Source organism: Streptomyces sp. NBC_00989 (assembly GCF_045162655.1).
GTDB lineage: Bacteria > Actinomycetota > Actinomycetes > Streptomycetales > Streptomycetaceae > Streptomyces.
Window position 1 is genome coordinate 459,204 of sequence record NZ_CP108728.1, and the last position, 57,671, is coordinate 516,874.

Annotated in this window: 46 protein-coding genes and 4 pseudogenes (2 of these 50 cut by a window edge); 22 read left to right on the plus strand and 28 right to left on the minus strand. The window is 70.0% G+C overall.

Features of this window, described 5'->3' with window-relative positions; genetic code table 11:
- Positions 1-362 (plus strand): annotated as a pseudogene (locus tag OG714_RS02115) (transposase); its annotated part reaches 23 nt to the left of the window's first position; the annotation flags it as partial.
- An 86-nt stretch (positions 363-448) separates the two neighbouring features.
- On the opposite strand, the gene OG714_RS02120 reads toward OG714_RS02115, so the two are convergent.
- Positions 449-733 carry a hypothetical protein gene (locus OG714_RS02120; protein WP_406132244.1) on the minus strand — a complete coding sequence of 95 codons (285 nt, stop codon included), beginning with the start codon at positions 731-733 and terminating at the stop codon, positions 449-451.
- Between the two features lie 292 nt (positions 734-1,025).
- Between OG714_RS02120 and OG714_RS02125 the strand changes: the two genes are divergently transcribed.
- Together OG714_RS02125 and OG714_RS02130 are read left to right on the plus strand one after the other, a co-directional pair.
- On the plus strand, positions 1,026-2,129 hold the full coding sequence (locus OG714_RS02125) for a Gfo/Idh/MocA family protein (RefSeq protein ID WP_406118093.1): 1,104 nt from the start codon (positions 1,026-1,028) through the stop codon (positions 2,127-2,129).
- 361 nt (positions 2,130-2,490) lie between these two features.
- Positions 2,491-2,916 (plus strand): DUF6003 family protein, encoded by a 426-nt coding sequence (locus tag OG714_RS02130; RefSeq protein WP_406118095.1) that lies wholly within the window; start codon positions 2,491-2,493, stop codon positions 2,914-2,916.
- A gap of 326 nt (positions 2,917-3,242) precedes the next feature.
- Here OG714_RS02130 and OG714_RS02135 read toward each other — a convergent pair whose 3' ends face one another.
- From OG714_RS02135 to OG714_RS02145, 3 genes are all read right to left on the minus strand, one after another.
- A complete protein-coding gene (locus OG714_RS02135; RefSeq protein ID WP_406118096.1) occupies positions 3,243-4,037 on the minus strand; it encodes a transglutaminase domain-containing protein in 795 nt (264 codons plus the stop codon).
- Positions 4,038-4,184: 147 nt separating this feature from the next.
- Positions 4,185-4,811, minus strand: a complete 627-nt coding sequence (locus OG714_RS02140) for a phosphatase PAP2 family protein (RefSeq protein ID WP_406118097.1) — start codon at positions 4,809-4,811, stop codon at positions 4,185-4,187.
- Positions 4,804-6,213 (minus strand): diacylglycerol/lipid kinase family protein, encoded by a 1,410-nt coding sequence (locus OG714_RS02145; RefSeq protein WP_406118099.1) that lies wholly within the window; start codon positions 6,211-6,213, stop codon positions 4,804-4,806. Before OG714_RS02145 ends, OG714_RS02140 begins: the two co-directional genes overlap by 8 nt.
- Positions 6,214-7,366: 1,153 nt before the next feature.
- Here OG714_RS02145 and OG714_RS02150 point away from each other — a divergent pair.
- Entirely contained in the window at positions 7,367-8,899 is a 1,533-nt protein-coding gene (locus OG714_RS02150) for a hypothetical protein (RefSeq protein WP_406118100.1), read from the plus strand.
- Positions 8,900-9,041: 142 nt separating this feature from the next.
- Here the strand turns inward: OG714_RS02150 and OG714_RS02155 are convergent, their stop codons facing one another.
- Both OG714_RS02155 and OG714_RS02160 read right to left on the minus strand, forming a co-directional pair.
- The gene (locus OG714_RS02155) at positions 9,042-10,178 is read right to left on the minus strand and encodes a serine hydrolase domain-containing protein (RefSeq protein WP_406118102.1); all 1,137 of its coding nucleotides are present in this window, start codon (positions 10,176-10,178) and stop codon (positions 9,042-9,044) included.
- Positions 10,179-10,270: 92 nt separating this feature from the next.
- A complete protein-coding gene (locus OG714_RS02160) occupies positions 10,271-11,719 on the minus strand; it encodes an amidohydrolase family protein (protein ID WP_406118103.1) in 1,449 nt (482 codons plus the stop codon).
- 272 nt (positions 11,720-11,991) lie between these two features.
- Here OG714_RS02160 and OG714_RS02165 point away from each other — a divergent pair, with 272 nt between their 5' ends.
- The 4 genes from OG714_RS02165 to OG714_RS02180 all read left to right on the plus strand — a co-directional run bounded on the left by OG714_RS02165 (position 11,992) and on the right by OG714_RS02180 (position 15,820).
- A complete protein-coding gene (locus OG714_RS02165) occupies positions 11,992-12,810 on the plus strand; it encodes an IclR family transcriptional regulator C-terminal domain-containing protein (protein WP_406118105.1) in 819 nt (272 codons plus the stop codon).
- A gap of 72 nt (positions 12,811-12,882) precedes the next feature.
- Positions 12,883-14,073, plus strand: coding sequence for a CaiB/BaiF CoA transferase family protein (locus OG714_RS02170; RefSeq protein WP_406118106.1), 1,191 nt, complete (start codon positions 12,883-12,885; stop codon positions 14,071-14,073).
- Positions 14,066-14,908: a citryl-CoA lyase gene (locus OG714_RS02175; RefSeq protein ID WP_406118108.1), complete on the plus strand. Its 843-nt coding sequence runs from the start codon at positions 14,066-14,068 to the stop codon at positions 14,906-14,908. Before OG714_RS02170 ends, OG714_RS02175 begins: the two co-directional genes overlap by 8 nt.
- Before the next feature lie 54 nt (positions 14,909-14,962).
- On the plus strand, positions 14,963-15,820 hold the full coding sequence (locus tag OG714_RS02180) for a dioxygenase (RefSeq protein ID WP_406118109.1): 858 nt from the start codon (positions 14,963-14,965) through the stop codon (positions 15,818-15,820).
- A gap of 217 nt (positions 15,821-16,037) precedes the next feature.
- Here the strand turns inward: OG714_RS02180 and OG714_RS02185 are convergent, their stop codons facing one another.
- The 15 genes and pseudogenes from OG714_RS02185 to OG714_RS02255 form a co-directional block, all read right to left on the minus strand.
- Positions 16,038-16,628 carry a hypothetical protein gene (locus OG714_RS02185; RefSeq protein ID WP_406118111.1) on the minus strand — a complete coding sequence of 197 codons (591 nt, stop codon included), beginning with the start codon at positions 16,626-16,628 and terminating at the stop codon, positions 16,038-16,040.
- Positions 16,625-17,935: a hypothetical protein gene (locus tag OG714_RS02190; RefSeq protein ID WP_406118112.1), complete on the minus strand. Its 1,311-nt coding sequence runs from the start codon at positions 17,933-17,935 to the stop codon at positions 16,625-16,627. The genes OG714_RS02185 and OG714_RS02190 overlap by 4 nt, the downstream gene beginning before the upstream one ends.
- Entirely contained in the window at positions 17,932-18,726 is a 795-nt protein-coding gene (locus OG714_RS02195; protein WP_406118113.1) for an ABC transporter ATP-binding protein, read from the minus strand. Before OG714_RS02195 ends, OG714_RS02190 begins: the two co-directional genes overlap by 4 nt.
- A 31-nt stretch (positions 18,727-18,757) precedes the next feature.
- On the minus strand, positions 18,758-19,558 hold the full coding sequence (locus OG714_RS02200) for a hypothetical protein (protein ID WP_406118115.1): 801 nt from the start codon (positions 19,556-19,558) through the stop codon (positions 18,758-18,760).
- A complete protein-coding gene (locus tag OG714_RS02205; protein WP_406118116.1) occupies positions 19,555-20,094 on the minus strand; it encodes an RNA polymerase sigma factor in 540 nt (179 codons plus the stop codon). Before OG714_RS02205 ends, OG714_RS02200 begins: the two co-directional genes overlap by 4 nt.
- 326 nt (positions 20,095-20,420) lie before the next feature.
- Positions 20,421-20,743 (minus strand): annotated as a pseudogene (locus tag OG714_RS02210) (transposase); the annotation flags it as partial.
- Positions 20,744-20,794: 51 nt separating this feature from the next.
- Complete coding sequence (locus OG714_RS02215; protein ID WP_406118117.1) at positions 20,795-21,802, minus strand: N-acetylglucosamine kinase; 1,008 nt, start codon at positions 21,800-21,802, stop codon at positions 20,795-20,797.
- Positions 21,795-23,078 (minus strand): 6-phospho-beta-glucosidase, encoded by a 1,284-nt coding sequence (locus OG714_RS02220; protein ID WP_406118118.1) that lies wholly within the window; start codon positions 23,076-23,078, stop codon positions 21,795-21,797. The genes OG714_RS02215 and OG714_RS02220 overlap by 8 nt, the downstream gene beginning before the upstream one ends.
- A gap of 40 nt (positions 23,079-23,118) precedes the next feature.
- The gene (locus OG714_RS02225; protein ID WP_406118120.1) at positions 23,119-23,982 is read right to left on the minus strand and encodes a carbohydrate ABC transporter permease; all 864 of its coding nucleotides are present in this window, start codon (positions 23,980-23,982) and stop codon (positions 23,119-23,121) included.
- On the minus strand, positions 23,979-24,977 hold the full coding sequence (locus OG714_RS02230; protein ID WP_406118122.1) for a carbohydrate ABC transporter permease: 999 nt from the start codon (positions 24,975-24,977) through the stop codon (positions 23,979-23,981). Before OG714_RS02230 ends, OG714_RS02225 begins: the two co-directional genes overlap by 4 nt.
- A gap of 2 nt (positions 24,978-24,979) precedes the next feature.
- Positions 24,980-26,329: an ABC transporter substrate-binding protein gene (locus OG714_RS02235; protein WP_406118123.1), complete on the minus strand. Its 1,350-nt coding sequence runs from the start codon at positions 26,327-26,329 to the stop codon at positions 24,980-24,982.
- A gap of 132 nt (positions 26,330-26,461) precedes the next feature.
- Positions 26,462-27,673, minus strand: a complete 1,212-nt coding sequence (locus OG714_RS02240) for an ROK family transcriptional regulator (RefSeq protein ID WP_406118125.1) — start codon at positions 27,671-27,673, stop codon at positions 26,462-26,464.
- Between the two features lie 446 nt (positions 27,674-28,119).
- Positions 28,120-28,511: pseudogene (locus OG714_RS02245) on the minus strand (transposase); the annotation flags it as partial.
- A gap of 205 nt (positions 28,512-28,716) precedes the next feature.
- Complete coding sequence (locus OG714_RS02250) at positions 28,717-29,055, minus strand: thioredoxin family protein (protein ID WP_406118126.1); 339 nt, start codon at positions 29,053-29,055, stop codon at positions 28,717-28,719.
- A 337-nt stretch (positions 29,056-29,392) separates the two neighbouring features.
- Positions 29,393-30,532 carry a PucR family transcriptional regulator gene (locus OG714_RS02255; protein ID WP_406118127.1) on the minus strand — a complete coding sequence of 380 codons (1,140 nt, stop codon included), beginning with the start codon at positions 30,530-30,532 and terminating at the stop codon, positions 29,393-29,395.
- 86 nt (positions 30,533-30,618) lie between these two features.
- Here OG714_RS02255 and OG714_RS02260 point away from each other — a divergent pair, with 86 nt between their 5' ends.
- From OG714_RS02260 to OG714_RS02280, 5 genes and pseudogenes are all read left to right on the plus strand, one after another.
- The gene (locus tag OG714_RS02260; protein WP_406118128.1) at positions 30,619-31,674 is read left to right on the plus strand and encodes a ferredoxin reductase; all 1,056 of its coding nucleotides are present in this window, start codon (positions 30,619-30,621) and stop codon (positions 31,672-31,674) included.
- A 7-nt stretch (positions 31,675-31,681) separates the two neighbouring features.
- A complete protein-coding gene (locus OG714_RS02265) occupies positions 31,682-32,800 on the plus strand; it encodes a fatty acid desaturase family protein (protein WP_406118130.1) in 1,119 nt (372 codons plus the stop codon).
- Between the two features lie 1,781 nt (positions 32,801-34,581).
- Positions 34,582-37,599 (plus strand): glycosyl hydrolase, encoded by a 3,018-nt coding sequence (locus tag OG714_RS02270; RefSeq protein ID WP_406118132.1) that lies wholly within the window; start codon positions 34,582-34,584, stop codon positions 37,597-37,599.
- Between the two features lie 955 nt (positions 37,600-38,554).
- Positions 38,555-39,052, plus strand: coding sequence for a hypothetical protein (locus tag OG714_RS02275; protein WP_406118134.1), 498 nt, complete (start codon positions 38,555-38,557; stop codon positions 39,050-39,052).
- Positions 39,049-39,662, plus strand: a pseudogene (locus tag OG714_RS02280) (TetR/AcrR family transcriptional regulator). The gene OG714_RS02275 and the pseudogene OG714_RS02280 overlap by 4 nt, the downstream one beginning before the upstream one ends.
- A 352-nt stretch (positions 39,663-40,014) precedes the next feature.
- Here the strand turns inward: OG714_RS02280 and OG714_RS02285 are convergent.
- Entirely contained in the window at positions 40,015-40,653 is a 639-nt protein-coding gene (locus tag OG714_RS02285) for a TetR/AcrR family transcriptional regulator (protein WP_406118135.1), read from the minus strand.
- A gap of 221 nt (positions 40,654-40,874) precedes the next feature.
- On the opposite strand from OG714_RS02285, the gene OG714_RS02290 reads away from it, so the two are divergent.
- From OG714_RS02290 to OG714_RS02300, 3 genes are all read left to right on the plus strand, one after another.
- Entirely contained in the window at positions 40,875-41,729 is an 855-nt protein-coding gene (locus OG714_RS02290) for an MBL fold metallo-hydrolase (RefSeq protein WP_406118136.1), read from the plus strand.
- Between the two features lie 128 nt (positions 41,730-41,857).
- Positions 41,858-43,459, plus strand: coding sequence for an MFS transporter (locus OG714_RS02295; RefSeq protein ID WP_406118138.1), 1,602 nt, complete (start codon positions 41,858-41,860; stop codon positions 43,457-43,459).
- A complete protein-coding gene (locus OG714_RS02300; RefSeq protein WP_406118139.1) occupies positions 43,456-44,400 on the plus strand; it encodes a fumarylacetoacetate hydrolase family protein in 945 nt (314 codons plus the stop codon). Before OG714_RS02295 ends, OG714_RS02300 begins: the two co-directional genes overlap by 4 nt.
- Before the next feature lie 549 nt (positions 44,401-44,949).
- Here the strand turns inward: OG714_RS02300 and OG714_RS02305 are convergent.
- On the minus strand, positions 44,950-45,876 hold the full coding sequence (locus tag OG714_RS02305) for a LysR family transcriptional regulator (RefSeq protein ID WP_406118140.1): 927 nt from the start codon (positions 45,874-45,876) through the stop codon (positions 44,950-44,952).
- 119 nt (positions 45,877-45,995) lie between these two features.
- Here OG714_RS02305 and OG714_RS02310 point away from each other — a divergent pair, with 119 nt between their 5' ends.
- Positions 45,996-46,739 (plus strand): SDR family oxidoreductase, encoded by a 744-nt coding sequence (locus OG714_RS02310; RefSeq protein ID WP_406118142.1) that lies wholly within the window; start codon positions 45,996-45,998, stop codon positions 46,737-46,739.
- Between the two features lie 33 nt (positions 46,740-46,772).
- On the plus strand, positions 46,773-47,384 hold the full coding sequence (locus OG714_RS02315; RefSeq protein ID WP_406118143.1) for a hypothetical protein: 612 nt from the start codon (positions 46,773-46,775) through the stop codon (positions 47,382-47,384).
- 338 nt (positions 47,385-47,722) lie between these two features.
- On the opposite strand, the gene OG714_RS02320 is transcribed toward OG714_RS02315, so the two are convergent.
- Entirely contained in the window at positions 47,723-48,730 is a 1,008-nt protein-coding gene (locus tag OG714_RS02320) for a 3-oxoacyl-ACP synthase III family protein (RefSeq protein ID WP_406118144.1), read from the minus strand.
- Positions 48,727-50,919 carry a ThiF family adenylyltransferase gene (locus OG714_RS02325; protein ID WP_406118146.1) on the minus strand — a complete coding sequence of 731 codons (2,193 nt, stop codon included), beginning with the start codon at positions 50,917-50,919 and terminating at the stop codon, positions 48,727-48,729. The genes OG714_RS02320 and OG714_RS02325 overlap by 4 nt, the downstream gene beginning before the upstream one ends.
- Before the next feature lie 748 nt (positions 50,920-51,667).
- Between OG714_RS02325 and OG714_RS02330 the strand changes: the two genes are divergently transcribed.
- Positions 51,668-52,282, plus strand: coding sequence for a DUF2867 domain-containing protein (locus OG714_RS02330; protein ID WP_406118147.1), 615 nt, complete (start codon positions 51,668-51,670; stop codon positions 52,280-52,282).
- Positions 52,283-52,361: 79 nt separating this feature from the next.
- Here OG714_RS02330 and OG714_RS02335 read toward each other — a convergent pair whose 3' ends face one another.
- Together OG714_RS02335 and OG714_RS02340 are read right to left on the minus strand one after the other, a co-directional pair.
- Positions 52,362-52,574 carry a hypothetical protein gene (locus tag OG714_RS02335; RefSeq protein WP_406118149.1) on the minus strand — a complete coding sequence of 71 codons (213 nt, stop codon included), beginning with the start codon at positions 52,572-52,574 and terminating at the stop codon, positions 52,362-52,364.
- A 431-nt stretch (positions 52,575-53,005) separates the two neighbouring features.
- Entirely contained in the window at positions 53,006-53,158 is a 153-nt protein-coding gene (locus tag OG714_RS02340; RefSeq protein WP_406118150.1) for a hypothetical protein, read from the minus strand.
- Between the two features lie 184 nt (positions 53,159-53,342).
- Between OG714_RS02340 and OG714_RS02345 the strand changes: the two genes are divergently transcribed.
- On the plus strand, positions 53,343-53,489 hold the full coding sequence (locus tag OG714_RS02345; RefSeq protein ID WP_406118151.1) for a hypothetical protein: 147 nt from the start codon (positions 53,343-53,345) through the stop codon (positions 53,487-53,489).
- Between the two features lie 260 nt (positions 53,490-53,749).
- Here the strand turns inward: OG714_RS02345 and OG714_RS02350 are convergent, their stop codons facing one another.
- A complete protein-coding gene (locus tag OG714_RS02350; protein WP_406118152.1) occupies positions 53,750-53,971 on the minus strand; it encodes a hypothetical protein in 222 nt (73 codons plus the stop codon).
- Between OG714_RS02350 and OG714_RS02355 the strand changes: the two genes are divergently transcribed.
- Together OG714_RS02355 and OG714_RS02360 are read left to right on the plus strand one after the other, a co-directional pair.
- Positions 53,931-55,229 carry an RICIN domain-containing protein gene (locus OG714_RS02355; RefSeq protein ID WP_406131694.1) on the plus strand — a complete coding sequence of 433 codons (1,299 nt, stop codon included), beginning with the start codon at positions 53,931-53,933 and terminating at the stop codon, positions 55,227-55,229. The two genes, OG714_RS02350 and OG714_RS02355, sit on opposite strands and share 41 nt — an antisense overlap.
- Positions 55,230-55,769: 540 nt before the next feature.
- On the plus strand, positions 55,770-57,671 hold the 5' portion of the coding sequence (locus OG714_RS02360) for a SpaA isopeptide-forming pilin-related protein (protein ID WP_406118154.1). Its footprint extends 1,053 nt past the window's final position; only the first 1,902 of its 2,955 coding nucleotides appear in the window; it begins with the start codon at positions 55,770-55,772; the stop codon falls past the right edge of the window.

Below are 57,671 nucleotides of genomic sequence, written 5' to 3' on the forward strand. Positions count from 1 at the left end.
GCCGTGTCCGGGGTGGGAGTTGGACGTTCGGTCCGGTGTGGGTCCGTCGCCATGGACCGTGTCGGATGAGTTGTGGGATCGTCCGGAGCCGTTGCTGCCGCAGCGTGAGCGCAGGTTCCGGTATCCGGGGCGCAAGGCAGTGCCGGACCGCGGGGTTCTGTGCGGGATCCCGTACGTGCCGCACACCGGGATCCAGTGGGAGCATCTGCCGCCGGAGTTGGGCTTCGGCGCGGGTATGGCGCGCTGGCGCCGGTTGCGGGACTGGAACCAGGCCCGCGTGTGGCAGTGGTTGCACGAGGTCCTGCTGGCCGAGTTGAACGCGGCCTCGCGCCTGGGCTGGTCTCGGTGCGTGGTCGGCTCTTCCTACGTTCGGGCGGAGTCCTTTGATCAGGCGGGTTCACCAGCCTCATGTCGCAACGGCGGCACGGACGCGAGCGAGCCTTCCCGCCTATCGCGGCCCCGACGGTTCGGCCGGTCGATCCGCCGCAGCCTTGGCATTCTTGGCGGCGGCGGCCGCGACGGTCGCCAGGTCCTCGCCCGAGAAGCCGGCGCGGCTCAGCACCGCCAGGGACTTGTTCGTCGCCAGCGTGCACAACGCCAGCTCCGCCGCCTCCCGCTCACCGGCCCCCGCCGCCCGCAACGCCTGTTCCAGCATCGCCCGCAGACCGTCGATCATGGCGCGGACCATCGCCCGGCCCTCCGCGTCGAGCGCCGGGAGCTGCGTTGCCGACACCGTGAGCAGGCAGCCGTCCGGGACCGCCGGGTCGGCGATGCGATTCAGGACGACCTATAGATAGGCGGCCACAACGGCACTCGGGCTCGGGTGCGGGCCGGACAACGCCTGCTCGTACTGCGAGTGGTAGGTCTGCGCGTACCGTTGGAGGCTTCCGGTCACGGGGCAAGCCCGTGCGGTTCACGCACCCCGAGGTCGACCCCGACGACTGACCTCCCACCCCCACGCCCTCCGCAGGCACCCCTTGGAATTGACCATCTAGACTTGCCGCCCTGATGCGGGAGGAGGGGCAGTGAGCGCAGCACCCATACGGTTCGGCATCGTGGGAAGCGGCTGGCGGGCCGAGTTCTTCGTACGGCTGGCACGGGCACTGCCCGAACGACTCGCGGTCGCCGGCGTGGTGACCCGCTCCGCCGACCGCGCCGCCCGCGTGGCGGCGGAATGGGGCGTGCCGGCCTTCCGTACGGTCGACGAACTGTGCGGCACCACACCGGAGTTCGTGATCCCCTCGGTGCCGTGGGAGGTCACGCCGCAGGTCGTACAGGAACTCGTCGAGCGCGCGACACCGGTGCTCGCCGAGACCCCGCCCGCACCCGACGTGCAGGGGCTCAGCCGGCTGTGGGACGCCGTGGGCGCCGCGAAGCGACCGGGGGGCGGCGCCCTCGTCCAGGTCGCGGAGCAGTACACCCTCATGCCGGGCCACGCCGCCCGGCTCGCCCTCGTACGGCGAGGCGTGATCGGCGAGGTCAGCTCCGTACAGGTGTCCTCGACGCACATGTACCACGCGATGTCGCTGATCCGGCACACGCTGGGCGTCGGTTTCGGACCCGCGACCGTCACCGCGCGGGCCTTCACCGCCCCTCTGGCCGACCCGCTGACGCCGGCCGGATGGACGGACGACCTGACTCCGAAGGACGCCGTCACCACCCTCGCCCTGCTGGACTTCGGCGCGGCCCGTACGGCGCTCTACGACTTTACGGACAACCAGTGGTGGAACCCGCTGCGGGCCCGCCGAATCGTGGTGCGCGGGTCGCTCGGCGAGATCGTCGACGACACGGTGGTGCGCATGGCCGACCCGCGCACTCCGGTGGAGTCCGCACTGACCCGCCGCCGTACCGGCACCGACCTCAACCTGGAGGGGTCCGAGGTCCACCACATCTCCTTCGACGGCGACGTGGTGTGGCGCAACGAGTATGTGGGCGCGAGCCTGTCCGAGGACGACCTCGCCGTCGTGGATCTGCTGTGCCGGACGGGCGCGTGGGTACGGGACGCCGGCCCGGAACCGTACCCGCTGGCCGACGGATGTCAGGATCACCTGCTGGCGCTGGCCTGCGAGGAATCGGCCCGCACCGGGACGCCCGTGACGACCACGGTGCAGCCGTGGGCGGGCAGTTGACCCCGGAGCGCACGCCGGACTCTGCCGCCCCTCCGACCGGCTCGTTCCACCAGCATCGCGGCCGACTCTCGTCGGCCGTGGACGTCAGCCGCAGGGACCCTGCGCTCTCGGCACTCCACGGTCTCCAGGCCCACGACGCTGTCTGCCACTTAACGTGCCTCACACGATGGATCGAGATCACCGCCGACCTCGGGTGCCCCCTGATGAACTCGGAGCTCAACGGCACGCCGACATAAGGCAGTTCACAACCAGTCGGCCACCCTCCGAGCGAGTCGGCAGGGATCTTGGGGTCGAAGTGCCTTCCGGGGGTACGGGCTTGACGTGCGCGTTCCGGTTTCCCCTAGAGGATGGTGTCATTCCCATGGCCGACGATGCCTTGCTGTTCGTCCTTCCCGAGCGCCATCCGCGACTCGGTGCGGCTCTGGCGGCCGTGGGCGAATTGGAGTGCGCCGAGACTCCGGCGGTGCTGGGATGGCTGCACGCTCACGGGGTCCCCTCCTCCTCCGAGTGTGTGCGGATCGTCCCCTCCGGCGCCGAGGTGCTCATCCCCGAGGACGCGGAGCGTCTGCCGGTCCCGCTGAGCGAGGAGGAGACAGTGCGGGTCCAACAGGCGTGCGCACCCCGGTCCGTGACGGACATGGAGACCGAACTGCTCGACTTCAGGGACACCACCCAGGACTGGCAGTCCCTGGTCCACCGCGCGCTCACGACCGGGGTTCCCGCGCCCCGCATCGCACAGCTCACCGGTCTGGACCCACAGCTCATCGTCCAGGCTGTCGACGGCTGAGTTCCCGCCGAATCGCAGGGACTCGCGGGGCGGAGATCGCCAGATTCTGCCGTGTGGTCTCCCCTGCATGGGCTGGATGGTGAACCCGGGCGACGCCGACGGCAGAAGGGCGGCTGTGGACGGCATCGCGGGAACCCGTGGGTCTCGTCCGGGCACACCACTCGTGCGGCACGACTTCGGTGACGTGCTGATGATGGGCGTGCGGTAATGCGTGCGGGCGGCGGCTACGCCTGACTCGTCGTGAGGGCCGAGCAGGATCACGCCGCCCACCTCGACCAGTACGGCCTCCTGGCGGCGGCACCGCCGTGTTGATTCGCTGCGAGCACTCAGGCCCCTGCCGAACGCCGGCTCATGAAGGGTTCGGCCAGTAGCCTCGCCGTTCCGCAGAGGGTCTGGCCGTGCCGGGCGAAGAGTGCGTCCCGTGAGTCGAAATGGCCGAGGTCTGTCCGGACGTAGGCCGAAAGGTCGCACGAGGGGCCGGTGGCCGGGCAGACCGTCGCGCCGTCCCAGTCGATCGCCGTCCGGGACAGTGCCTCGAAGAGTGTCTCCGGGCCGGTGTTGGTGAAGCCGCCGTCGCTGGCTTCGTTCAACTCGTCGAGACCGCCGAAGAGTTCCGAGACCGTCAGCCACGGCGCGGTGGGGCGGCCGTTCCGCGGTAGGTCCCCGATGTGGAACTCCGGCCATGCGAGCACGACTTGGTGCGGGACCAACCCATGGGTCCGGGGGAAGCGTGGGTACCAGAAGCTGCCGTCCACCAGCAGGCCGCGCACTCGCGTGGCCACCCCGGTTGCCCGCGCGACCGCCTCCAGCACCGCCAGCCGCTGGCTGCACGAGCCCCGCCGGCGGCGCAGCACCTGCGAGACGGGGCGCTCGTCCTGCACCGAGTACACCGGCCGCACTGCCGTGGCGATCCATCGGTGGGCCTGGCGCAGGGCCGCTGTTCGGCAGGCGTCCGAGGCGTCCTGTGTGTCCGTCGGCATGTCGAGATGGCGCAGCAAGGACGAGACGTCCGGGTGCTGCCAGTCGAGTATCCGCGTCGGAGCTGTGCTGCCCGTGGCTCCTCCGCTGTCGGCGTCACGTGTGCGGACACGGCCTCGCGGCATGAGAAGCGAGCTCGTCATGGCGTTGGTCCTCTCCCCCAGCATCCTCTCCGGATGGCGAGACCCATCATGGCAAGTTTTTTGAACACGTTCAACTATGAGGCTGGGTGATACCGGTCGCGAGAGGCGTCTGCCGTTCGAGCACCCGAGCACCCGGACCACGGGCGGTCACCGGGCCGAAGAGCCGCAGGTCACCCGCCCGGCGCTGCCGCCGCCCGCGCCGTCCCAGTGTGCCGCCGCCGCGAGGACAGCGGCGGCCGCACCCGTTCCGAGTACGGCTCCGGCGACCACGTCGCCCGGGTAGTGCACCCCGGTGTGGACGCGCGAGTAGCCCACGGCACAGGCCAGCAGGCCGAGCGGGACCGTGACGGCCGGGAACGCGGGCCCGACCGCCGCGGCGAAGGCGACGGCGGAGGCCGTGTGGCCCGAGGGGAACGAGGCGGATGCCGGCATCGGGACGTGCCGACCGGGGAAGGGCGAGTCCTCGGCACGGTGCGGGCGTGGCCGCCGTACAAGACGCTTGCCGAGCAGGTTGGCCGTGGTGGACGCGACGCCGATCGCCGCGACACCGAGCACCGCGGCACGCCGGGAGCGGCCGGGGCGCAGAGCCAGGGCGGTGGCGATCAGGAGCGAGATCTTGGAGTGATCGGCCGCCGCGGACAGTCGGCGCAGCGCCGAGTCCAGTGCCGGTGTGCTGGTGACCGTCACGGCCTCGTAGAGCACCTGGTCGAGGCTGGTGAGATCACGCAACAGGCCCTGCGGTACTCGCTGCTGCCGAGGCCGACGGTCAATCATCGCTCTGCTCCTGGTTCTTGTCGCGTGAGAGGGCTGTTCGGTCGTGGCTCTCGTGTTCGTGGGGCGACCGGTCGAAGGCGAGGCGAACGACGCGGTACCAGTCGACGGCCGGTGCGACGTACGGTGCCCCCGGACGTTCCCGTGGCACGCGCACCCGCAGCGCGCCGGGCCGTATCGTGCACACCACGGGCGCGGGCAGGACGAGTGCCTCGCCGTCCACGGCCACCGGGATGGTCTTCTCGTCGGACTCCACGACGACGCTGCGGGACGTCAGGACCGTCATGCCGCTGGCCCACTCCCCCAACAGCGCCAGTTCGGCGGCCTGTACGGCGCCCCCGACCCGGACCGCGATCACGCCGAGTTCGCCCGTGTCGAGCCGTTCCCTGCGGCCACCGGTCAGGGGGTCGGCCCGTGCGTAGGGGTTGTTGCTGACCAGCACCGCCTGTGGGGCCTCCAACCGCTCTTCGTCGGTCCGGGCACTGAGTTCGGCGCCCGCCTCGCCCGCCAGCAGGTCCGGCAACTGGTCGAGCGCGGTGACCGCTTTGGCGTCGCGGTAGTCGGGGTTCTGCACGATGTGCGCGTACGTACCGAACGAGGCGGTGTTGACGAACGGCCGGCCGGAGACGTCTCCGAGGTCGACGCGGAGTTCCACACCGTCCGAGAGCGCCTCCAAGCTGCTCACCGGATCGTCCCGGTCCAGGCCGAGGTCCATGGCGAAGTGGTTGCGGGTGCCGGCCGTCACGACCATGAACGGCAGACCGTGTTCGGCGGCCACTCCTGCCACCAGAGCCTGGGTGCCGTCGCCGCCGGCCACACCGAGCAGGTCCGCGCCCTCGGCTACGGCCTGCCGGGCCAGTGCCACCGGATCCGGATCCGTGTCGAGGTCGAGGAGGATCACTCGCGCGCCCAGTGCCTCGGCCCGCTCCACGAGTCCGTACTGCACGACCTTCCCGCCGCCCGACTTCGGATTCATGATCAGCACGGCCCGGCGGGGCGGGCGCACCGTGCGGGTGTGCATGCCGTGCGGCTTGCGCAGCCGGCGCAGGGCACTCCTCGCGCAGCCGAGCGCGGCCGTCCACGCCGCGAGGGCGACCACCGCGACGACCCACAGGCCCGACACGGCGTAGAGCACCAGGACGCCGACGGGTGCGGTGATCGCCAACAAGGCGCCGAGGAGACGGGCGAATCCGCGGTGCGCCAACGCCCACCACAGGCCCGCACCGGCCAGTCCGAGGCCCGCCAGGCCCAACAGCAGGATGAACCAATGGCCGGTGCCGGCCACCACTGCGGCCACCGCTCCCGCGATGCACAGCAGGGCGAGGCGGGCCAGGGCTCGCGCCGAGCCGAGACCCGTGTCGGGCCCCTGGGGTTCCGTCTCGCGCGTCGTTCCGGTCTCGTTCAATGTCGCTTCCCGGTCATGGCTGAGGCGGACGCTCGCCGGCGCGGCGGGTGCTCCGTCCGCCCGTCACTCCGGCGATTCCTGTCGGTGTCCATGCAACCTACGCGGTGTGTCCCGCCTCGTCCTCGACCGGGCGCGGTCCGCGGCTCGTGCGCAAACCGCGAAGCGGATCGCGGGGGCGTGTTGGTCCGCGACGGTCGGGCTGCCGATGTCCCCGACACAGCTCCCGCGCGGCGCATCCGGGGTGCGGCCCTCGCCCTCTCAACGACGAGCCCTTCGAACTGCGGCCTCGTGTCCCTCAGTACCGCGAGTCCGGCGTCTCCCGACCTCGTTGTCCCTGTCCGCCACCCCGTCTCCTCGACCGAGCCTCGACGACCTGCTTCGCAAAGTGGATCAAGACTACAGGCCAGGTCGCACCGACCGTGTCAGGCACCGGGTCCGCTCGTTCGCCCTGCCGGATCGAGCGGGTCCGAGGTCTTCGTGCCCGGCTACGCCATGAAGCCAGAGTTCAGTAACCCCCGTCCTCTACGCCTCCTGCCCGTGCCGAACCGTGATCCGTCGGTTTCTGCTCTCGACCGCCGGTCCGCGTGTGGTCAGGCGAGGGGGAGAAAGTTCTTGCCTCGGCCCGTGCCGGTCTCCAGCAGACGGTGTGCCTTCGACGCTTCGACCAGGGGCAGGGCCTGTCTCACACCGGGCTGGATCCGACGGGAGCGGCCGCAGGGCTTCCGCGAGGTACTCATCGATCCGCTCGGGAGCCCGGCGAGACCGGACCCCAACGGTTCGCCCAGGTCAACGCCCGAACTTGCCTCCACATGCCCGCAGCCTCCCAACTTGGTGGCCTGAAGCTGTGCGCAAGGACCGCGTTGCCCACGATCCCGGCCTCGCTCACAGCATTGACCGGTCGATCGCTCTGCCTCGGAAACGCGGCCTCTTGCCGGTGGGGATCCCGGGCTGGTCCATGCGGATTCCCGGTGAACTCCTGGCCGTCGGCTGTCGCTGGTTCGGGTGCTCTGGAAAGGTTCCCCGAGCGCAACCCGTCCGTCGGCTGACAGGCGTTCGGGCGCAACCTTCCGGTGTTCTGGCGTGTCCACGTTGTGTGCTGACGATACGTAGAACATGGCGGACAGCGGCTGCCGCCGCTTTCGCGACCGCCGTTATGGCGGTCGCGACCCCGGCCGCGCACGCCGCCGGAACGACGCTCGTCCTGGACACCCAGGAGAACTACTACCTCCCCACCGAGGGCGAGGGCCCGAACCTGGGCCTCGGCATCACCGCCTCGGGCGGGGACGCCCATGACGTGTCGGTCGCCATCGACGCGTCGTCCCTCGCCGGGAAGGCGACGATGGTGGTCACGGGGGACTGCGTGAGCACCGGCACCCTGAAGGTGAGGTGCGACGTGGGCCCGCTGTCGGGCAAGGAGTCGATCGACCCGTTCCTCCTGAAGCCCACCGCGGCCGCCAAGGCGGGCGACACCGGTGCCATCACCTACACCGCCACCGCCTCCGACGCGGCCACCGTGACGGGGAAGACGGACGTCCTGGTCGGCGGGCCCAAGCTCGTCGCCCGGCCCTACCCGGCGCTGAAGGGCATCGCGCCCGGCGCCGTCTTCGAGCGCACCCCGGCCTTCGCCGACACCGGTGCAGCCCCCGCCAGCAAGGGCGTCATGCTGTGGGTGCAGGACTCAGACGGCGTCTCTCTCGCCCGTGACCACTCCAACTGCCACTACTCGGACCAGTCCGACGTCGGCGCCTGGTGCCGGTTCGACACCCCGGTCGCGCCCGGCGCGGCCTACGAGACGGACGTGCCGCTGCGCTACACCGCCGCCAAGGACACGATGTACGGCTACGACTCCTACGTCGTGTGGCCGGTCGGCGGCACCGCACCCGACTCCTTCGACCCGTCCGACTTCCCCGGCACCGGCACCGGCGCGCCGCTCGGCCTGAAGTCCGTCGCCTCCGGCGCCGGATTCACCGGCTCCGGGTACGGCACCTTCGCCACCACCCAGCACGCCGACTACCAGGCGCTCGGTGACACGGCCGAGGGCAAGGTCGGCAAGACCGTGAGCATCACCGTGGGCGTACGGAACAACGGGCCGGGCCGGATGAACTTCCGGTGGATGGACGCCGACAACTCCGGCACGTTCGTGGTGACCCCGCCCGCCGGCACCAGCATCACCGGCGCCCCCGCCCCCGGCGAGCAGGGCGACCCCGGGCCGCGGTGGAACTGCACACCGGGCAAGGCCGGCGCGAAGAGCTACACCTGCGACATCACCAGCACGGACTTCAAGCCGGGCGACTTGGTGACCCAGGAGTTCACGGTGCGGATCGACAAGGTCGTCACCGGCGCGCGGGGCAGTGTGCGGGCGGTGGAGAACCCCGAGTACCCCAACCGTGACGACGACGCGTCGAACGACACCGCGGCGATCACGGTGAAGGCCACCGGCTCGGCGACGTCCAGCCCGTCACCCAGCGCCTCCGCATCCGCCTCCGCGTCGGCCACGGCCACCGCGAGCCCGTCCGGCTCCGGGGCGGGAACCAGCAGCGGGACGACGACCGGCGGCGGGCTCGCCGCCACGGGCGCGGACGGAGTCCTGCTACGGGCGGGCACCGCCGTCCTGCTGGTGGCGGGCGGCGCGCTGGTGTTCCTGACGGCGCGGAGGCGGCGGACGCAGGGCGTTGGCGGCCGATGAGGCAATACGTCACCTCACGGCCCGCGTTTCGCCGGCAACCCGCGTAGCCGCCGAAGCCGGCAGATCGGCGCTGCCGCGCTCGCCTCCCGTCCAGGGCTGTAAGCCGCGTACACCAACGGGCCGAGGACCATCGAGCGGACACTCAGACGGTCGCGGCGTAGGTCCAGAAGTCGCGCATCCACGCGGGGAAGGCGGGACCGGGCAGGCCGCAGGGGGTGAAGATGACGGTGACCGTGTCGGTCGACGGGGCGATGTGCGCGGCGGTGCCGGTGCCGCCCACCCATCCGTAGCGGCCGGGGGTGTTCCACGGCTCCGCGGAGGTGACGTCGACCGAGCCGCCGTAGCCCCATCCCTGGCCCTGGAGGAAGAGGTCTCCCTCGTCGCGCTGGTCCGTGGTGAGGTGATCCGTCGTCATGAGGCGTACGGACTCCGGGGAGAGGACCGTACCGCCGCCGGTCAGCAGCATGCGGCCGAAGGCGTGCCAGTCCGCGACGGTGGACACCAGGCCTCCCGCGCCCGAGGCGAAGGCGGGCGGGGTGGACCAGGCGCCGTCGGCCGCGTCGGCGAAGGTGTGGGTGCCGTCAGGGGCTGTCAGGTAGTAGGGGGTGAGGCGGTCGCGTTCCGACGCCGGTACGGCGAAGGCCGTGTCCTTCATTCCGAGCGGCTCGAAGATCCGCTCGGCCAGGAACTCCGGCAGCCCGCGCCCCGCGGCCCGTGCCACCAGCACGCCTTGCAGGTCGGAGCTGGCGTTGTAGAGGAACGCCTCTCCGGGCTGCCGCAGCAAGGGGATGTCGGCGAGCGCGGCGACCCACTCGTCCGGGCTCAGCGTCGACCGCGGGCCTCCGTTGTACACGGCCACGTCCGCGAACAGGGGTTGAAGGGCGGGTGCGGTGAAGTCGGGCCCGAAGCCCCATCCCGAGCGGGACGACAGGACGTCCTCGACGGTGATGGGGCGGACGGACGGCACCACGTCGTCCAGCCCGCTCGCGGGAGTGCGGACGACCTTCGGGGACGCCAGTTCGGGCAGCCAGCGCGCGATCGGCGCGTCCAGGGTGAGCACGCCGTCGTCGACGAGCGCAAGCACCGCGGCGGCGGTCACGGGCTTGGTGACCGAGGCGAGCCGGAACAAGGTGTCGGCCCGCATCGGCGCCGAGCCGGCGGGCTCCGTCGATCCCACGGCCGCGACCTCCACCTCCCCGGAGCGGTCCACCAGGGCGACCGCTCCGGGGAAGGCTCCCTCGGCGACGTACTTCTCCAACAGTGCGGTCAACTGGCTCATCAGGCTCTGCCCCTCATGTCATGGCCGACGGCGGATACGTCTCTAGGACCGTCCGCCGGCCCGGAACTCATCGGTGCAGGGCCCACGCAGCCTCAGTGGCCGTGGGTGGAGGTGCTGCGGTAGTCGGTGTACGTGTACGGGTTGTCTAGGACCTTGGCCTCGGGGACGTCCGGGTTCATGCCCTTGGCCCAGGCGTCCTCGCCCATCGTCGACCGCAGATGGTCCACGGTCCGCTCGACGGTGCGCCGCACGGCGGCCAGGTCGGTGTCGAGCAGACGGTGCTCGTGCTTGACCACCCGGCCGTCGACGATGACGGTGTGCACGTCGCCCCGCTGGGCCTGGAAGGCCACGTGGCCGTACGGGTTGAGCAGCGGGAAGGAGACCGGTGAGTGGTCGTTCTTCAGCAGGACGAGGTCGGCCTTCTTGCCCTCCTCGATGCTGCCCAGGTCGTGTTCGCGGCCAAGTGCCCTGGCGCCGCCGCGCGTTGCCCACTCCACCACCTGGTCGGCGCGCAGCGCGCAGTGGGTGACGGTCTCGCCCTGGGCGTGGGCCTCCAGGTGCTCGCGGGCGCGGTCGGCGCCGAGGGTGGTGCGCATGGCGGAGAACAGGTCTCCGCTCCACCACGCGCTCGTGTCCATCGACAGGGAGACGGGGATGTCGTGGGAGCGGACCGCCCAGGTCGTCGGATAGCCCTGGCCGGCGCTCTGCTCGCTCTCCGTGGACACCGAGACCGAGCCGCCCGTGGCCGCGATGCGGTGGTAGGAGTCGGCCGACAGGGTGGAGGCGTGGACGTAGACCGTCTCGGGGGTCATGAATCCGTGCTCGTGCATGAGCCGGATGCCGTCGTCGTTGGTGGCGCCCCAGACTCCGGCGTGCGTGGTGACGGCGACGCCCAGGTCGCGGGCGACCTCGAAGGCGGGCTTCTCGGGGAAGGCGGGATCGCCGGTGACGTCGAAGGCGATCTGGAAGCCGAGCATGTCGTCGCCGGTGATGCGGCGGCGCACGAAGTCCCGGAACTGCGGTGCCGCGGTCCATTCCGCGGGAGCCTGCTGGATGTTGCCGTAGGCGAGGACGAACCGGCCGGGTACGGCCCGCAGCGCGTCCACCGCCGCGTCCGCGTGGTCGACCGTCTGTAGTCCGTGCGACCAGTCGACGACCGTGGTCACCCCGGCGTCCAGCGCTTCGACGGCGGCCAGGAGGTTCCCGGCGTGCACGTCCTCGGGCCGGAAGGCGGTGCCGTGTTCGAGGTAGTACCAGACGAAGTACTGGGTCAGGGTCCAGTCGGCGCCGTAGCCGCGCATCGCCGTCTGCCACATGTGCCGGTGCGTGTCGATCATGCCGGGCATCACGATGCCGTCGGACGCGTCGATCTCGGCGGTCCCCTCCGGTACGGCGAGCCGCGGGCCGACCGCGGTGATCCGGTCGCCCGTCACGAGCACGTCGGTGTCGCTCAGCACCCGCCGGGCGCGGTCCATGGGCAGGACGGTGCCGCCGCGCAGGACGACGGGTCGCCCCGGCTGGAATGGGGTGGACTGGCTCATCACTGAATCTCCCACTCGACATCGGACGACTGTCCGCATGACGGCTCTCGGTAGGTGACCGATCGTCGTCAGGGTGTTGTCCGGTGTCAATACTCCGCGGTTTCCGAATTCCGCCCGGTAATGTCCCCGACCGTCCGCTCTGCGGTCGAACCCAGGTCGCTGCGTCCGAGCCATCGCGACGGAGGCCTGTTCCGCTGCGTAGAGTGCCCTCGACGCGTGTCCGTAGGGCGGACACGCGTGAGCGAAGCCGACGGCGACCAGAAGGAGCCACCATGCCGCGCGAAGGAACCGGACCCGATTTCATCGAGGCGCTGGCCCGGGGCTTGGAGGTCATCACCGCCTTCCGGCCCCGGCAGCCGGTGATGTCACTGTCCGACGTGGCGACCGCGACCGGGCTGGCCAGGCCGACCGCACGGCGGATCCTGCTCACCCTGACCGAGCTGGGCTACGTACGCCAGCAGGCCGGCGGTTTCGTGCTGACCCCGCGCGTCCTGGACCTCGGCGTCGCCTACGTCCGCTCGACGGGACTGTGGGACGTGGCCCGCCCGCACCTGGAGTGGCTGGTGGAGCGCACGAACGAGTCCTGTTCGATCGCGCAGCTCGACGGCTCGGACATCGTCTACGTCGCCCGGGTCTCGGTGCCCAAGATCGTGACCCTCGCCGTGCAGATCGGCACCCGCTTCCCCGCACTGCCCACCTCTCTGGGCAAGGTCCTGCTGGCCGCGCTGCCGCCCGACGAGGCGGCCCTGATCGTCGCCGAGCCCAGCCGCTCGGGACTGGAGTCGGTGTGGCACCCCGGCCGGGCCGAATGGGAGGCGGAGCTGCGGGAGGTGCGCGCGCGGGGCTGGGCGGTGACCGACGAGCAACTGGCCAGGGGCATCCGTTCGGTGGCGGCTCCGCTGCGGGACGGCTCGGGCCGCGTCGTCGCGAGCGTGAACGTGAACGCGCACGCCGCCGAGACCTCGATGGAGGTGCTGCTCGACGACCACCTGCCGCTCCTCCTCCAGGCCGCCGGTGAGATCAGCCTGGACTTCGCCCGGCTGGAGTCCGCACCCCACGCGGTCCTGCCGTCCGGCGCGATCGTGTCTTGACGCCTCCGTCGTTCGGGACAGAGAATCACTGTCCGGATGACTGTCCGGTGTACGGACAGAAAGGCAAGGTTCATGTCGCAGAGCGCCAAGCCCACTCCGCCGGGCACCGCGGGCCCGCTCTCCGGGGTGCTGGTCGCGGACTTCTCACGGATCCTTGCCGGGCCGTACGCCACGATGCTGCTCGCCGACCTGGGGGCCGACGTCGTCAAGGTCGAGGGACCGGGCGGCGACGACACCCGCGCCTGGGTGCCGCCGACACGCGACGAGGTCTCGACCTACTACCTCGGGATCAACCGGGGCAAGCGTTCGATCGCTCTGGACCTGCGTGACGAGGAGGACGCCGAGGTCGCCCGGAACCTCGCCCGCCGGGCGGACGTCCTGATCGAGAACCTCAAGCCCGGCGGCATGGCGAAGTACGGACTGGACTTCGACTCGGTCCGGCGGGACAACCCCGGCCTGATCTACACGTCGATCACCGGCTTCGGCACCGGACCCGGCCGGCACGTCCCCGGCTACGACCTCATGGTGCAGGCCATCTCGGGGCTCATGAGCCTGACGGGCGACCCCGACGGGCCGCCCTACCGGGCCGGGATCTCCGTGTTCGACGTGATGGCCGGCAACCACGCCACGATCGGCATCCTCGCCGCACTGCGCCACCGGGACGCCACGGGGACGGGCCAGCTCGTCGAGGTGAACCTGCTGTCCTCGGCCCTGACCGGACTGGTCAACCACAGCTCGGCCTACGTCGCCGGCGGCACCGTGCCCTACCGCATGGGCAACGCCCACCCCAGCGTCTTCCCCTACGAACCGCTTCCCACCGCCGACAACGACCTCATCGTGACGGCCGCCAACGACGGCCAGTTCCGCAAGCTGTGCGAGGTCCTCGGCATACCCGAGGTGGCCGACGACCCGCGGTTCGCACGCAACGCCGACCGCACCGCCCACCGGGAACTGCTGCGGCCGTTGCTGGCCGAGAGGCTGAAGACACGCGGCGCCACCGAATGGTTCGAGGCACTGGTGGAGGCCGGTGTACCGAGTGGACCGATCAACACCATCGACGGCGGCTTCGCCATGGCCGACCGCTTCGGACTCGACCCGGTCGTCACCGTCGGCGAGGGGGCTCGCGCGGTGCCCACCACGCGGCATCCGATCCGCTTCTCGGCCACCCCCGCCTCGTACCGGCTGCCACCGCCCGAACTCGACGAACACGGCGCGGAGTTGCGCACCTGGCTGTCCGGACCGGAGGAGACCGACCGTGTCTGAGCCGGCACCGCGCCCCGCCTACCCCACGGCCCTCGGCGCCTCCGACCTGCGGACCATCACCCTGCTCGGGCACGACCTGGCCGAGGACATCATGGGCTCGGTCGGCTTCGGTGAACTCGCGTTCTGGCTCGCCACCCAGCGGCGGCCCACCCCCGGCGAGACCCGTGTCTTCGAGGCCGTGCTCGCTGCACTGGCCGACCACGGCTTCACCCCCACGGCCATCGTCACCCGCCTGACCTACCTCTCCGCTCCGGACTCGGTCCAGGGCGCACTCGCCGCCGGACTGCTCGGCGGTGGCTCCCGCTTCCTCGGCGTCACCGAGGACACCGGCCGCTTCCTGCACGACGTACTGGAGTCCTTCGACGGAGACCTGCCCACCGACGAGGCCGGCTGGGACGCGGTCGCGCTGCGCACGGTCGAACGGCGGCGCGCGGCCGGGGAGTTCGTCCCCGGGCTGGGTCACCACGTGCACAAGGAGGGCGACCCCCGTACGCCGAGGCTGATGCGGATCGCTCAGGAGGAGGACGTCTTCGGCCCGCACCTGAGCCTGTTCGCCGCCATCGGCCGGGTGCACCCGAAGGTGTTGCACCGGACGCTCCCCCTCAACGGAGCGGGGGTGTGCGGCGCCGCCCTCGCGGACCTCGGCCTCCCCCTCCAACTGCTGCGCGGCTTCGCACTGTTGGCCCGCACCGCGGGTCTGATCGGCCAACTCGCCGAGGAACTGCGCCATCCCGTCGCACAGGACGTCTTCCTGTCCGTCGACCTCAACAACACCCCGGTGCCGCCCGAGCCGTACACCCCGGACCCGCTCACGAAGGACCGGCGCGAGGACTGACCCCGCGCCCGCCGTCCCACCATCCACCCGCACACAGACCAAGGAGCCGCAACCGTGTTCGTCGACGAGGACAACATCACCGAGCTGGCCGTCGAGCGGTGGGCCACCGCCCACTCCCCGCGGCTGGCCGAGCTGATGACCGCGCTGGTCCGTCATCTGCACGCCTTCTCGCGTGAGGTGCGGCTCACCGAGGACGAGTGGATGGCAGCGATCGAGTGGCTGACCGCGGCCGGCGGGATCAGCGACGACAAGCGCCAGGAACTGATCCTCACCTCCGACGTGCTCGGACTGAGCACACTGGTCGTCCAGTTGAACAACGCGTTCACGCCTCAGGCGACCCCGGCCACGGTGCTCGGCCCCTTCCACATCGACGGCTCGCCGACCGCGCCCCACGGCTTCGACATGTCGGACGGCATCCCGGGCACACCGCTGTTCTTCACCGGCAGGGTGACCGACACCGACGGCAAACCGCTCGCGAACGCCGTGCTCGACGTGTGGCAGGCCGACGCGGAAGGCGCCTACGAGGCCCAGCTCCCCGAGATCGACGAGGCACGCCTGCGGGCCAAGTACCGCACCCGCGAGGACGGCACCTACTGCATCCGCACCATCGCGCCGCGCGGGTACGCCATCCCCATGGACGGCCCCGTCGGCGACCTGATGCGCAGGACGGACATCAGCCACTTCCGGCCGGCACACGTCCACTTCCTGATCGACGAGCCGGGCTACCGGAAACTGATCACCCATCTGTTCCAGGCCGACAGCGACTATCTCGACTCCGACGTCGTCTTCGGCACCAAGGACGCGCTGATCATCCCGTTCCCCGAACAACCGCCCGGCACCGCGCCCGACGGCGGCACCCTCGAAGTCCCGTACCTGCACGCCGAGTACGACTTCGCCCTGCAGTCCCGCTGACCGCCCGGCGGAGGGCGCGGCAGCACGACCGCGGCACCGGGTCCCGCTCGGACGGACCGACTCCGGTGCCGTGCCGCCCGTGTTCGACACCGTCGACGGCACAACCCTCGACGCCTCCTTCAGCGCCGCACGCCTCCACACCGGACACGTCGTCAGCGCCCTGGGACGGGGAACCCACAACATCGCCCTCTGTCCTTACGCGGAGCCACGGGCTCCGTCACAGATCTCCGGCCGCAGTACGTGGGCCTCGGCTGACGTAGGCGGCGGTTCCGGCGGCGGTGAGTACCGCTGCGACCACGGCCGCTGGTCGGCTGTCGGAGGCCTGTGTCTGCCAGGTCAGCGCCTCCCCCGCGGTGCCCACGCCCGGGAACACCGCCGCGCCGAGCGTCCACCCGAGAGGCAGGAACCACGAGCGAGCGGTGCCGACCGTGGCCGTCCCCAGGGCGGTCAGGCCCAGCAGGCCGGCCGCGTCGCGGACGACACATCCGAACGGCCCGAACCGCGTGCCGGTGAGCAGTGTGGCCAGCAGCAGCACAAGTACGCATCCCAGGGCCGTGGCCAGGTGGGACATCCGCAGCCGTCCCCACGGCCTCGCCGCCGTGCGGTCCAGGGTGTCGTCGGGGCCTCCGAGCGTGGTGGTGGCGACGGCTACCAGGAGCAGGACCGTCAGGGCGAGTACGGTGCCGCTCACCTCGCCCTCAACGCTGAAGGCCGTCGCAAGCAGCCACGCGATGGCAGTGCCCGCGACGGCCGCGCCGAGCGCCGCGGGCACCTGGCGCGAGCGGACGTAGAGCGTCAGTCCTGTCATCGGGCGCCTCCGCTCAGGAGGTCGGTGGTGTCCTCGCACTTCTGGGCGGCCTGATAGACGCCGACAACCCGGGCTTCGGCCTCGGCTCGCGGCAGTGCCTCCAGTCCCTTCCAGAGCTTGACGGCGTCCGGGTCATGGAATTCGAGGCCATCAGGACCGACGGTCGGCTCCCGGTCGAGCAGCCAGTAGGCCGCAGCGGTGGCGACGGTGAAGTTCCGGTTGTCTCCGCAGTTGAGAGGGCCGGTGAACACTCCGGTGAGCATCGTCGGTTCGAGCCGTCCCGGGTGGGCGAGGTGGCCGCGCTTGCCGACCGTGATACTCATCAGCGCGGTGTCGGCCCGCGCCCTCGGTGACGTAGGAGGAGAGAACGTGGAGGTGTCCTCATGTGCCTCGACGACTGATGTTTTCGTCAGGAGTTCCAATGCGTGCCGGGCCTTGGGGGTTACCTCGGGAAGCAACTCTTCGTGCGCCCGGCTGACGCAGACCCGCGGGGTGTCGTCGGTGCACACCAGTTCCTGGGCGACCGGGTCGAGCGTCCCTCGGTCGTAGGCATCGCCGGTCGGCACCACCAGGGCCGTGACCGTGGCCCCGATGGCCAGCGGCAGCAGCGCGGCGAACGCGAACCTACGGTTCTGGACGGCGAAGAGCACGACGCCCGCCACCGCGACCGCGGCCATCCAGAGTGCCTGGGCGGCGCTGACTCCGCCGCCGACGGTGTCGTAGTCGCTGAACATGCTCATCCCCATGGCCGGGGAGAACGCCGCTGTGAATCCGCCGTCCGGAAGGGCCTGGGGCGCGAGCATCAGCAGCGCGAAGCCGATCACGGCCAGCGCGGGGGCGGTGGCGAGCGCCGGCACCAGGCGTCCGACGGCCAACCCGAGCCAGACCGAGGCGATCATCGCGACCAGCCCGACGGCCACGACGACAAACGCGGCCGGCGGCAGATAGCGCGCCGTGTCGGCGATCCGTGGTGCCGCCGCGAGGAGCGTGACCAGGTAGGCGACGAGCACCGCCAGGGCCGTCGTGGCCAGGATCGGCACCATGCGCTGCGGTCTCGGGCGGGGCACGGCGGCGAACAGTTCGGCGACGTTCGCCCGGTGCTCGCGATACGACTGCCAGGCGCCGGCGGCCATCGCAAGGGGCGAGAGAACCGCGAGGTATTCACGCTGCGTCATGGCCAGCGCCATCCACCCCGTGGACCATCGCCCCGCGGTGGCCTGGAGGACGATCGTGCCGGCGACGGCGATCAGGAGCGCGGCGCCGAGGGCGGCCGAGCGCCGGAGCTCGATGCCGAGGACGCGGTTCACGCGTTGCTCCGGTGCCGGCGCAGGAGTGCGGAGTAGCCGCGCTCCGCCGGGCTGTCGCCCGCGTCGTCCGGCCCACCGCGGGCGATCAGGTCGTCGGGCGTGCCGTGGAAGAGGAGTCGGCCTTCGTTCATGAGGATGACGTCGGTACAGGCAGCGACGACGTCCTCGACGAGGTGGGTGGAGACCATCACGCAGCTGTCGGCGCCGAGGTCACGCAGCAGGTCGCGGAAGGCGAGACGTTGTTCGGGGTCGAGTCCGACGGTGGGCTCGTCGAGCAGCAGCAGTTCGGGGTCGTTCACGATGGCCTGGGCGATGCCGGCCCGGCGCAGCATGCCGCCGGACAGCGTCTTCATCTTGGCGTCGGCCTTGGTGGTGAGACCCACCCGATCGATCGCGCGTTGCACGGCGTCGGGTATCGCGGTTTTGGGCATTTCCTTGAGCCAGGCCATGTACGCGACGAACTCGCGGACAGTGAACCGCGGGTAGAAGCCGAACTGCTGCGGCAGATACCCCAGTCTGCGACGCACCTCGCGCAGGTCGGCACGGCCGTCCACCTGCGCGCCGAGCAGCGTCAATGAGCCGTCGGCGGGCTTAACGACGGTGGACAGCGCGCGCATCAGCGTGGTCTTGCCGGCGCCGTTCGGGCCGAGCACACCCTGCACGCCGGCAGTCAGCGTCAAGTCGAGTCCGTCGACGGCCAGGTGCCGGCCGGCCCGGACACGCAGTCCTTCCGCGTGGACGAGCCAGGGATGAAGGGTGGGAGCCGTTTCGGCCGCAGGTACCGCTCGCATGGGTCTCTCCTGTTGATCCTGTTGATGGGGGTCAGTTGCCGCTGGTCAGGCGGCGGAAGTGCGTGGCGGCGAGCGGTGTGATGGCGGCGAGGGCCACGGTGACCACCACCCAGACGGCGGTGCTGCCCGGCTGCAGTACCGGGGACAGGGACTGGGCCGCCACACTCGGCAGCAGGACCGCCGCGGACCAGACCACCGCGAGTCCGATCGCCGCGCGCCGTACGCCGACGAGGGCGCCGAGCACGAGGGTGGCCCCCGTGAACGCCAGGCACGGCAGCAGGGTGAGGGCCAGCGAGGTTCCGGTGCTCACACCCGCCACCAGCAGTGCCGGAAGCACGACGACGAGCACCGCGAGCGTCCGCCGCAGCACCATGGCCAGGCCGGCTGCCGGTGTGGTGGCGATCAGTTCCCAGGCGGGGTCGATCCGCCGGCTCCATGCCACCGCGACGCCGGGCAGCGGAGCCACCGGGGCCAACAGCAGCACGAGCGACGGCAGGCTCGGCTCGGCGGAGTCCAGGAGTACGCCACAGCCCAGCACCGCGACGGTCACCGCGAGCCAGGGCAGCAGCGTCCACGCGAGCCAGCGTCGGTGCACGGCCCCTGCTGGTGTGCAGGGCCGGGTCGGCGACGGGCCGGCTTCGATCGCCCGGCCGAGCGAGACGGCGACACGGTCGAGCAGATCCGTCGTGGCAGGGGTGGCCTTGGCGGCCAGTGACGCACGGCAGTTGGCGCACGCGTCGAGATGGACCTCGATCGACCAGAGCGCGGCGTCGTCGAGTCCGTGCCCGCCGTCCGCGTAGCGGGCCAGGATCGTGGTGGTGGGATGAGTCATGAGAGCGCCTTCCGCAACGCCATCCGAGCCCGCCGCGCGCGGGTTTTCACCGTGCCCTCCGGCATACCGAGCAGCACCGCCGTCTGACGGACCGACAGGTCATCGAGCACCATCGCCTGCAGCACCTGCCGCAACTCCGGTGGCAGCCGCAGCAGCGCCTGTTCGAAGTTCTGGTCGACGCGGTTCGCCATCACCTCGTCCTCGGCGGCCGGCGCGGTCGTGTCGAGCAGGGCGACCGTCGGCACCCGCTCCTGCCGGGCGCGTCGGCGGAACGCGTCGACGAGACGGTTCGCGGCGATCGTCCAGAGCCAGCCGACCGCGCTGCCCTCGGTCACGGAGCCCGCATAGCTGCCGGCCGCACGCCACACCGCCAGGTAGGTCTCCTGGAGCACGTCGGCGACGACATCGTCGTCGGCGCAGCGGCGGCGGAGCCGCACCGCCAACCAGGGCGAAGTACGCCGATACAACTCGTCGAACGCCGCCCGGTCACCACCGGCGACGCGACGCACGAGTTCTGCCTCGTCGAGGTCTGCCATGCATTTCACGATCAGGGAGACGAAACGACCGTCCATTCAGGTTCTCGGACGCTTCGGCGGCTGCCGAAAGCAACAGTGCTCTACGCCGAGCGCGACGTCGTCCACCTCGCCGACCGGCCCGAATCGCACCGTGGGCAGCCGCCCTGGATCGCCTCGCCGCCGTCCGAGCACCGGCCGGGCACGGCTTCGCCCACCTCAAGGACTGGCGGGTACTCGGCAAGATCCGCACCGACCCGAAGTGGGCGACCGCCCTGGTGCGGGCCTGCTGGCGCTGACGATCCGCGAAGTCTCCCGGTGCCCGATGATCCACGCCGAAGTCAGCCGCCCACGATCAGGACCGGCCGACCATCGGCAGCCCGCGGCAGCGGCACCGCGGCCAAGCCCGCCGCAGCCGGCCGGCATCAATGCGGCCACGGGCCACCGCGGCGTAGAGCCCGCCATGGCCGCGGCGGTGTTCACCCACCAGCGACAACCCGGCCAGAGACCTCACCACCCCGTCGCCGCGCAGAACGGCATCGGCCAGCTCGACCAGCGCGTCCGAACGGGTGGTGAGGCAGGAGTCGAACTCGCCCCGGAAGCACGCCAGTTGCGCCGACGCCAGGTGTGGGGAAGGAGCTCCACCGGTTCGCCGGCAGGGCCCCTTCGTCATTCCCGCGTCAGCGCCGACGCAGACCCGCGATGGGGTGCCGCGCACCCATCGCTACGGTGGCGTCGCGAGCAACGGCGGTGGTTTCCGGTCGGCGACGGCCTCGCGGAGGCGGCGTTGTGCCGCGGCCGGGGCGCCCGCGGTCAGGAGCGCCTCCCTCAACGCGCCGGCGACCGGAGGCACATCGAGGACCCGGGGCTGGGCCAGCGGAGCTTCCGTGGCCAGGCAGCCGCTGATGTGGTCGCGCAGCAGGGACTGGTCGTTCTGCAGGGTGCCGCCGCCGAGTACCACCGGTGTCGGGGTGCGCAGGAGGCGGAGGCGGCGGAGCAGAGCGGTGACCATGGCGACGATTTCGTCGCCGAGGCGTTCCACGATGCCCCGGGCCACGGTGTCGCCTCCGGCAGCCGTCGCGAAGACCAGCGGTGCCAGACCGTGCAGTGCGGTCATCGGCAGGTCGCCACTTCCGACGGCCAGCGCCACGGACTCCACGCTGCGCAGGCCGAAGTGGCCTGGCAGCTCCTGCCGCAGCCGGGTCGCCGGACCCCGTCCGTCACCCGCGCGGACGGCCGCTCCCAGGCCGGCCCTGGCCACGGCGAGCCCGCCGCCCCAGTCCCCGGTGATGTCCCCGAGGGAGAGAAAACGGGCCGAGCGGCCGCCCGGATGGATCGCCGCCGCGTTGATGCCGGCGCCGGAGACGACCGCCACCCCCCAGCCGTCGGGTGCACCGGCATGGAGGACGGCGAGTGTGTCGTTGCGTACGAGGGTGCGGCCGGCCACGTCCAGTCGGGTCAACTGCCCCAGCGCCAGGCGTTCGTCGGTGCGCCGGTCCACGTTGGCGAGGAAGTACGCGCCGACCGAGACCGGGGTCGTGTCGGGCAGGCCGGCCGCTGTCAGCGCGTGCCGGCCCAGGCGGGCGAGTCGTTCGGTGGTGATCTCCATTCCCTCGGTGTGCGGACGGGTGCCTGCGCCGCGTACCCAGGACAGCAGCCGTCCTTCGGTGTCCGCGAGGACGAGGTCGGTCTTGGAGCTCCCTCCGTCGACGCCCACCACGAGGTCAGGCATCAGCGGCTTCCTTCGCGAAGTACCGGGGCAGATGGTGGCGGTTGGCCTCCAGCAGCGCGTTCAGCAGCGCGTCTGCCCGGGCCCATTCGCGGACGAGCGGGTTGGCCATGAGGGCGCGCCGGGCCACCGTACGGTCCCCCGTCAGGGCTGCCTCGACGGTGAGTGTCTCGTATGCGGTGACTGCCTGGACGAGCCCGAGCATCTCGGGTGGCAGGGGCGGTACGGGGACCGGGTGGGGACCGGACGCGTCGACATGTGCCGGGATCTCGACCACCGCCTCGTCCGGCAGGCCGGCGATGACTCCGTTGTTGCGTACGTTCACGTAGTGGTGGGCGCCGTCACCGGTGAGCAGGCTGGTGACCAGTGCCGCCGCGGCCTCGCTGTAGTGGGCGCCGCCGCGCCGCTGAAGCAGTTCGGGCTGTCGGTCCAGCCCGGGATCGGCGTAGAGGGTGAGCAACTCCTTTTCGATGGCGATGACTTGGTCGGCACGGTGTGCTCCGGCCTGCTGGGCCCTCACCTCGTCGTCCGTGCAGTAGAAGTAGTGCAGGTAGTAGGAGGGGATGGCGCCCAGGTCGCGCAACGCCCCTGCGGGGACGCGGACTTGAGCCGCGAGGTCGTCGAGCGCGTCGCCGGTCAGGAGTTCCGGCAGGCGGTCCACTCCGTCGACGGTGACCGAGCGGATCCAGGACAGGTGGTTGAGGCCGGCGTGGCCGAGCCGTACGCGGTCGGGGTCGGTGCCGAACCGGGCGGCCAGTTGCCGCTGGAACTTGATCGCCACGTTGCACAGGCCGACCGCGCGATGGCCCGCGTCCAGCAGTGCGCGGGTGACGATGCCGACGGGGTTGGTGAAGTCGACGATCCAGGCGCCGGGTTCGGCCCGGCGGCGTACCTCGGCAGCGATGTCGAGGACCACCGGTACCGTACGCAGGGCCTTGGCGAAGCCGCCGGGGCCGGTGGTCTCCTGGCCCAGCAGGCCGAACCGGTTCGGCAGGGTCTCGTCGACCAGCCGGGCCGCCTGCCCTCCCACTCTGAGTTGGACGAGCACGGCGGCGGCTCCGTCCACCGCGGCGGCGAGGTCTGTGGTGGTGGTCAGGCGCCCGGGGAAGCCGTGCCGGGCGAGGATACGGCGGGAGAGGGCGCCGATCACGGCGAGGCGTTCGGCGTCGATGTCGTGCAGGACGAGTTCGCCGACCGGCAGCACCCGGGCGCGCCGGGCGAAGCCCTCGATCAGTTCGGGTGTGTAGGTGCTGCCACCGCCGACAACGGTGATTTTCAACAGAGTGCTCCTTGACCAACTGTGGTTGCGGCGACGGCGGTCAGCCCTTGACGCCGGTCAGTGCGATGCCCTCGACGAAGACCTTCTGGGCCAGGAAGAACAGCACCAGGACGGGCAGCAGGAACATCAGCGAGGCCGCCATCTGAAGCTCGTACGCGTTCTGGTGGCCGTTCTTGGCGAGCTGGCTGAGGGCGACCGCGAGGGTCTGGCCGGTGTCGCTGTTCCCCGTGTAGAGCAGGGGGTTGTAGAAGTCGTTCCACGCGTAGAGGAACGCGAAGAGACCCACGGCGGCGATCGCCGGTTTGGCCATGGGGATCAACACCCGCCACAGGATGCGCAGTTCGCCCGCGCCGTCGACCCGGGCCGCCTCGGTGAACTCGTCGGGGATGGTGAGGAAGAACTGGCGCAGCAGGAAGATGCTGAACGCGTCGCCGAAGAAGGACGGGACGATCAGCGGCTTCAGCGTGCCCACCCAGCCGATGTGCGCGTACATGACGTACAGGGGCAGGCTGGTGACCTGGGCCGGGATCATCATCGCGGCGAGGACGACGAGGAAGACGCCCTCCCGGCCGCGCCAGCGCAGCCGGGCCAGCGCGTAGGCGACGGGTACCGAGGAGATGACGACGCCGATCGTGGACAGGCCGGCGTAGAGCATGGTGTTGAGGAGGTCGCGGCCGAACGGCATGGCCTTGAAGACCTCGTGGAAGTTGCCGAACTCCCAGGGTGAGGGCCACAACGAGCCGGTGCCCGCCTGGTGTTGGGTCATGAACGCGGTGAGTACGCCGATGGTGAGCGGCAGGAGGAAGCAGAGGGCGACCGCCACGGCCGGTGCGTGCTCGGCCAGCAGGTACAACAGGCGTCGCCCGGTGCGGGGGTGACGCTTCGTCAGGTCGAGGGTGCTCATCGGCCGCCTCCCGCGTGGTGCACGAAGCGGCGCGAGACGCGGATGAACACCACGGTCGCCGCGAAGATGACGAGGAACAGCAGCCAGGCCATGGCCGAGGCGTAGCCGGTCTTGAAGTAGGCGAAGCCCTGTCGGTACAGCTCGGTGGAGTAGAAGAGCAGCGAGTTGGCGGGGTAGCCGATGAGGTCGTTGCTGGAGGAGGTGGCGTTGGCCGAACTGGAGGCGACGAACGCCTCGGTGAAGTACTGGAAGGTGTAGATCATCCCGGTGAGCAGGGCGAAGAAGATCACCGGGGAGATCGCCGGGAGGGTGACGCTGCGGAACTTCTGCAGGGGGCCGGCGCCGTCGAGTTCGGCGGCCTCGTACAGCTCGCGGGGTACGTCGAGCATGGCCGCGGAGAAGATCACCATCACGTTGCCGCTGGCCCACAGCGCCATGAGGACGAGGCTGGGCTTGGACCAGGCGGGGTCCGAGAACCAGCCGGGGCCGTCGACGCCCACCCAGCCGAGCAGCCGGTTGAGCGGTCCGACCGGGTTGAGCAGCACGATGAACGACAGGGCCGAGGCCACCACGGGCACCATCGACGGCAGGAAGAACAGGGTGCGGTAGACGGCCCGGCCGCGCTTGACCCGGATGATGACCCAGGCGGTGAGCATGGCCCAGCCGGTGCGCAGCGGCACCATGACGACGACCATCCACAGCGTGTTGCGCACCGCCACCCAGAAGGTGTCGGACTCGGTGAACAGGGCGCGGTAGTTGCGCAGTCCGACGAACTGGACGGGCCGGTAGGAGCCGGCCTGGAAGTCGGTGAGCGAGTAGTAGAGCGTGGCCGCCACCGGGTAGAGCACGAAGACGGCGAATCCGACGACGAACGGGGACAGGAAGGCGAGGACGACCCACCAGCGGGCCCGGCTCGGGCTGCGCCGCCCGCCCCGGGCAGGGCGCGTACGCGCCGTGCCCGGGGCCTCGCCGACGGGGGCGAGGACGGTCGTCATCTCTACTGCCCGCTCTCGGAGTTGAGGCTGTCGATCTTCTTTCCGACCGTGGCCAGTCCGCTCGCGGCGTCCTTCGTCTTGCCCTGCTCGTAGTCGAGCAGGAACGCGCGCCAGGTGTCCATGTCCTCGACGCCGGCCGGGGTGACCGCCTTGTAGGAGGAGTGCGTGTTCTCGAATACGTCGACGAACGGCTTCCAGTGCGGGTCGTCGCGCTTGTCCCAGGCCTTGAGCGCGGCGAACGTGGTGGGAATGTTGTAGACCGTGTCGGCGAGGGTGTTCAGGAACGTGGTGTCGGTGGTGAGTTGCTGGAGTGCGAAGAACGCCTCCTGCTTGTGCTTCGAGCCTGCAGACAGATAGGCGACGGTGCCGAGGGTGCTGCCGGCGCCGTAGGTGCCGGACGATCCGTCGAGGACGGGCATCGGTACGACGCCGTAGTCGAAGTCCTTCTTCTCCGTGGCGATCTCACCGACGTGCCACTCGCCGTCGTACTCCATGGCCGCGGCGCCGGTGAGCAGCGGGTTGCCCGCGTCGTCGGCGTGCGGCTGGTAACGGCCCACGAACTTCTGCACGTTCGCCGTGCCGTAGTAGTCGATCAGGTCCTGGTCCCACGCCAGCAGTTGCCGCCACTTCGGGTCGGAGGCGAAGGTCGTTTTCCCGTCCTTGCCGTAGAACTCGGTGCCGCTGTGCGCACCGACGAAGAGGTACCGGTTGACGTCGTAGTCGGAACGGGGGACGAAGCCGTACGTCTTGATCGAGCCGTCCGCGTTCTTGACGGTCAACTTCTTGGCGTCGGCGGTGAGTTCGGCGAGGGTCGTGGGCGCCTTGGTGATGCCGGCCGCGGCGAACATCTTCTTGTTGTAGTAGAGGGCGAAGGCGTCGGTCAGCAGCGGCAGTGCGCACTGCTTGCTCTGGTAGCGGGTGTAGACGAGGGTCGCGGGCGGGAAGGTCTTGGCGGTGTCGATCTTCGCCGAGGACAGGTACGGGCTCAGGTCGGCGACCGTGCCGTTGTAGCAGAACTTCGCCACGTTGTCGGGTGTGGAGCTGATGAACACGTCCGGCGGATCGCCCGCGGCGACGGCCTTGGCGTAGGCGGCGTCGTCCTTGTTGGGCACGAACTTCACGGTCAGCCATGGGTACTTGGCGTGCAGCCGGCCGAGGGTGGCCTTGAACGCGGCCACTTCGTTGGGGAGGTGGTTGAACGTCCACACCGTGACGGTGGTGGCCTTGTGCGAGGCGCCCGGCGATATCGCCGAGTCGGGTTGTGACGAGGTGGATCCGGTCGAAGTACAGCCGGCCAGCAGCAGTACGCCGGCGGCCGTGACGGCCGTAGCCCCGGTGATAGCTTTGAACACTGATCGTCCTTCCTCGGAGATGGCATTCCCTGGGTGACGGATCGGTCGGTCGATCGGGCACGGCAATGCCCGGTGACGTGTGCGGCGGCGCTGTCCGGCAAGACGGCGTCGCCGCGGTGTTTCACACTGCGGTCAGGACAGAGACGACGGTGACTCTGTCTGCGGGACGGGAGTGGTGGCGGCGGCGAAGGCGGCCTCGCGGGCCAGCTCCGCCGACATGGTGGTCGCTCCGGTGAGCACGGCGTCCTGGCCGAGGCCCGACGCGACGACAGGTGGCCGGAACGTACTGAAGTCGGCCAGGTGACGGGCGACCGGTTCGAGCAGCAGGTCGCCGTTGGCGCCGATGGCGCCGCCCAGCACGATGAGTGCCGGGTCGATGAGGGGTACGACGCAGGCCACCACGTAGGCGACGCTGCGGGCCGTGTCGTCCACGATCTCCAACGCGCCCGGGTCCCCGGTGCGGGCGAGTTCGAAGACGGTGCGCGGGCTGCCGTCGCCCGGCAGTCCGAGGCGCTGCGCCCGGTCGCTGATGTAACGGGCGCCCAGATGTTCCTGCACGAGGTCACGGCGCTGTCCGACCGGGGCGACCATGCGGTCGCTGGGCAGGTAACCGGCCTCTCCGGCGACGCCGGTGGCACCGCGCCGGACCCGGCCGTCGACGACCAGACCGAGGCCGAGTCCGACGCCCAGGCTGACCAGGACGAAGTCGTCGGTGTCGGTGCCCAGGCCGTGGGTCCGCTCGGCCAGTGCCGCGAGGTTCACGTCGTTCTCCAGGACCAACGGCACCGGGATCGCCCGGCCGAGTGCGGCGCCGAGCCCCCGCCCTGCGTCGGGAAGTCCGGCAGCGTACGACAGATGCCGTCCGTCGGGGCCGACGGCGGCCGGCAGTCCCGCCACGACCTGGGTGATGTCGGCCAGCGGTCGGCCCACCTGCCCGGCCAGGTCCACGCACATGGCAAGGATCTGAGCGACGAGCGCGTCGGCGCCGCGATGCCCCTGCTGCTCGGACTCGGCACGTCCACGCACGCGGCCGGTGACGTCCGCGACCGCGGCACGGATCTTGCGGTGGCCGACGTCCATGCCGATCGCGAAGGCGCAGTCGGCGTTGACCCGGTACTGGGCCGGTGCCGGGCCCTTGCGGCCGGTCGCCGGGCCGACCTCGGTGATGACTCCACGCTCCAGCAGCAGCGCGACCGCGGCGGCGACGGTGGGCCGGGAGAGGGTGATCCGCCCGGCCAGGTCGGTGGTCGTGACCGGGCCCGCCTCGTCGATCGCCTCCAGCACGGCACGGCCGTTGAGCGAGCGCAGCAACCGCTGCGGGCCTGCTGGATAACGGCGGGTCACGGGAGCCTCGTCTCGACATTCGAGTCTGTAAGAAAGAAAGTTGCTTATTTATACGCGGACGCATGACCGGAATCAACCCTTCGACCACACCACGCCACCCAGCCCTGCGCGAGCCTCCGGTACCGGGGAGTGAAGCCCGTGACGATCCGGCTCAAGTTCCCTGCCCCCGGCCGGGCGCCTTCGTCCTGTACGGAAACTCCTCCCGCCCTCCCCTCCATCGGCACCCATGCCATCCTTGGCCCCGCGAACCGCGACGCCCTCGTACGGCGGCGCCAGGCCCGCGACCGCATGAACCGCGAGTACGCAGAACCGCTCGACATGCCCCAGCGACTTCTGCCGGCAGGGCGTGCAGGTCGCGCTGCCACCCGGAAGGCTCGGGGGATCAGAGATCCAGCCGAGCGGATGATGCGTGCTGCGTCCACGACCGGTGGGGCGGGGAGCAACTTCGGGCTCGGGCCTATGTGTTCGCCACTTTTCAGCCGTGACGTGGGCGGTGTCGAGGACGACGCGGGTGACGTCGGTGAGGCCGGCGTCGTCAAGGCGGTTCAGGACCGCTTCGTGCAGGCGGCCCCGGACACCGGCTCTCAGCCAGATCAGGAATCTGCGATGAGCGGTCGACTTCGATATCCCGAAGCAGGGCGGCAGCGCGCGCCAGGCGCAGCCGCTGACCAGCGTGTAGACGATCGCCGAGAACAGCGTCTCATCAGGGGTGTCCGGTGGTTCCGACGCCCTGCGGACGTACCTTCGACGGCGGGATCAGGGGCTTCGCGATCTCCCACCTCCCGTCCGGAACAAGCCAACTCCACGCATCCCGTACCCCGCCGCGTGAACAGACCAACGTCCGCCTCACCAGGTAGGACGCGGTCTGAATTGGTGATGGGGTCAGGCGTGGCCGCGCGCCGGCGACTTCGGGAGGTGCCGCCCGGCGTGTGAAGTGGAATCGCCAGGCGCGTGCTCCGATGGCCTGGGGCCAGCCCTCCATGCTCTCCACCTCCCATGGAGGAGACGTGACGGGCGTCGCGGCCGCGTGCCGCAGCGGCCGCTCAGAGGTGGCCGTCCAGGAACTTCCGCACCTCGGCGGTAGTCATAGGCCCTGTGCCGTGCGCCACCGCCTCTCCCTCCTTCAGCAGGACGAAGGACGGGGCTCCGGTGATCCCGTATCGCTCGGTTGCTGCCGGACAACGCGTGATGTCGGCGCGGACGACCGTCAGGCGGCCCGTGTAGTCGTCGGCGATGCCACCCACGACAAGGTCCATCACCCGGCAGGGCTCGATCGCCTTGGGCCATGTCCCGGTGAAGTATGCGAGGACAGGGACTCCGCTCATCCCGAGGATGAAATTGAACTCCGCGTCCTCACGGGGTTGGTGAACCCGCTTCGCCATGCAAGCTCCTGACCTCACGTTCCGTCATTCCATCCCCATCTTCCCTCGCGCGGTGTGCCAGGCCCGCCCGGTCGGTCGTCCCGCTGGCCTGTGGGAAGGTAGGCACGGGGCCGTCGCAGAACCACGGTGGTCCCCGGCGCGAGCGGCCCGGCCCCCCGTTCCTGGTGACCTGGCCCGGCTGCCCCGTCGGTCACCCAGCTGCAGCCTCAGTCGAGTTGCATCCGCCACTGTGCTTCTCAGAGACAGCGCCCCCGACGGGCTTCCCGAGGCATTGTCCGGTCCTCGCATCAACCCCCGGTCTCAGCCGGCTGATACAGCCCTTCCCCGGCCGCATGAGTCAGCCGGCCCGAAGACCGACCGCCAGCGTCAGTTCAAGGACCCGGTGTGGCGATGCGAGATCCGGAAACAGCTCCCGCAGCTGCGACATCCGGTACCGGACCGTCTGGGGATGGACGAACAACGCCGCCGCCACCTCGTCCCGCCTGCCCTGGTGCAGCAGCCACTCCCGCAACGTCTCCTCCAGCCGCCGTGCGGTCGCGGCAGGCAAGGTCCGCAACGGTGCGAGGGCTCGGGCCCGCAGGTCCGCGAACGCGTCCACGTCGGCGCTCAGCACCAGCTCGGGCAGGTGGTCCTCGGTGTCGCGGATATCGGAGGAGAGGGAGCGCGCGCGTACGGCTCGTGCGTACGAGGCGGACGCGCGAGTCCATGGCCGGGCCGGGCCGACCACGGCGGTGCGGTCGGCCAGTTGCCGCAAGAGATGTGACCGGTCGGCATCGGGGACGAGCAGCACACCGGTGGCGTCCGGCAGATCGTCGAGGACGAGGGTGCTCGGGTCGAGCGTGCGGTAGGCGGGCCGGGCCTGGGCGGCGGGCAGCAGGACCGCGGTCAGCGAAACCGGAGGCTGCCACCCGGCTCGTTGGACAGAGGCCAGCAGTACGTCCGGGCTCGCGCCGGCGAGGAGGTCGCGGGCCAGGTGTTCCAGGTGACGCTCGTGGTCCCTGCCCCGGGCGGTCAGTTCGTCGGCGTGGCCCGCGGCGCTCGCGGCGGAGAGCTCGTCGATGTAGGCGAAGGTCAGCTCGGCGAACTTGGCGACCTCGGCGGCGGGCAGACCCGCGGGTACGGCACCCGCTGCCAGGCATCGCCAGGCCACGCGGGCGCCGACGCGGTAGGCGCTGAGCAGGGCGTCCATCGAACGGCCGTCGCGCACCTCGCCGCGGCCCAGCTCGTAGGCCGCGTCACCGGCGTCGCCACCTGTGGCGTTCCCGCTCGCGAGGTCCAGGTAGTGCCCCAGGGCGGTGCGGACGGCTCGGCGCATGGTGGCGCCCATGCGGCCCGAAAGGGCGTTGGCGTAGGGAGGGACCTCGTCGATGATCGCCTCGACGACCTCGTCCGCGGTGGTCTTCAGCGCTGCCCGAAGCGCGGTGACCGTCGTCTCATCCAGGGCCAGTTCGCTGGCCCTCCGAACTGCATGCCCCATGTTTTGTTCCCTGCGAACAATTCAGCCGACCAGATTTACGTCCTGCGGTCAGGACTTTACGCCTTGAGGCGCAGCAGGCTGGAGTCATGACGAGTACAGCCCTCCGCACCAGGGCGTGGAAACTGCTGGAGATGGTCACGACGCCGCTGCTGCCGTCGGACTACCTCGACCTGGTCAGCCCGCTGCGCGCGGGCGCTGACCTGCGTGGGCGCATCGAGGCCGTGCACCCCGAGACGGGTGACGCCGCGACCATCGTGATCAGGCCGGGACGGGGCTGGCGCGGCCACACGGCCGGTCAGTACGTGCGGATCGGGATCGACGTCGACGGAGTGCGCCTGTGGCGTGCCTACTCCCTCACCTCGCCGACAGATCGCCAGGACGGCCGCGTCACGATCACCGTGAAGGCGATCCCGGACGGCAAGGTCAGCAACCATCTGGTCCGCAGAGCGAAACCGGGCACGCTGATCCAGCTCGACCAGGCGACCGGTGACTTCGTGCTGCCGCGGGCCAAGCCCGCCAAGGTGCTCTACCTGACGGCCGGCAGCGGCATCACGCCCGTGATGGGCATGCTGCGCGACACCGAGTTCGACGACGTCGTCATGGTCCACTGCGCGCCACAGCCACAAGACGTGATCTTCCGCGACGAACTGCACGACCTGGTCGCGGACAAGAAGCTGCGGCTCACCGAGGTGCACACCGACACGGACGGCAAGCTCGACATTGCCCGTCTCGACGAACTCGTACCCGACTGGGCCGAACGCGAGACCTGGGCCTGCGGGCCCACGGGCATGCTCGACGCCGCCGAGGAGCACTGGAGCGAGCACGGCGTACAAGAGCGCCTGCACACCGAACGCTTCCGCCCCAGCATCGTCGTCGCCGGCGAAGGAGGCGAGGTCACGTTCAGTGCCACCGGCAAGACCGTCGGCGCAGACGGCGCCACGCCGTTGCTGGACGTCGGCGAGGAGGCCGGCGTGCTCATGCCCTCCGGGTGCCGCATGGGCATCTGCTTCGGCTGCGTCACGCCGCTCAAGGCGGGCGCCGTCCGCGACCTGCGCACCGGCGAGATCACCGAGGCCGAGCCGGGCGTCCTCATCCAGACCTGCGTGTCCGCCGCCGCGGGCCCCTGCGACATCGAACGGTAGGAGCACCTTGACCGCCACCGACCCCACCGCCCACCTGACCGCGGAGCAGATCGAGGAGCTCGGCCGCGAGCTGGACGCGATCCGCGACGAGGTGATCGCCGGCCGCGGCGAGAAGGACGCCGCCTACATCCGTAAGGTCATCTCGGCGCAGCGCAAGCTCGAACTGGCCAGCAGGGGCGTGCTGTTGTTCTCTCTCTTCCCGCCCGCGTGGCTGCTCGGCACCGCCGGTCTGTCCGTGGCGAAGATCATGGACAACATGGAGATCGGCCACAACATCCTGCACGGCCAGTGGGACTGGATGCGGGACCCGAAGATCCACTCCACCACCTGGGAGTGGGATCACGTCTCGCCGTCCGAGCAGTGGAAGCACTCGCACAACGAGCTGCACCACACGTACACCAACGTGATCGGCAAGGACAACGACCTCGGCTACGGCATCATGCGCGTCGACGAGGACCAGAGGTGGCACCCGTTCCACCTCGGCCAGCCGCTGTGGAACTTCCTCAACGCCTGCTTCTTCGAGTACGGCATCGCCGCGTACGACCTGGAGCTCGGCAAGAACCTGCAGAAGCGCCGCCGCAAGAACCCGGAGTTCCGCGAGCGGGCCAAGGCCGTGGGCCGCAAGATCCGCAAGCAGGTGCTCAAGGACTACGTGATCCACCCGCTGCTGTCGGGCCCGTCGTTCCTCCCCACGCTCGCCGCCACGTTCACCGCGAACCTGGTCCGCAACGTCTGGACCCACTCGGTGATCATGTGCGGGCACTTCCCCGAGGGCGTGCAGGTCTTCGAGCGCCGCTCGATCAAGGGCGAGACCCGCGGCCAGTGGTACCTGCGCCAGATGATGGGCTCGGCGAACATCAGCGGCAGCAAGGCCATGCACTTCATGACCGGCAACCTTTCGCACCAGATCGAGCACCACCTGTTCCCGGACCTGCCGAGCAACCGGTACGCCGAGGTCGCGGTGCAGGTGCGCGCGCTGTTCGAGAAGTACGAGCTGGAGTACGTCACAGGCCCGCTACCCAAGCAGGTGTTCTCCGCGTGGCACAAGGTCTTCCGGCTCTCGCTGCCGAACAAGAAGCCCAAGGTCAAGACGCCGGACCGCGAGCAGGAGCTCGTCGCCGCCTGATTCCCGGTAGTGGTTCTGATCTCTCGGCCGTACAGGCGGCACCGCCGGGTTCGGTGAGATCCGTTGCGGACGGTGGGCGGCCGCGACATCGGACCGTGCGTCCACGACGCGTACCTGACCGTCGTCGGCGGTTCTGCGCCCACCGCAGTCGACTGGTGGACCGTCACCCACCGACAGTGGTGAGGGCGGATTCAACTGGTCGTCGCAGCACCTCGATCATTGGGGGGTCTCCTATGGGACGGCCAACAGGGTGGACGACGGCGGTGCAGCAAGCCCTTGCCTTCGGCACTGGACGAAACGTGCACGGACGTTGACGGTTTCGCGCGGCATGACGGCCGATGCGTCGTGGCACCAACCGCCCACCTTCTGGACGCCCTGCAGGCCGACTCAGCCCGGCCCGTAGGATGCGCTGCCGCCTGCGGACAGTAGCGGCGAGCGGAGGCGACGATGTTTCAGAACGAGCCGATTTTCCGTCAGCTCACAGCCGAACGGGGTGATGTGCCCGCCCAGGCACGGGCCACAGCGGAGGAGACACTGCGACAACTGAGGCACGTGATGGACTGGAGCGGCCCGATCCCCAACTGGCCGGACCGCACCCGTCACGCAGGCGACACTCCCGTGATCGCGGGCCGACCCACATGGAATCCGGAACACGGCCCGCCCCACAGCGAGCCGCTGACGTAGCGTCAACCGGCCTGCGCAGGGGGCGATTTCCGGTACCCACAAGCCCCCTCCCGTCAGGTACGCCATCGAACCTGGCGCGCATGCCCGGACTTTCGTGCCGGTCGTTCCCGGCGGGACCCCAACCACCAACCCGGGAACGACCGTTGCTTGCGCGTGCTCCTTCTGCGATCCGTGCGGTCCGGGACGGCCACGACCGCGAAGAGCACTGCGGCCTCGTCGGCGAGCGGGGCATTCGACGACAGGGCGGGGAGGTGTGGCGGGGACCCCTCGCCGTTGTGCGCCCTGTGCCCGCACCACCAGGCCCGTCGGCCGTGTCCGCAGCACGAACTCCACGGAGGAGAGCACCAAGCGGACCGCGCCGGTGAGGACGACGACGCCGAGGCAGGACAGAGGCGGGTCGACCAGGAGGGTGTCCGCGTGTGTCCGTGCGGCGCCGAGCAGGAGGCGGGCGGCCGGTTCGGTGTCGGCGGACCCGAACTGGCCGGTGCCGAGGACGACCAGGGCCGGGTCGAGCGCGAGCAGCGCCGGGGGAACCGCGCGCGCCGGAGGAGCCGGGGAAGCGGATGGACCTCCCCGACATCGACACTGCCGTCATCTCCGGCGGTGACCGCCCCTCACCGGCGCGCACAAGCCCGGGACTGCGGAGACCTGACCGATCAGAAACTCGTGCGGGTCACGGCCCCTGCCCAACGGCCAAAGGCCAACGCCCACTTGACTCTGACCCATGACTACTCGGTGCCGGAGAAGACGTAAGCGGGATCCGATTTCTTCCGAGCCCTGACACCGAGGGTCCTCGGGGCTGGCAGGACACCGACGATCGCCGCAGAGCGCCGCTCCGCCATCGAGGCCGCCGGCACGACGTCCCCGGCCCTCCCGGCGAACACCAGCCCGCACCCAACCCGCACCCGCCCGGCACCCGGTCCGGCCCACCCTCCCGTCCCGCCGCGCATCGCTTCCTCAACTCACCCCGCTTCTCGCTTCCTTGAATCGTTGTCGTTCCTATTGACCTCGGTTCGAAGGGCGAATTAGGGTTCCCGCACTTGCATTCACTGAAACGATTCAACACCCGCTCACCCGTGACAAGTTGGGGCTGAACCATGCACGAAACCCACCCGCAGCGTGGCGGCTCGACGCGTCGGTCGGTACTGACGGCCAGTCTGACGACCGGCGTTCTCGCGGCACTCGGTCCGGCGGCGAACGCCGCCTCCTCCGGGACGGCTCGCTCCACCACAGGCGCGCCCTCGGCGAGTTGGTTCGCCCAACCGGCCAAGTCGGTCCGGCCCAGGTTCCGTTGGTGGTGGCCGGACGGACTGGTCGACCCGGTGGAGATCGCGCGGGAGATCGACCAGATGGCCGATGCGGGATTCGGCGGCGCCGAGATCGCGGCCGTGCACCACAGCATCACCGACACCTCCGTGCTGGACACCGCCCACCACGGGTGGGGAAGCACGGCCTGGCGCGACGGTGTGAGGGCCGCGCTGCGGCAGGCCGCGCGCCGCGGGCTGACCATCGACCTCACCCTCGGCCCGAGCTGGCCCGTCGCCGTGCCCGGAGTCACTCCCGACGACGACGCCGCGGTGAAGGAACTCGCCTACGGCAAGGCCACGTTGACCGGCGGCGCGGCCTACGACGGTCCGGTGCCGGCCTCCGTCTACGCGGCCGCCTCCGGTGTCACCGTGCAGAAGCTCTTCGCCGTACAGGCCGCCCGCGTCAACACCGCCTACTCCAGCGGCAAGGCGACCGGCCTGGACGCCGACAGCGTCACGGATCTGACCGACCATGTCTCGGGCGGCAACCTGAGCTGGACCCCGCCCGACGCGGCGACCTGGGTGATCCTGTCGTACTGGCAGCGGGGCTCGGGCCAGCAGCCCGAGGCGGGACCGCACTCCTCCCCCGCCGCGTACGTCGTCGACCACTTCAGCGCGACCGGGACCGCGGCCGTCACCCGCTACTGGGACTCCACGATCCTCGACTCCACACTCCGCGCACTCCTCAGATCGGCGGGCGGCACCTTCTTCGAGGACTCCGTGGAGCTGGAGACCAAGGGTCTGCAGTGGACGCCCGGCCTGCCCGCCGCCTTCCGCGAGCACACCGGACGCGACCTGCTGCCGTATCTGCCGGCTGTCGTCCTCGACAACGGCAACCAGATCTTCGCCTTCGAGGCCCGGCTCACCCAGGAGATCCGGCACGACTTCTGGGAGACCGTCTCCGGCCTGTTCAACAAGCACCACCTCGGAGCGCTCAAGTCCTGGGCACACGGACACGGCATGAAACTCCGTTCCCAGCCGTACGGCCTCCAGACGGACGCCATCGCCTCGGCGGCCCTTCTCGACGTCCCCGAGGGCGAGTCGCTCGGCTTCAAGAACCTCGACGACTACCGCTGCCTGGCCGGCGGACGGGACATGGCCGGCAACCGCATCCTGTCCTGCGAGGCGGGCGCGTACGCGGGCGGCGCCTACAACACCACCTGGGACAAGTTCCTGCGCACCATGGGCGGCGCGTACGCGGCGGGCGTCAACCAGACCGTGATCCACGGCTTCTCCTACGCCACCGCGCCGGGCGTCAACTGGCCAGGCTTCGCCGCGTTCAGTCCGTACAGCGGAGCCCCGGGATACGGCGAGTCGTGGGGACCGAGGCAGCCGACCTGGCGCCATGTGTCCGACATCGCCGGCTATCTCGGCCGCGTCCACGAGGTGCTCCAGTCGGGCACCGCCCGCGCGGACATCGCGGTCTTCCGGCAGACCGGCTACACGGCGACCGGCATCGGGGCCTCCTGGCTGACCTCCACAGGCGTCCCGCTCGGGTGGACCCACCAGTTCCTGAGCGGACCACTGCTCGACCTGCCCGTGGCCAAGGTCTCCGAAAAGCGCCTGGCACCCGAGGGGCCCGCCTACAAGGCCCTGTTCCTCGAAGGCGACTTCTTCTACGGCTCCAATCCCACGCTCGCCGTCGCCGACGCCCGCAGACTCCTGAAGTTCGCGCGCGCCGGTCTGCCCACCGTGCTCCTCGGCGCCTTCGACCAGGCGCTCACCCCGGGTCTCCCCGACGACGGGGAGCAGACCGAACTGCGTTCTCTGACGGCCCAATTGCTCGCTCTGCCGAATGTCCGCCGGCTCACCGACAAGACCCTGGTCGGCGCGGCGTTCGCGGAACTCGGCGTGACCGCCGACGTCGTCCACTCCGTGGCGTCGACCCTGCTCAACGCCCACCGGGTCACCGACGAGGCCGACTTCTACTACCTGTGCAACGGCAAGCACGCCGAGACCGTCAAGCCGGCGGTCGCCCTCATCGACCATGACGTCACACTGCGGGCAACCCATCGCAAGGGCTCCCGTGCGGTCCCCTACCTGCTGGACCCGTGGAGTGGGCGGGTCACCCGGCTCGCCCAGTACACCCAGAACGGCGACGCGTTCACCTTCCGGGTGACGCTCCAGCCGGGCGAGACTCTCGTCGTCGCGCTGGGCGACCCGGGATTGTTCGGGGACCGCTGCGGCAGCCGTCCGCACGCGGTCGCCACCGACGCGGACAGTGTGCTCTTCGCGGACGGATCACTGGCGGTACGCGCCTTCACGGCCGGTGCCCGCACCACCACCCTGTCAACCGGCCGGAAGGTCACGACGAAGATCCCCGAGGTGCCGGCCGCCCTCACCCTCGGCGAGTGGACGCTCTCCGTCGACGACTGGCAGCCCGGCGCCACCGCGACCGCCACCACGATCGTCACGCACACTCTCGCGCTCGACGCCCTGCTGCCGTGGTCGCAGATCCCCGAACTGGCCGACGTCGGCGGCATCGGCCGCTACCGGACGACGGTCACGCTGCCGAACGCCTGGACCTCCGGCATGGGGGCCCTGTTGCGGCTTGGCAGTGTCAGCGACACCTGCCGGGTCACCGTCAACGGAACACCGCTCGACCCCGTCGACCGGCTCAACCCCGTGGTGGACCTCGGCGGGAATCTGCGCCGCGGCGGCAACACAATCGAGATCGAGGTGGCCACCCCGCTGTTCAACCGGCTACGGATCAGCAACCCCACCGTGTTCGGCACGTCCGCGCGGCAGAACCACGGTCTGGTCGGACCGGTCCAACTCACGCCATACGTGCAGCGGACCGTGGCCTGAGCCCCGGCACCGCACCCGAGGTGACCTGACGCGGGCGCCGCCGACGGCACGGTCCCCAGCAGCGCTGGTCCCGGCGGCCGTGGAGGTGAACGGCTGCCGGGATCCGTAGGACTCTTCCTTCATCACTACTTGGTCTTCACGGCGTCCCTGATCCTCTCCTTGCCACCCTCCGCGCCTGTGTCACATCCTCTTTCCGCAGGTCACTGTGGCCTGAAGGTGGGTGATGATCGGGTTTGCCGTTCGGTTGAGCGTCGTTGGACGCCGAACCGAACGGCAGCCGGAGGGATGGTCAGGCGGCTGCCGAGAGGGTGGCCGGGACCGTCTCGGTTAGTACTGCAACGGTGCTTGCCGTGACTGCTGGCCAGCTCGTTTGTTGGTGCGGTTATGGGTGGGGACCTTGCTGAAGTCAGGTTGTGGGGGCCGGGTTGCGTCCATGGAGATGGTGGGGCGGGTGGGACTCGAACCCACGGCCGACGGATCATGAGTCCTTTGAGGATCTTGGCGGCCTTTGCCGATTCACGCCGTTCTTCCAGGTCAGGCATGCTGATCAGTGTCAGCCCTGTGCAGTGCTCGTCGGCCTGCTCCTATCCTTGTGGCCCCTCAATGGCCCCTGGGAGTCGATGAGTTGGACGCTCACCACAGCAGCAGCCGCGTCCGCCCAGTTCAGCCGAGTGGCTGGAACCCTTCGCGCGACAGAGTCCCTTACCGACGCGCTGATGCTCCATCCCAGGCACCGGGCTGGAGCATCCTCCCTGACGTCAAGATGCGATCCCGTCCACCGGAACCAGCCTCAGACAGACCGGTCACGTCCACAACCCACAACACCGCCTGCGACTGAGGGCCAGAGACCGGGCTGCCACGTCGGTGAAGGTCACGCTGTCCCGGCCTTTGGCGACCGTCCTGTCACGCAGTAGCCGAAGGCCTGAGAGCCACGAAGGTCAGGTAGAACATACGAGTGAACGTACTGTGCTGCGCCGCTTGCGGGCTCCGTCTGACCGAGCCCGTCCGGCGCATCGACGAGATGCCCGAATACCCCGGCTGGGACGGCAGGCCCGACGCGGAGGGACGACGACACGGCCCAGCGAGCGTGCCGCGCGGCGTCTACGTGGTCGATCCGCTGCCGTTCGGGGCGCCGTTCGAACCGTGCGCGGACGAGGACGAGGACGCGTACGACGGAATCGTGCCAGGCGGGATGTGGATGTCCGACGAACGGGGCTTCCTTGTCTCCGCCGGGCCGTGCGGCACGTACGTCCTGCACCCGCTCGACGTCGTCGACCTCGGCTTTCACCCCGACACCTCGCGCATCAGTGGTTGCTGTGGCCTCAGTGCGCACTACGGAGTCAATCGCGTCTGCTCGTGCGGAGCCGAGGTCGCCATCACGGCCTCCGACTGCTCGAGCGGCTACGAGACCCGGCTCGTCCCGGACGCCGTCCGTGTGGAGTCCGCCCCATGAGCACCCATCGTCGCAACACCGCACCGCCCCGCGAGGACCTACTCGCCACGGCCATGGAGATGATCGCCGAGCGCGGTCTGGAGAAGCTCACCATGGCAGCACCGGTCTTGAGGCCGGTATGAGCAGCGGCCATCTCCTCCACTACTTCCACTCCAAGGACGAGTTACCGCTGCGCACCCTGGAGTGGAGCGAGGGGCGGCTCGGCACCGAGCGCGGGCGGCTGCTCGTACGGGCGTCGTCAGCCCGCGAACGGCTCGACGCGTACGTTGGCCTGTACGTCCCCGACGGCCATCGTGACCCGCACAGGACCGCTGGAGGTCTGGAACCGCTCGAAGAGCGCCGCCGCCGACGCGGACGCCCGCGAGCGCCAAGCCGCCATCGAGGGCGCCTGGCACCACGACCTCGTCGCGCTGCTCGCCGAGGGCATCTCGCACAGCGAGTTCCGCCCAGTCGACCCGACCGCTTCACCGCCCGGCTGCGCGCCCTCCTGGACGGCTTCTCCATCCCCGCGGCCATCGGCCTGCGCGGCACGGGCCGCGAGCAAGTCATGGCATACGTACGAGAGTTCCTGGACGAGTCGCTCGCGCTCCCAGCCGTCGTGGAGGGGTGAGAAGACAGCCAGGTGGCTGCCTCGCTGGTCCGGCTCCGGGCCACCCGGCCGTCAACCGGCCGCGCCTTCAATGCCCCGGTGCACCACATACCCCCGGTGACGGTCAACCGCACCGGCGCCTCCGCCAGTTCGTCCGCCGGCGTCTCAACCGGATCCAGGGTCAGAGCCGTCAGGTCGGCGCGGTGGCCGAGGGTGATACAGCCCGCCGCCTCGGCCTCTCCCGCCGCCCGTGATGGTGGCCAGGGGCGAAGAAGGCAGTGCCCCAGCGGCCCACCAGTAGGCCCAGGGCGTAGGGCGGCTGAAGGGTGGGGTCGCCTCTGCGTGAGCGGCTGGACGAAGGTGACGTGCCGCGTCAGGCCACTTCGCCGACGAGGAGACCCGGCAGGATGATGTCGAGCGCCCCCGTGAGTCGCTCGTGGAGGTCGAACGGGGCTGGTTCTTCTCGGATCCAGCGCAGGATTGTCGTGAAGTAGCAGGCGGCCAGCAGTTGTCCGGCCTGGTCGCAGCCGACGTCCGCCCTGATCTCCCTGCGCTGCTGACCCTGTTCGACGATCCTGGCGAGTTCGATCTCCAGGGACGGATCCTGAAGGAGGCTGCCATACCTCGCGGAGGCGTCCATCAGGACGGTGGTCTCGGCGCGGGAGGCGACGTTGAGGTCGGCCATCTCCTTCAGGTAACGGCGCAGCCGGTCTCCGACCGGCAGGTCCTCGGCGCACTGGGAGCCGAGGATCTCGTTGACGCGCCCGCGGCGGCGGGCTCCCCATTCCTCGAGGAACCCGACCTTCTGTGAGAAGTAGTTGAAGACGGTGGCCCGGGCGACGTCGGCGGTTTCGGCGATCTGGTCCATGGTCGTCGCCTCGTACCCCTGGGTGACGAACAAGTGCAGTGCCGCGGCGTAGAGCTGATCGCGCACCTGCTGTCGCTTGCGTTCCCGGCGTCCGACGGGCGGCGCTGCGGGCACGACTTCGACTCCTGCCTCCGGGATCTTCATGGCCTCCAGTACAGCACAGGGCTGCACGGGTATTGACGCCACCACACGACCTTCTTAGATTGTCCTCCATTGATGGACTCAAGTCCAACAATGTACTCAGGTCTCGCTATTTGATGCGGGGCGAAACAGGAGGCAACGTGGCTTCCGTGGCATCCCGAACAGGCTGTGTCGAGCTCGGACACGGCTGTTACGCCTGGATCGCGGACACTGTCGGATGGGGCATGAGCAACGCCGGGCTGATCACCGGCCGGGGCGAGTCACTGCTCGTCGACACCCTCTACGACCTGCGGCTGACCAGGACCATGCTCGACGCGCTGACGCCTCTGACCGCCACCGCTCCGATCGCCACCGTGGTCAACACCCACGGCAACGGCGACCACTGGTTCGGCAACCAGCTCGTGGCCCACGCCGAGATCATCGCGGCCCGCGGGTCCGTGGCCGACATGCGGCAGGTGGGTCCGGCCGAGATGCTGGCACTGACCGGTATGGACAGCCCCGCCGGACACTTCGCGCGACGGATCTTCGGCCGCTTCGACTACACCGGCATCGAACCCGCCCTGCCGAACCGGATCTTCGACGGCGAGACCGTCCTGGACATCGGCGGCACCGAGGTCCGCCTCATCGACGTGGGCCCCGCGCACAGCGCCGGGGACACGATCGTGCACGTGCCGCAGGCCCGGACGGTCTACACCGGCGACATCGTCTTCGCCGGGGCGGCGCCGGTCGTCTGGCACGGCCCCTTCGCCCACTGGCTCGCCGCCTGCGACCTGCTGCTCGGCCTCGACGCGGACATCGTCGTACCCGGCCACGGCCCTGTCACCACCAAGCAGACCGTCCGCGAGATCCGCGACTACCTCGAACACGTCCACGAGCAGGCCACCGCCCGCTTCACCGCCGGCATGCCGGTCATGGACGCGGCCCGCGACATCCGCCTCGGCCGCTTCGCCTACCTGCACGAGAGTGAACGCCTCGCCGTCAACGTGCACACCGTCTACCGGGAGCTCGACCCCGCGCTGCCCCCACTCGACGGCCCCGGGCTGTTCGGCTGCATGGCCGAGCTCTGCCCCCGCGTCTGACGACGCCCCGCCCGCCCCCGCCTGACGAGGCCCCACCCTCCACCGACGGCGCACCGCCCCTCCCGATGCGCCCAGCTCCCCGCCGTCCCCCCGGGCCGTACGTCCCGCCAACCTTCCAAGGAGGAGACATGGTCTCCACCCCTGCCTACGACCCACCCGCCGCCCCGTCGTCCGAAACCCCACCGGCCGCCACGGCACGCCACACCGGCACGATCATCGCCGCCTGTCTGGCCGTCTGCCTGGCCCAGATCGGACTGGTCCTGCCCGCCGCGATCAACGGCGTCATGCAGCGCACCCTCCATGCGTCCGGCGGAGAACTGACCTGGATCAGTGACGCCTTCCTGGTGCCCGCCGCCGTCCTCGCGCTGACCTTCGGCGTCGTGGGCGACCTGTACGGCCGTAAGAAACTGGTGGTGGGCGCGGCACTGGTGTCCGCCGTCGGCTACCTGGTGTCCGCCACCTCCCACTCGGCAGCCCAGTTGATCACCGGGCAGGCGATCTCCGGCATCGGAGCCGCCGCGCTCTTCCCCGCCTCCTTGTCCATGATCACCGCGATCACGACCACCCCGGCCGCACGGGCCAAGGGGCTGGCCTCCTGGACCACGGCCCTGTCGCTCGGCGCCTTCCTCGCTCCGCTGATGTCCGGCGGGATCGTCGAACACGCCTCCTTCCAGTGGGCGTTCGGCGTGACCGGCGTGCTCGCCGTGATCACCGCGGTGGGTGCCTGGCTGCTGGCCACCGAGTCCAGCGCCCCCGAGGGCCGCTCGCTCGACTGGCCGGGCCAGATCGCCATCGCCGTGGCCATGCTCGCCCTGCTGTACGGCATCATCCAGGGCCCCTCCGACGGCTGGAGCTCGGTGCCCGTCGTCGCGTCCTTCGTCGCCTTCGCCGTGTTCATCGTCGCGTTCGTGCTGGTGGAGAGCCGTAGTGCGGCCCCGATGCTGCGTCTGGAGCTGTTCCGTATCCCGGCCTTCGCCGCGTCGGCCGCGATGGCGGTGATCGGCATGTTCGGCTTCCTCGGCGGCGCGTACGACCTGAGCATCCGCCTCGGGGTCATCCAGCACCAGGGCCCCTTCCAGGCCGCGGTGCCCTTCCTGGTCATCCAGGGCGTCACTCCGCTCATCTGGCCGCTGCTGGTCCGGCTGCTGCACCGGGTGGGCCCCGGCCCCATGCTCGTCACCGGGTTCGTCTCCCTGGCCGGCGCCCAACTGTGGCTGCGCGCGGTGCCGATCCACGAAAGCGGCCTGATCCCCCTGCTCGGGCCGCTGGTGCTCAACGGTGTCGGCTTCGGCCTGGTCGTCGCCGCCCTCACCGCCGCCGCCGTCAACGTCGTACCGCCCGCGCTGATCGGCATGGCGGGCGCCACCACCAGCCTGGTCCGCGACCTCGGCCAGACCCTCGGCCCCGCCATCGTCGGCGCCGTCGCCCTCGGCATGGCCACGCGTGAACTCACCGGCAGCCTCGCCAACGCGGGCCTGACCCCCAAGGAACACGGCATCGCCTCCGCCGTCCTGCACGAGGGCGGCCCGCTCGCCCTGCACAGCGCCGACCTCGGTCCGCTCAGCGCCAAGCTCGCCCCGTACACCACGGACGCACTTGCCCACGGCTACAACAACGGACTGATCCTCACCGCCGTCGCCTGTATCTCCGCCGCCGTGATCGCCGCCGTCTTCGTCGGCTTCGGGCGCAAGGGCACACTGTCGGCCGAGGCTGAGGGGAGCCCGGCATGAAGTTCGCGACCTTCGTGCACGACGGGAAACGGCAGCCGGGAGTTGTCGCCGGCGACCAGGTCCACCCGTTCGAACACCCCGTCGAACTGCTGGATCTGGTCATGGAGGGCGAGCAGTCCCTGCGCGGGACGGGCGAACGCGCCCTGACCGGCTCCCTGCCGCTGCCCCTGGCCGACGTACGGCTGCTGCCACCGCTGCAACCGCCGACCGTACGCGACTACATGACCTTCGAGAGCCATGTCGCGGGCATCGCCAAGGGATACGGCGACACCGTCCCCGACGAGTGGTACGAAGCCCCCGCGTTCTACTTCACCAACCCGTACTCGATGATCGGCGCCCACGACGACGTGCCGGTACCGCCGGGTTGCGCACGCTTCGACTTCGAACTCGAAGTGGCCGCCGTCATCGGCAAGGCCGGCCGGGACCTGACCCCCGAGCAGGCACGCGAACACATCCTCGGCTACACGATCCTCAACGACTGGTCCGCCCGCGACCTCCAGGGCCGCGAGATGAAGGTCAAACTCGGCCCGGCCAAGGCCAAGGACACTGCAACCACCCTCGGCCCCTGGCTCGTCACCGCCGACGAACTCGAACCCCACCGCAACCCGGAAGGCCTCCTCGACCTCGGACTGACCGTCCAGGTCAACGGCGAGACCGTCGGCCAGGACCGACTCACCAACATGGCCTGGACCTTCGAGGAGATGGCGGCGTACGCCTCCCGCGGCACCTGGATCCACCCCGGCGACGTCCTGGGCTCCGGCACCTGCGGCAACGGCGGCTGCCTGGCCGAACTCTGGGGCCGCAACGGCCTCCTCGAACCCCCACCGCTGGCCCCCGGCGACATCGTCACCATGGCGGTCGAGGGCATCGGCGCCATCAGCAACACCGTCGTCGAGGGCGTCGCCCCAATCCGTCTGCCATCTGCCCGCCGCAGGGGATAACCCCCCGTACTCGTGGGGGCGGGCCGGAGCGACGGCTCTCTACGGGACCACCGATCCCGGCGCCTGCCTGGACCTGAGCCCCTCGACCGCGTAAGCGGAGGCCGACCCGCCGCCCCGCCAGGGGGCGGCTCCCCAGGCAGCCGCGGGCGCCTCCGTCATACGGCACCCGAGGGCGGGTGACGGCCACTCATGAGTCCGCCAGGGATCGTGACGACCCTTGCCGATCAACGCTCACCTTTGACGTTTCGCAGGTCAGATGTACTGATCGGTGTCAGTCCTGCGTGGTGCTTGTCGATGTGTTTCTGTCCCTGTGGCCCTCAATGCCCCCTGGGGATCGATGAGTTGGATGCTCAGCACAGAAGCAGCCGCGTCCGCGCAGTTCAGCGAAGGGGATAGAGCCCCCCACACAGCGGATTCCTCTTCCCCGCCAACTGGGCTTTTCGCCAGCCGGTTCACCTCCACGCACACGCAGAGGCCGCGCGTGTCGTGCGCGGATCCGGGCTCCGTCGCGCATGAGGCACCGGCCCGGAGGGCCTTCTCTGCCAGCCGTCATCCTGCTGGCGGGCAAGGGACCAACTGGTCGTGGACGTGTGGAGGCATGACGCGCGCATGCTCGGCGAGTGTGTCGAGGAACGCGGTGGTCAGTGGGTCCGGATGGGGCCGGGTGTAGGCGGTCAGGGTGCGGCGTACGGGCGGGTCGGGGCGGAGCAGACGGCCGGCGAAGTGGGGCGGGACGACGTTGGCGGGGACCAGCGCGGGGCCGAGGCCGGCGGCGGCGAGCAGGGGTGCGGCGGCGGTCTGTTCGGTGCGTACCGCTGTATGCGGGCGAAATCCCGCGGCGGCGCAGGTCCGGTCGAGGATCTCGGCGAGTCCGTTTCCTGTGGCGTAGTGCACCCAACTGCGGTCGGCGAGGGTCTTGAGCCGTACGTGGGTGGCGCCCTGCTCGGCGGCCGGGTCGTCGGCGGAGACGACCACGACGAACTCCTCGGTGCCCAACTCGCGCAGGAGACCGTCCCAGCTCGGCGGTCGTGGACCGACCGCGAGGTCGGCGTGTCCGGCGGTCATCGTGTCGTGGAGTTCCGCGGCGTGCCGGTGCTCCAGCAGGCGTACCTGGATGTGCGGGTGGGTCTTGTGCCAGACGTTCAGGACCGGCGGGAGGACGCCGAGGGTGACCGAGTACACGGCTGCGAGCTGGAGCTCGCCGGCTTCCAGCCCGGCCGCACGACGGGCCGCGGAGCGGGCCCGGCCCGCGTCGGCGAGGGCGGCGCGGGCGTGAGGCAGCATCGCTCGGCCCATCGGGGTCAGCCGGACCGAGCGCGGGAGGCGTTCCAGGAGGGGGCCTCCGCTGTCCCGTTCCAGGGCGCGGACCTGGTGGGAGAGGGCTGGCTGGGAGACATGCAGCAGCTCGGCGGCGCGGGTGAAGGACCCGGTGTCCACGACGGTCACCAGGTATTCCAGTTGCCTCAGCGTTGCCATACACACAGGTTATGCCAGAGGTAGAAAGTATGTCTTGGACGTATCGATGAGGCGTGGCGCAAGGTCGACATGACACAGCCGTACGCACCGGCGTGCGGCGTGAGTGAAGAGGTGCCTCCATGTCTGCCTCCCCTCCCCGCTCCGTTTCCCCGGCTCTCGAAGGCCGGCGCATCGTCGTCCTCGGCGCCGGCTCCCGGATGGGCCGGATCCTGGCCGCGCGGGCGTCGGCCGCCGGGGCCGAGCTGATCCTTGCGGGCCCGGACACCGGCAAGCTGAAAGTGACGGCCGACGCATTGCCCGGAGCAGCCAGGGTGCTGGCGCTCGATCTCGCGGACGAGGCCTCGATCGCCGCGTTCGCGACCGAGGCCGGCACCTTCGACCACCTGGTCTCGACGGCGGCGATGCCGGCCAACGGGCCGGTCGCCGAACTCGAACTCGTAGCGGTGCAGCGGGCGTTCGCCGCCAAGGTGATCGGCCCGCTGCTGCTCGCCAAGCACCTGGCCGGTCAGGTGCGTGAGGGCGGCTCGTTCACCTTCTTCTCCGGTGTGGCGGCGTGGCGACCCGCACCGGGCCGGGTGGTGATGGCCACCACGAACGGCGCGCTGGCCTTCCTCGTCGAAGCCCTGGCAGTGGAACTCGCCCCGCTACGGGTGAACGCCGTCTCCCCCGGCATCGTCGACTCCGGAGCCTGGGACGCCATGGGCGACGGCAAGGAGGCGTTCCTGCGCCGGACCGCCGAGAGCAACCCCGCCCGCCGCGTCGGCACCCCCGACGATGTCGTCCAAGCGGTGCTGTTCACGCTCACCAACCCCTACGTCACCGGCACCGTGCTGCACGTCGACGGCGGCGGACGCCTCGCCTGAGCCGGCGCCTATACCGCAAAAAGCGCGTCAGATATGCAGCTCACAGCCGCACATCTATTGTCCTTCTTTCTTGAATTGCGCGAGGACCTCCACTTGGGCGCGACTTTCGAGTCATCAGTTGCTCAAGACGCACTCGGAGCAAGGCTCATGCGGGCCAAATGCGCCGACTTGACGGCCGGCAGCGAGAGCCGAGATCAGTCGATCAGGAGCTTTCAGGAAAATATAGTCAGCGGGGTAGCTGACCTGCGCGGAGTCATCAATTCTGGCGCCTCCGACCTTTTCGAGTTTCTTGACCTACTTGGAAAGGTTAAGCCCTTCCGTCAGTGGCTGCGTGACCAACAGCCCGACGCGGATCTGATCCGCGAATATTACGCCGAAACACTGAAGCGAAATTTCTTCAAGAATGAGCACACCAAGACACTGAGGTGGCTTCTCCCAGCAATGGGAGAAGCCACCATCATGATTGCTCGCTGCCTGGGCCTGGAGATCTCACCTGCGGTAGATATCGCGGCTACAGGAACCCTGGCCCTCTACGACACGGTGGACGGCACTCTTCTCGACAAGTTGTCCAAGGGATGGCGACCCAGCAGTTTCGTCGACTCGGAACTCCGCCCATTTGTAGCCCGCGGCGCCGTGCCGCTGTAACTTCCCCCTCTGGTGGTTCGGAGAGGCGAGCATGCACCCGCCGGGGTGTCCTCCAGCGAGCCAAGGCGATCCCCACCATCGACCCCCGGCTCACCGCCCGCTCCCCCAGACCTTCGCCCTCCAGAGGGCCGACGGATACGTACAGATCCTCGGCTCGGGACAGGACAGCGCAGCTGAGCGCGGCTCCGGCCCGCCGCTACGGGGGGGTAGCGGCGGGCCGGAGGTCTGCACCGTGCCACGGCTGTGGGCGGGGCGTACGGTGCGCCGACGAACTGGCTGGCGGACGCCCCTGGTCACGGTGCCGGACGCTCGGGATCCTCCTCGCTGGCAGTGCGGGGTCACCGCCAGCGCTGCACGGAGCCCGCCCAGCTCATTCCTGCGCCGACGGCGGCGTGCAGGACGGTGCTCTGCGGCTTGAGCCTTCCCTGGGACCGTGCGGCGTGCATGGCCATGGGGATCGAGGCCGCCCCGGTGTTGCCGAACGTGTCGGCGGTGACCACGAGTTGGGACGTGGAGATGCCCAGTTCGGCGCTCAGGGTGCGCAGCATGCGCGCGTTGGCCTGATGCGGGATGACCAGGTCGATCTGGTCCAGGTTCAGGCCGGACAGCCGGGTGAGCCTCTCGATGATCTGCGGGAAGACCTCGTGGAAGTAGGCCGCGACGGCTTTCCCGTTCATGTGCAGGTAGTGCCCGCCTTCAGCGACGGTGAGCTCACTGGCCGGGCGGGCGCTCCCTCCGGCGCGGATCCCGACGATGTCGGCCAGTCCCCCGTCCGATCCCTGCGCGCTGCACAGGATTCCCTCTCCCGCGGGTGTGGGACCTACGACGACCGCGCCCGCGCCGTCGGCGAACAACACCCCGGTGGAGCGGTCGCCGGGGTTCTGGAACTTGGAGAACATCTCAGCCCCGATGACCAGCGCGCGGCCCCCGGGGCAGGATGCCGCCAGGACGTCGCGGGCCAGCTTCAGGGCGTAGAGGAATCCGGCGCATGCTCCGCCGATATCGGTGGCCCAGGCCCGGTCCGCGCCGAGCTTGTGCTGCACCCGGCAGGCCGTGGCGACCGCGAGCTGGTCGGGTGTACTCGTGGCCAGCAGGATGACGTCGATGTCCCGGGCGGTCAGCCGGGCATCGCCGAGTGCCTGCTCGGCGGCTGCCAGCGCGAGGTCGGACGTGGCCTGCTCGGGCTTCGCACAGCGGCGCTGGGTGATGCCGGTCATGCGCTCGATCCACGCGGGCTCCACCCCGTACTGTTCGGCGATCTCCGCGTTGGGGACGCAGCGGTCCGGGATGTGCACGCCCAGCCCGTGAATGCCCCACGCGGCAGGCGCCGATGCCTGGCCGCTCATGGGCGGACCGCCTGGGCGATCGCCTCCTCCACCACAGCGGCGCACCCCGCCACGGTGGTCTCCGGCCCGGCGAGCAGTGAGTCGTCGACGGGTGTCTGGAACAGTTCCTCGGCGCGGACCGCGATCTCCACGACCTGGAGCGAGTCCAGGTCGAGGTCCTCGACGAGTCGGCTCTGCGGCGCGAGTTCGTCGGCCGGGAGCTCGGCGACGGCTGCGACGAGGGCGGTCACCCGGGTCAGAATGTCGGTGGCTGTGGTCATGTGGGAGTTCCTTGCTCGGGGCCGGGAGGACGTTGCCTCCGCGACGAGGGCCGGTGGTTGCCCGGTGGCGGGTGGTGCGAGCGTGTTGCGGTCGGCGGCGGTGAGGATTTCCAGGTCGGTGTAGAAGCGTCCGGACGGGCGGGGCTGGCCCAGCAGGATGCGGCGGCCGGCCTCGGCGGTCAGTGCCCCGCCGAGCGCAACGCCCGAGGCGAGCTGCGGCCAGCTGCTGAGCGTGGTGCCGATCTGGGGGATGGAGGCGGTCAGTTCCGGGCTGATGCGTTCCCGGTCGACCATGGTGAGGATGACGTCGACCATCTCCTGGTGGGTGGGGTCTGCCAGATCGGCGGAGGTGGTCTCGCCGAGCAGCCCGTGCAGGAGGGGCCGGTCGGGTTCGAGGTCGAACCGCTCGACGTCGAGGAGGCCCCGGTCGTTCGCGTCCATGACGACGGGGACGCCGAGCGCCCGGGCCCGCTCACGGGCGGCGAGTTTCACGTACGGGGTGTCGCACTCCTCGACGAGGAGGTCGATGGGACCCGCACCGCCGGAGAAGAACTCTTCCATCGTGTCGTCCGTCAGGCCGCCCTGGTAGATCTCGATGTCCAGCCAGGGGTCGAGTTCCAGCATCTGACGGGCCGCGAGCACGCACTTGTTCAGGCCGAGATGGTGCACGCCGGCCCGCAGCCGGTTCAGGTTGGAGACGCTGAGGGAATCGAAGTCGGCGAGCTTGAACGATCCTCCGATGCCCTCCATCGCGAAGGTCAGGGCGGCACTGCTGCCGACCGAGAGGCCGATGATGCCCACCCGGCACCCCAGCAGCCGGCGCTGCTGGGCGCGGTCGATCCGCCCACGGTTGCGGTCGGTGCGCACCAGCCGGAACTCCTCGCGCGGCAGCAGATGCACCAGCCGTCCCGACCACGGGTACCAGGCCCATGTTCCGTACTCGTCCCGGGCGGCCCCGTCCAGCTGCTCGGCCACGGCCCGCTCCACTGACTGCGGCGAGGAACGCAACCGGGGCTCACGGCTGGTGACCAGTTCTTCCAGCTGGTCATCGATGGTGTCCATGACCTCGCGCACCTCACCCGAATCGAGCAGGTCCTGCACACCGAGCCGGTCTTGCTCGCGCGCCAGGTCGAAGAGCACGGGCCGCCAGCCCTCACGGGCCGCGGCGTCACCACGCCTGGCCGCGGCCCTGAGCGCAACTGCCGGCGGACGGACTCCTTCCCGCTGCGGCCGGTCCGCCCCGAGGCCACGGTCGAGTCCGGCCTGCTCCGCAGGGACGACGGCGGCCGGGAAGGCGTCCTCCAGGCACTCGACCAGCCCGGCGTACTCACCCGCGGGGAGGGCGGATCGATACAGCATGATCACCACGTCCTCGGTGTACCGCTCGACGTAGCGGCGCGTGCCCGCTACCGGACGGAAGCCGAACCGCTCGTGGAACCGGTCCTGCCCGTCGGCGGTACCCGAAGTCCCGATCATCGCCTTGGCGCCCAGGCAGCGCGCGGCCGCGATGGCGAAGGCGTTCAGATGGATCCCCAGACCCAGCTTGCGCGCCTGGTGCTCCACCACCAGACGGCTGTGCTCAAACGTTTCCGCCGTGCCGAGGCCGTGCTCCCGCAGGCACTCCTCGAAGCGCTCCGCACCCAGGTAGGCCCGTGTCTGGAACAGCTCGCCCGTCTCAGGCGTCGACAACCTCACATACCCCAGCGGCGGGCCGCCCGCCTCCCGCCTCCCGATGAAGTGCCAGGCACCGAAGTCCAGGTCCTGCTCATCGGCGTACCCGCCGCCGGACGTCCGGAAATCGGGACGACGACCACGGTCGAACAGGATCCTCGCCCGCAGCTCCCGAACCCTGCCGACCAGCTCCGCCTCAGCCGACCCCGCTCCCCCCAGGCGGAACGCGGACACATGCCACGGCACGCCCTCAGCCATCGGAACACTCTTCATGACCAGCAACCCTCTTCGACTCACGCACATCGCCCGGCAGCATTCCGGCAGGTCGCATCCAGCGCCCCGGGATCACAACGACCGCCCCCTTGATCGGTTGCGCGCCGCAAGGGCAGACATTCGATCTTGGCTTTCCGATGCAGGATGGTGCTGGGCTCACGGCGTGGTGACGACGCGATCACGATGGTGGCCCGGAGCGGTGCTGGTGCTGGTGCGGGTCGTTGAGCGCGGCGTGAAGGGGCGGGATGACGACGCGACGCGGGTGATCTTCACCCGGCTGACGGGCGTGTACTGGCCGGCCAGCGACGAAGACTGCCGAGGGTGTCGTGAGCTTCTCGGCGGCGGCGTGACGAAGACAGGCCGCGCCAACCGAGATACCCACCCGGGGCGGGGCAGGGGTCCGCTGACCCGCATGAAACGGGCACGGATGGTCATAGTGGCTGTTGTAGGGGGCCGATCTACTTCAGCAATCGAGCCCGTATCTCAGCAGTAGGTGAGCAGTCGACTGTCTACTTGAGCAGATAGCGCACTGACCAGCAAAGACGGAATTCGGGAGTCCGGAACCCAGGATCTCAGTAGTTCTCGCCGAAAAAACAACGCTAAGCCGTGCGGCAGCCTGATCTGAACAACCTATACGACGAGTAGATCCAGCAGTGGGCTAGCTTCGTCGTATACGCACGCGTGTAACGGGAGTGGCGGACGACGTCCGGCCCAGGAGAGATTGGCAGCGGCCATGAAAATTCCCCGCAGGGCCCATTCCGACCAGCCGTGGCGGATCCACGAGTTCACCGGCGACTTTCGGACCGAGGACGTGTGGTCCTTCCGCACCCCCGGTGCCGGACCGGACGACTTTCCCGTCATACTCGCCGCGATGCAGACAGCCGGCGGATTCGCCAAGCCGCCCCGTGCAGTCCGGTTCCTGTTCGTGGCGCGCTCGAAGCTAGGTGCCCTCCTCGGTTGGGACAAGCCCAAGACGAGCCTCGGGACGCGTGTTCAACCGCTGTATGACCGCCTGCCAGGCGATCTCCGTAAGACCGTCGACGTCTCCGACACCAGCGACGCCCCGTTCACCCCCGTGTACCTGCTCCACAACGAGTCCGTCCGCGAACTGGCGAACAAGACCTGCCACGCCGTCATGCACCTGGGGTGGGTGCCGACCGGAGACGGCGAATACGAACTGCGGATGGCGATCCTGGTCAAGCCCAACGGCCGGTTCGGACGGGTGTACATGGCTCTCATCGCACCGTTCCGCTACCTGATCGTCTACCCCGCGATCACCCGGCTGTGGCAGCGAGCCTGGCGGGACCGCCAGCTTCCACCCACCGCGAACGTCGGTCTTCGACCGTAGTCGCGGCGAGCGTCGACACCACCGGCGAACTCGCCCGCGTCCAGACCTGGACCGGCGCCGTCATACCCCCCGCCCAGCCCTACACGCCCGCCGGATACCACCAGGCCGTCACCCCCACCCGCATCCTCGACACCCGCACCAGCAGCGGCGTCACCGCCGGCACCAGCACCATCGCGACCGACTCCGTCACCCATCTGAAGATCGCGGGCGACAGCGTCACCACACCCGTCACGGGCGCACCCACCACGATCCCGGCCTCGGTCACCGCGGTCGCCGTCGACGTGACCGCCACCGCACAGACCGACGGCGGCTACGTCACCACCTACGCCGACGGCACCCAGCAACCCAAGACCTCATCCACGAACTTCACCGCGTCCACCACCGCCACCGGTTACCAGATCGTCCCCGTCGGCAAGATCGACCTCTACACCCACGTCAACACCACCGGCGGCACCGCCGCCCTGATCGTGGACGTCACCGGCTACTTCACCAGCGACGCCACCGTCACCGGCGACCAGACCTACACACCGCTCACCAGCGCGGTCCGCGCCCTGGACACCCGCTCCAGCATCGCCCACACCAGCCTCACCGCCACCGGCACCGTGGCCGCCGAAAGACCTTCACCCTGCAGATCACCCGCCAGAACGGCATCCCCAGCACCGCCACCGCCGTCGCCATCAATCTCGCCGCCGCCGACGCCACCGGTACCGGCTACCTCCAGACCTACGCCACCGGATACGCACCCACCGCCGCCACCAGCCTCAGCTTCAACAGCGGCAACGCCATCGCCTCACTCTCCGGCGACGTCCCCATCGGCACCTCGGGAACCATCACCATCTCCGTCCACGCCAGCGCCACCGCCGTCCTCGCCGACATCTCCGGCTACTACACCACCAGCACCACCGGCCAGAAATTCCACACCATCAACCCCACCCGCCTGGTCGACACCCGCAGCGCCATCGGCGGATCCACCAGCCCCGTCGCCGCCAACAGCACCTACACCCTCACCAGCACCACCACCCAGCACGTCACCACAGCAACCACCTCCACCATCGCCGCCATGGTCACCATCACCGGCCCCACCGCCGGCGACACCCTCGCCAACCTCACCCTCACCCCCACCGACACCAGCGGATCCATCACCCTCTACAACGACAGCACCGGCACCACCGACCTCGTCATCGACTCCAGCGGCTACTACACCTGACACACCCGCCACACAGAACCCGCAGGCCCTGGGGCCGGGCACGCAGCACGTGCCCGGCCCCAGGGCCAACTACCAACTAGCCACGTCGACTTCGAATGCACCCGGTACGCCGGTACGTCGGAGAGCTGGCACTGAACTTGATCGACTGATGTCAGGGCAGTTCGACGGGCCGGGCGCGACCTCATCGACCGCCGGACTACCGGCTCGCGTCTCTTCGCGCTGGGCCTGCAGGAAGGGACGCTGCGGCGCGAGGGAGGCATTCAGTCCAGGGCTTCGACCACTGCCTCTGACACCAACAGCCCTGCCTCCTGGACCCGTTGACGCACGTCTCCGTCGTACAGCCAGGCGCAAGCCTCGATGGCCGGGTGGAGTTCGGCGAGGATCAACGCCGCACGCTTCGGCACGTAGGTTTCGTTCCTCCATGCCGTCCGACACCCGTCGATCTCCTCCTGGAGCCGAAGAAGCGCCTGCTCGTCGTTCAAGCGGGACCACCGTCTCGCCGACTACGACGTCGCGGAGTTCGGGGTGCCCGCCGAGCCGATGGGCCGGCAGTGGGAGCGGTGCGCCTCCGTGAACGACGCCTGGGGGTACAACGCGTCGAAGGAGACCACCTACAGATCCGTGAAGGATGTCCTCCAGGAGCTCGTCACGGTGGTGTCCCGGGACGGCAACCTCCTGCTGAACATCGGCCCCAAGGGCGATGGCTCGGTCACCGCCGGTTCCCAGACCGTCCTGAACGGCCTGGCCTCATGGATGGCGACGTACAGCGACAGCGTTCACGGCACCAGCGGCAGTCCGTTCTTCAGCGACCCTGTATGGGGCCGGGTCACCAAGAAAGGCGGAAAGCTCTTCGCCCATGTCTTCACCTGGCCCACGAACGGCCGGCTGCAGATCCCGGCGATCGACAACACGATCAGCCGCGTCTATCTGATGAACAACCCCTCGGTCTCGCTCTCGTACACCGTCACCGACCAGATCAACGTCAGCGTGCCGGCCACCGCGCCGAACGCCGACCTCTCCGTGGTGTGCGTCGAGGTGCAGGGAATGCCCACGAGGGTCTCGCCGACGGTGTTCCAGAATGTCGGCTACCAAGGCACCCGCGCCGCTCTGCCGCTGGGCAGCTACACCTCCGCCCAGCTGTCCGCCGCCGGTCTGGGGCCCGCCCAGGCCTCCTCCATCCTGGTGCCCAACGGCTACCAGGTGACGGGCTACTCCGGCGAGAACTTCACCGGCACCGCCTGGACGTTCGCCTCGAACGCCGCCGACCTTCGGACGACCGGTAACAATGACGCCATCGCCTCGCTGAAGGTGACGTGCAACCCGGCCACGTACTTCCGCCTCGGCAACGCGACGAGCGGCCTGGTGCTGGACAGCGGCGGCAGCTTCAGCAGCGGCTCGAACCTGAAGCAGTGGGAGCCGGTGGACAACGCCAATGTCCAGTGGCAGGCGATCGATCTCGGAAACGGCTACTACAGGCTCGTCAATCGCACCAACGGCCTGGCCGCCGACGGGTGGGGCGCCACCGACAACGGCGACCCGGCCCGGCAGGGCACCTGGAACGGCGGCGTCAACCAGCAGTGGCAGATCACCGACCGCGGCAACGGCCAGTACTCGATCGCCAACCGCGGCACGGGACTGGTCCTCGACGGCGGCGGCATGGTCCCCGCAAGGTCCGGGGCCAAGCAGTGGACGTGGACGCAGAGCACCAACCTGATGTGGACATTCAAACCAGTCGGCTGACGGGCGAGCCCCGTGGCAGGCCGGCCGTCTTCGTCAGCGGGCGCCTCTCATCCGATAGGCGCCCGCAGCGGCACGGGTGCTGAATCCTTGGAGACCGTCGGTGGACCGATGTGCGTCATCCGAAGGGTGGGCACATGTGATGCACCTGCCACCGTGTTCGGCGAAGAACAGTGCCGCACGGTCCTGGACGGTCGCGCACAGCGAGTCGATCAGCCGGCTGCGCACCGGGGGGCCGAGGACACCCGGCGATCCGAGAACACGCCCCATCTCGTCGTCCTTGTTCGCGCCTCGGTCCCGTTCGAACGTGGCCGCCTCGTGGGCAGCCCGGAGCGCCTCTCGGCATGAACGACCTCGTCCATTCGCCGAAGACGGTTCCGCCCGAGCCGGCGCCTCGCGTTCACGAGCCGTCCCTCGCATTCCGGCGTCGGAGTGGCGCCGATCGTGACACGAAATTAACTATTCACCCCAAAAGCCCGATTTAATGATCATTGCCGTTCCTATACATAACTCAGGAGTCCGCTCCACGAGACGAGGAACCGCATGCTGAGAGAAAGACCAGGTGCCCGGCGACTGGCCGCCGGGCTGACGCTGGCCCTGTGCGCGGCGACGGCGCCGACGGCACAGGGATACGGGCCGGTGTCCGCGCGGTCGAAGGGAACCGGGGACGGCACGGTCACCGTGCGGGTGGTGACCGAGGTGAACGCGAACGGCGCGTACGACAGCGTCCTGGAGCCCGGGATGGCCGGGGTGAAGGTCGCCCTCCGGGACGACTCGGGCCACACGCAGACAGCGACGACCGGAGCCGACGGCACCGTCACCTTCGCACCGGCGTCCTCCGCGCTGACCGGCGGCAAGTACCGCATCGACGTGGCCGACCCCGACTCCGCCACCTACTCCCCCGCCGTCGCGGGCCTTGGCAGCGGTGCGGACGTCATCCGCAGCAACACCGGGTTCGTGGACGTCTCGGGCGGCACGAACGTCACGTACACGACCGGCTTCTGGGATCCGGGCCTGTACTGCCAGGAGAACCCGACCCTCGTCACGTGCTCGCTCGCCAAGGGAGACGCCACCGGCCGCAAGGGGCTGGTCACCTTCGCCGGGGACTTCTCCGACACACACCCCGGCGGCGACGTCACCCAGCTGACCGGCAACACCGCGCAGCAGGCGGTGTTCGGCATCGGCACCGACCGCACCGGCAACGTGTACACGGGCACTCTGGTCAAGCGGCACACCGCCTACGGGCCGGCCGGCGCCGTCCCGGCGATCTACCGCTACAACGGCACCAGCAAGGCCGTCTCCACGTTCCTCACCCTGCCCGGCACCCTCACCGCCCACGACAGCACCGGCAACTACCTCCACGACGACGTGGTCTACGGCCGCGTCGGCCGGGAGGGCGTCGGCGACGTGGACGTCTCCGGGGACGGCAAGACCCTGTACGCCGTCAACCTCGGCGACGGCAAGCTGTACACCGTGCCCCTCCAGGGCAGCGGCGACGGCGTCACCCCGGGCACGGTGTCGTCGTACGCCGTGCCGAAGCCGTCGTCCTGCGTGGGCGACTGGCACCCGTACGGCATCGGAGTGCGCAGCAAGCGGGTCCTCGTCGGCGGAGTGTGCGGTGCCGAGTCCACCGTCAGCTCCACGGCTCCGCACGGCGATCCCACCCAACTCAGCGCCCACGTGTACGAGTTCGGGAGTGGTGGCTTCACCGAACTGTTCTCCACCGGCCTCGCCTACGAGCGCGGCTGCGCCTACCGTTTCCTCGGAGCGCCGGCCTCCGCCTACCGCTGCGCCGACGCCACCCGGGTCGGCGAGGTGATGAGCGCGGACTGGGAGGCGTGGAACCAACGGGTCCCCGCCCCTGAGACGCACCGGTTCGTGGCCGCGCCCCAGCCGATGCTGACCAACCTGGAGATCTCCGACAACGGCGACCTGGTCCTCGGCTTCCGCGACCGGTTCGCCGACATGCAGGGACAGGGCACGTACGACTACGGCGGCACCACGCTCGTCAGCGCCATCGCCGCCGGTGACGTCCTGCGCGCGTGTGCCTCGGGGACGGGCTACACCCTGGAGTCGAACGGCAGCTGCGGTTCGCTCACCGGGAATCTGCCGGGCAACAAGCTCGGCCCCGGCGGCGGCGAGTTCTACGACGACCTCACCGTCCTGTCCGACGCCCACCACGACCAGATCGCCGGGGGCGGACTGGTTCTCCAGCCGTACCGCAAGAAGCTGTGGAGCACGGTCTTCGACCCGTACACGAACAGCGCCTACGAGCAGGGCGTGCGTCGCTGGAACTCGGAGAACGGCTCCATCGAGGGCGGACTGACCATCGAGTCGACCTTCGCCGCGGGCTCCGACCTGTTCGGCAAGGGCAACGGGCTCGCGGACCTGGAGATCATCTGCGATCAGGCGCCCGTACAGATCGGCAACCGGGTGTGGTTCGAC

Coding starts and splice junctions, on each gene's coding strand:
- OG714_RS02130 (WP_406118095.1), top strand. CDS start 2,491: ATGGCCGACGATGCCTTGCTGTTCGTCCTTCCCGAGCGCCATCCGCGA.
- OG714_RS02195 (WP_406118113.1), bottom strand. CDS start 18,726: ATGCGAGCGGTACCTGCGGCCGAAACGGCTCCCACCCTTCATCCCTGG.
- OG714_RS02305 (WP_406118140.1), bottom strand. CDS start 45,876: ATGGCAACGCTGAGGCAACTGGAATACCTGGTGACCGTCGTGGACACC.
- OG714_RS02205 (WP_406118116.1), bottom strand. CDS start 20,094: ATGGCAGACCTCGACGAGGCAGAACTCGTGCGTCGCGTCGCCGGTGGT.
- OG714_RS02330 (WP_406118147.1), top strand. CDS start 51,668: ATGAAAATTCCCCGCAGGGCCCATTCCGACCAGCCGTGGCGGATCCAC.
- OG714_RS02135 (WP_406118096.1), bottom strand. CDS start 4,037: ATGACGAGCTCGCTTCTCATGCCGCGAGGCCGTGTCCGCACACGTGAC.
- OG714_RS02250 (WP_406118126.1), bottom strand. CDS start 29,055: ATGGCGAAGCGGGTTCACCAACCCCGTGAGGACGCGGAGTTCAATTTC.
- OG714_RS02165 (WP_406118105.1), top strand. CDS start 11,992: ATGCCGCGCGAAGGAACCGGACCCGATTTCATCGAGGCGCTGGCCCGG.
- OG714_RS02300 (WP_406118139.1), top strand. CDS start 43,456: ATGAAGTTCGCGACCTTCGTGCACGACGGGAAACGGCAGCCGGGAGTT.
- OG714_RS02285 (WP_406118135.1), bottom strand. CDS start 40,653: ATGAAGATCCCGGAGGCAGGAGTCGAAGTCGTGCCCGCAGCGCCGCCC.
- OG714_RS02230 (WP_406118122.1), bottom strand. CDS start 24,977: ATGACGACCGTCCTCGCCCCCGTCGGCGAGGCCCCGGGCACGGCGCGT.
- OG714_RS02200 (WP_406118115.1), bottom strand. CDS start 19,558: ATGACTCATCCCACCACCACGATCCTGGCCCGCTACGCGGACGGCGGG.
- OG714_RS02345 (WP_406118151.1), top strand. CDS start 53,343: ATGGTCACCATCACCGGCCCCACCGCCGGCGACACCCTCGCCAACCTC.
- OG714_RS02340 (WP_406118150.1), bottom strand. CDS start 53,158: ATGTCGGCGAGGACGGCGGTGGCGCTGGCGTGGACGGAGATGGTGATG.
- OG714_RS02140 (WP_406118097.1), bottom strand. CDS start 4,811: ATGATTGACCGTCGGCCTCGGCAGCAGCGAGTACCGCAGGGCCTGTTG.
- OG714_RS02155 (WP_406118102.1), bottom strand. CDS start 10,178: ATGAGCCAGTTGACCGCACTGTTGGAGAAGTACGTCGCCGAGGGAGCC.
- OG714_RS02290 (WP_406118136.1), top strand. CDS start 40,875: ATGAGCAACGCCGGGCTGATCACCGGCCGGGGCGAGTCACTGCTCGTC.
- OG714_RS02315 (WP_406118143.1), top strand. CDS start 46,773: ATGCAGCTCACAGCCGCACATCTATTGTCCTTCTTTCTTGAATTGCGC.
- OG714_RS02325 (WP_406118146.1), bottom strand. CDS start 50,919: ATGGCTGAGGGCGTGCCGTGGCATGTGTCCGCGTTCCGCCTGGGGGGA.
- OG714_RS02215 (WP_406118117.1), bottom strand. CDS start 21,802: ATGCCTGACCTCGTGGTGGGCGTCGACGGAGGGAGCTCCAAGACCGAC.
- OG714_RS02170 (WP_406118106.1), top strand. CDS start 12,883: ATGTCGCAGAGCGCCAAGCCCACTCCGCCGGGCACCGCGGGCCCGCTC.
- OG714_RS02160 (WP_406118103.1), bottom strand. CDS start 11,719: ATGAGCCAGTCCACCCCATTCCAGCCGGGGCGACCCGTCGTCCTGCGC.
- OG714_RS02270 (WP_406118132.1), top strand. CDS start 34,582: ATGCACGAAACCCACCCGCAGCGTGGCGGCTCGACGCGTCGGTCGGTA.
- OG714_RS02225 (WP_406118120.1), bottom strand. CDS start 23,982: ATGAGCACCCTCGACCTGACGAAGCGTCACCCCCGCACCGGGCGACGC.
- OG714_RS02310 (WP_406118142.1), top strand. CDS start 45,996: ATGTCTGCCTCCCCTCCCCGCTCCGTTTCCCCGGCTCTCGAAGGCCGG.
- OG714_RS02320 (WP_406118144.1), bottom strand. CDS start 48,730: ATGAGCGGCCAGGCATCGGCGCCTGCCGCGTGGGGCATTCACGGGCTG.
- OG714_RS02295 (WP_406118138.1), top strand. CDS start 41,858: ATGGTCTCCACCCCTGCCTACGACCCACCCGCCGCCCCGTCGTCCGAA.
- OG714_RS02255 (WP_406118127.1), bottom strand. CDS start 30,532: ATGGGGCATGCAGTTCGGAGGGCCAGCGAACTGGCCCTGGATGAGACG.
- OG714_RS02150 (WP_406118100.1), top strand. CDS start 7,367: ATGGCGGTCGCGACCCCGGCCGCGCACGCCGCCGGAACGACGCTCGTC.
- OG714_RS02260 (WP_406118128.1), top strand. CDS start 30,619: ATGACGAGTACAGCCCTCCGCACCAGGGCGTGGAAACTGCTGGAGATG.
- OG714_RS02185 (WP_406118111.1), bottom strand. CDS start 16,628: ATGACAGGACTGACGCTCTACGTCCGCTCGCGCCAGGTGCCCGCGGCG.